This window comes from Marinobacter persicus, assembly GCF_002934325.1.
Lineage (GTDB): Bacteria > Pseudomonadota > Gammaproteobacteria > Pseudomonadales > Oleiphilaceae > Marinobacter > Marinobacter persicus_A.
In genome coordinates, this window is sequence record NZ_PTIV01000001.1 from 1 (window position 1) to 55,609 (window position 55,609).

The 55,609-nt window shown below is 59.5% G+C and carries 60 protein-coding genes; 40 read left to right on the forward strand and 20 right to left on the reverse strand.

The window, feature by feature from the left end:
* The 3 genes from BY454_RS00005 to BY454_RS00015 form a co-directional block, all read right to left on the reverse strand.
* Window positions 1-481, reverse strand: a 481-nt coding sequence (locus tag BY454_RS00005; protein ID WP_104414580.1) for a universal stress protein, incomplete at its 3' end; no start/stop codon positions are given.
* On the reverse strand, window positions 453-2,075 hold the full coding sequence (locus tag BY454_RS00010; RefSeq protein ID WP_104414581.1) for a BCCT family transporter: 1,623 nt from the start codon (window positions 2,073-2,075) through the stop codon (window positions 453-455). The genes BY454_RS00005 and BY454_RS00010, both read right to left, overlap by 29 nt.
* A gap of 103 nt (window positions 2,076-2,178) precedes the next feature.
* Entirely contained in the window at window positions 2,179-2,733 is a 555-nt protein-coding gene (locus BY454_RS00015) for a hypothetical protein (protein WP_258075500.1), read from the reverse strand.
* A gap of 123 nt (window positions 2,734-2,856) precedes the next feature.
* Here BY454_RS00015 and cadR point away from each other — a divergent pair, with 123 nt between their 5' ends.
* On the forward strand, window positions 2,857-3,315 hold the full coding sequence (gene cadR / locus BY454_RS00020) for a Cd(II)/Pb(II)-responsive transcriptional regulator (RefSeq protein WP_104414582.1): 459 nt from the start codon (window positions 2,857-2,859) through the stop codon (window positions 3,313-3,315).
* Window positions 3,316-3,392: 77 nt separating this feature from the next.
* The gene (locus BY454_RS00025) at window positions 3,393-4,049 is read left to right on the forward strand and encodes a cation transporter (RefSeq protein ID WP_104414583.1); all 657 of its coding nucleotides are present in this window, start codon (window positions 3,393-3,395) and stop codon (window positions 4,047-4,049) included.
* A 3-nt stretch (window positions 4,050-4,052) separates the two neighbouring features.
* Here BY454_RS00025 and BY454_RS00030 read toward each other — a convergent pair whose 3' ends face one another.
* On the reverse strand, window positions 4,053-4,970 hold the full coding sequence (locus BY454_RS00030) for an AEC family transporter (protein ID WP_104414584.1): 918 nt from the start codon (window positions 4,968-4,970) through the stop codon (window positions 4,053-4,055).
* Window positions 4,971-5,152: 182 nt separating this feature from the next.
* Here BY454_RS00030 and BY454_RS00035 point away from each other — a divergent pair, with 182 nt between their 5' ends.
* The 6 genes from BY454_RS00035 to BY454_RS00060 are packed head-to-tail and all read left to right on the forward strand — an operon-like array spanning window position 5,153 to window position 10,737.
* The gene (locus tag BY454_RS00035; RefSeq protein WP_104414585.1) at window positions 5,153-5,602 is read left to right on the forward strand and encodes a c-type cytochrome; all 450 of its coding nucleotides are present in this window, start codon (window positions 5,153-5,155) and stop codon (window positions 5,600-5,602) included.
* Between the two features lie 14 nt (window positions 5,603-5,616).
* Complete coding sequence (locus tag BY454_RS00040) at window positions 5,617-7,032, forward strand: cbb3-type cytochrome c oxidase subunit I (protein WP_104414794.1); 1,416 nt, start codon at window positions 5,617-5,619, stop codon at window positions 7,030-7,032.
* Between the two features lie 60 nt (window positions 7,033-7,092).
* On the forward strand, window positions 7,093-8,061 hold the full coding sequence (locus BY454_RS00045; RefSeq protein ID WP_104414586.1) for a 4Fe-4S binding protein: 969 nt from the start codon (window positions 7,093-7,095) through the stop codon (window positions 8,059-8,061).
* A gap of 14 nt (window positions 8,062-8,075) precedes the next feature.
* Window positions 8,076-9,899 carry a nitric oxide reductase activation protein NorD gene (locus BY454_RS00050; protein ID WP_104414587.1) on the forward strand — a complete coding sequence of 608 codons (1,824 nt, stop codon included), beginning with the start codon at window positions 8,076-8,078 and terminating at the stop codon, window positions 9,897-9,899.
* Between the two features lie 10 nt (window positions 9,900-9,909).
* Window positions 9,910-10,485 (forward strand): cytochrome c oxidase subunit 3, encoded by a 576-nt coding sequence (locus BY454_RS00055; protein WP_104414588.1) that lies wholly within the window; start codon window positions 9,910-9,912, stop codon window positions 10,483-10,485.
* 12 nt (window positions 10,486-10,497) lie between these two features.
* A complete protein-coding gene (locus BY454_RS00060; protein WP_104414589.1) occupies window positions 10,498-10,737 on the forward strand; it encodes a cytochrome C oxidase subunit IV family protein in 240 nt (79 codons plus the stop codon).
* A gap of 52 nt (window positions 10,738-10,789) precedes the next feature.
* Here the strand turns inward: BY454_RS00060 and BY454_RS00065 are convergent, their stop codons facing one another.
* The 5 genes from BY454_RS00065 to BY454_RS00085 are packed head-to-tail and all read right to left on the reverse strand — an operon-like array spanning window position 10,790 to window position 14,209.
* On the reverse strand, window positions 10,790-11,164 hold the full coding sequence (locus BY454_RS00065) for a hypothetical protein (protein WP_104414590.1): 375 nt from the start codon (window positions 11,162-11,164) through the stop codon (window positions 10,790-10,792).
* Window positions 11,136-11,918 carry a CbbQ/NirQ/NorQ/GpvN family protein gene (locus BY454_RS00070; protein WP_104414591.1) on the reverse strand — a complete coding sequence of 261 codons (783 nt, stop codon included), beginning with the start codon at window positions 11,916-11,918 and terminating at the stop codon, window positions 11,136-11,138. The genes BY454_RS00065 and BY454_RS00070 overlap by 29 nt, the downstream gene beginning before the upstream one ends.
* Window positions 11,915-12,664 (reverse strand): hypothetical protein, encoded by a 750-nt coding sequence (locus tag BY454_RS00075; RefSeq protein WP_258075501.1) that lies wholly within the window; start codon window positions 12,662-12,664, stop codon window positions 11,915-11,917. The genes BY454_RS00070 and BY454_RS00075 overlap by 4 nt, the downstream gene beginning before the upstream one ends.
* Before the next feature lies 1 nt (window position 12,665).
* Entirely contained in the window at window positions 12,666-13,865 is a 1,200-nt protein-coding gene (locus tag BY454_RS00080) for a cytochrome D1 domain-containing protein (protein ID WP_104414592.1), read from the reverse strand.
* A complete protein-coding gene (locus BY454_RS00085) occupies window positions 13,862-14,209 on the reverse strand; it encodes a c-type cytochrome (protein ID WP_104414593.1) in 348 nt (115 codons plus the stop codon). Before BY454_RS00085 ends, BY454_RS00080 begins: the two co-directional genes overlap by 4 nt.
* A gap of 241 nt (window positions 14,210-14,450) precedes the next feature.
* Between BY454_RS00085 and BY454_RS00090 the strand changes: the two genes are divergently transcribed.
* The 8 genes from BY454_RS00090 (at window position 14,451) to BY454_RS00125 (ending at window position 21,983) form a co-directional block, all read left to right on the forward strand.
* Window positions 14,451-16,175: a nitrite reductase gene (locus BY454_RS00090; protein ID WP_104414594.1), complete on the forward strand. Its 1,725-nt coding sequence runs from the start codon at window positions 14,451-14,453 to the stop codon at window positions 16,173-16,175.
* A gap of 24 nt (window positions 16,176-16,199) precedes the next feature.
* Window positions 16,200-16,664, forward strand: a complete 465-nt coding sequence (locus tag BY454_RS00095; protein WP_104414595.1) for an AsnC family transcriptional regulator — start codon at window positions 16,200-16,202, stop codon at window positions 16,662-16,664.
* On the forward strand, window positions 16,661-17,206 hold the full coding sequence (gene ahbB, locus BY454_RS00100; RefSeq protein ID WP_258075502.1) for a siroheme decarboxylase subunit beta: 546 nt from the start codon (window positions 16,661-16,663) through the stop codon (window positions 17,204-17,206). Before BY454_RS00095 ends, ahbB (BY454_RS00100) begins: the two co-directional genes overlap by 4 nt.
* Window positions 17,199-17,690 (forward strand): Lrp/AsnC family transcriptional regulator, encoded by a 492-nt coding sequence (locus BY454_RS00105; protein WP_258075503.1) that lies wholly within the window; start codon window positions 17,199-17,201, stop codon window positions 17,688-17,690. Before ahbB (BY454_RS00100) ends, BY454_RS00105 begins: the two co-directional genes overlap by 8 nt.
* The gene (ahbB, locus tag BY454_RS00110) at window positions 17,665-18,183 is read left to right on the forward strand and encodes a siroheme decarboxylase subunit beta (RefSeq protein WP_104414597.1); all 519 of its coding nucleotides are present in this window, start codon (window positions 17,665-17,667) and stop codon (window positions 18,181-18,183) included. The genes BY454_RS00105 and ahbB (BY454_RS00110) overlap by 26 nt, the downstream gene beginning before the upstream one ends.
* 155 nt (window positions 18,184-18,338) lie before the next feature.
* Complete coding sequence (gene nirJ / locus BY454_RS00115; protein ID WP_104414598.1) at window positions 18,339-19,538, forward strand: heme d1 biosynthesis radical SAM protein NirJ; 1,200 nt, start codon at window positions 18,339-18,341, stop codon at window positions 19,536-19,538.
* A gap of 11 nt (window positions 19,539-19,549) precedes the next feature.
* Window positions 19,550-20,413: a uroporphyrinogen-III C-methyltransferase gene (cobA, locus tag BY454_RS00120; RefSeq protein WP_104414599.1), complete on the forward strand. Its 864-nt coding sequence runs from the start codon at window positions 19,550-19,552 to the stop codon at window positions 20,411-20,413.
* A gap of 52 nt (window positions 20,414-20,465) precedes the next feature.
* Entirely contained in the window at window positions 20,466-21,983 is a 1,518-nt protein-coding gene (locus tag BY454_RS00125; RefSeq protein WP_104414797.1) for a cytochrome D1 domain-containing protein, read from the forward strand.
* A gap of 74 nt (window positions 21,984-22,057) precedes the next feature.
* On the opposite strand, the gene wrbA is transcribed toward BY454_RS00125, so the two are convergent.
* On the reverse strand, window positions 22,058-22,657 hold the full coding sequence (wrbA, locus tag BY454_RS00130; protein WP_104414600.1) for an NAD(P)H:quinone oxidoreductase: 600 nt from the start codon (window positions 22,655-22,657) through the stop codon (window positions 22,058-22,060).
* A 187-nt stretch (window positions 22,658-22,844) separates the two neighbouring features.
* Between wrbA and trhA the strand changes: the two genes are divergently transcribed.
* The 3 genes from trhA (at window position 22,845) to BY454_RS00145 (ending at window position 25,607) form a co-directional block, all read left to right on the forward strand.
* On the forward strand, window positions 22,845-23,522 hold the full coding sequence (trhA, locus tag BY454_RS00135) for a PAQR family membrane homeostasis protein TrhA (RefSeq protein ID WP_104414601.1): 678 nt from the start codon (window positions 22,845-22,847) through the stop codon (window positions 23,520-23,522).
* A 3-nt stretch (window positions 23,523-23,525) separates the two neighbouring features.
* Complete coding sequence (locus BY454_RS00140; protein WP_104414602.1) at window positions 23,526-24,668, forward strand: NnrS family protein; 1,143 nt, start codon at window positions 23,526-23,528, stop codon at window positions 24,666-24,668.
* A 117-nt stretch (window positions 24,669-24,785) separates the two neighbouring features.
* A complete protein-coding gene (locus tag BY454_RS00145; RefSeq protein ID WP_104414603.1) occupies window positions 24,786-25,607 on the forward strand; it encodes an ion transporter in 822 nt (273 codons plus the stop codon).
* Between the two features lie 18 nt (window positions 25,608-25,625).
* On the opposite strand, the gene BY454_RS00150 is transcribed toward BY454_RS00145, so the two are convergent.
* Window positions 25,626-26,003 (reverse strand): SirB2 family protein, encoded by a 378-nt coding sequence (locus tag BY454_RS00150; protein WP_104414604.1) that lies wholly within the window; start codon window positions 26,001-26,003, stop codon window positions 25,626-25,628.
* Between the two features lie 126 nt (window positions 26,004-26,129).
* Here BY454_RS00150 and BY454_RS00155 point away from each other — a divergent pair, with 126 nt between their 5' ends.
* From BY454_RS00155 to fabB, 3 genes are all read left to right on the forward strand, one after another.
* Window positions 26,130-27,314: an NnrS family protein gene (locus tag BY454_RS00155; protein ID WP_104414605.1), complete on the forward strand. Its 1,185-nt coding sequence runs from the start codon at window positions 26,130-26,132 to the stop codon at window positions 27,312-27,314.
* Window positions 27,315-27,415: 101 nt separating this feature from the next.
* Complete coding sequence (gene fabA / locus BY454_RS00160; RefSeq protein ID WP_104414606.1) at window positions 27,416-27,925, forward strand: bifunctional 3-hydroxydecanoyl-ACP dehydratase/trans-2-decenoyl-ACP isomerase; 510 nt, start codon at window positions 27,416-27,418, stop codon at window positions 27,923-27,925.
* A gap of 11 nt (window positions 27,926-27,936) precedes the next feature.
* A complete protein-coding gene (gene fabB, locus BY454_RS00165; protein ID WP_104414607.1) occupies window positions 27,937-29,148 on the forward strand; it encodes a beta-ketoacyl-ACP synthase I in 1,212 nt (403 codons plus the stop codon).
* Here fabB and BY454_RS00170 read toward each other — a convergent pair.
* Window positions 29,135-29,491, reverse strand: a complete 357-nt coding sequence (locus tag BY454_RS00170; protein WP_104414608.1) for a helix-turn-helix transcriptional regulator — start codon at window positions 29,489-29,491, stop codon at window positions 29,135-29,137. The two genes, fabB and BY454_RS00170, sit on opposite strands and share 14 nt — an antisense overlap.
* Window positions 29,492-29,717: 226 nt before the next feature.
* Between BY454_RS00170 and trhP the strand changes: the two genes are divergently transcribed.
* From trhP to BY454_RS00210, 8 genes are all read left to right on the forward strand, one after another.
* The gene (gene trhP / locus BY454_RS00175; protein ID WP_104414609.1) at window positions 29,718-31,034 is read left to right on the forward strand and encodes a prephenate-dependent tRNA uridine(34) hydroxylase TrhP; all 1,317 of its coding nucleotides are present in this window, start codon (window positions 29,718-29,720) and stop codon (window positions 31,032-31,034) included.
* A gap of 340 nt (window positions 31,035-31,374) precedes the next feature.
* On the forward strand, window positions 31,375-32,823 hold the full coding sequence (sufB, locus tag BY454_RS00180; RefSeq protein WP_104414610.1) for a Fe-S cluster assembly protein SufB: 1,449 nt from the start codon (window positions 31,375-31,377) through the stop codon (window positions 32,821-32,823).
* Between the two features lie 212 nt (window positions 32,824-33,035).
* Entirely contained in the window at window positions 33,036-33,800 is a 765-nt protein-coding gene (gene sufC / locus BY454_RS00185) for a Fe-S cluster assembly ATPase SufC (RefSeq protein ID WP_104414611.1), read from the forward strand.
* Window positions 33,801-33,814: 14 nt separating this feature from the next.
* Window positions 33,815-35,101 carry a Fe-S cluster assembly protein SufD gene (gene sufD, locus BY454_RS00190; protein WP_104414612.1) on the forward strand — a complete coding sequence of 429 codons (1,287 nt, stop codon included), beginning with the start codon at window positions 33,815-33,817 and terminating at the stop codon, window positions 35,099-35,101.
* 5 nt (window positions 35,102-35,106) lie between these two features.
* Window positions 35,107-36,360 carry an aminotransferase class V-fold PLP-dependent enzyme gene (locus BY454_RS00195; protein ID WP_104414613.1) on the forward strand — a complete coding sequence of 418 codons (1,254 nt, stop codon included), beginning with the start codon at window positions 35,107-35,109 and terminating at the stop codon, window positions 36,358-36,360.
* Window positions 36,361-36,373: 13 nt separating this feature from the next.
* The gene (locus BY454_RS00200) at window positions 36,374-36,733 is read left to right on the forward strand and encodes a HesB/IscA family protein (protein ID WP_104414614.1); all 360 of its coding nucleotides are present in this window, start codon (window positions 36,374-36,376) and stop codon (window positions 36,731-36,733) included.
* Between the two features lie 24 nt (window positions 36,734-36,757).
* Entirely contained in the window at window positions 36,758-37,300 is a 543-nt protein-coding gene (sufT, locus tag BY454_RS00205) for a putative Fe-S cluster assembly protein SufT (RefSeq protein ID WP_104414615.1), read from the forward strand.
* Window positions 37,301-37,351: 51 nt separating this feature from the next.
* Window positions 37,352-37,810, forward strand: a complete 459-nt coding sequence (locus BY454_RS00210; protein ID WP_104414616.1) for a SufE family protein — start codon at window positions 37,352-37,354, stop codon at window positions 37,808-37,810.
* Here the strand turns inward: BY454_RS00210 and BY454_RS00215 are convergent, their stop codons facing one another.
* Both BY454_RS00215 and BY454_RS00220 read right to left on the reverse strand, forming a co-directional pair.
* A complete protein-coding gene (locus tag BY454_RS00215) occupies window positions 37,811-39,016 on the reverse strand; it encodes a flagella assembly protein FlgT (RefSeq protein ID WP_104414617.1) in 1,206 nt (401 codons plus the stop codon).
* A gap of 30 nt (window positions 39,017-39,046) precedes the next feature.
* Window positions 39,047-39,577, reverse strand: coding sequence for an LPP20 family lipoprotein (locus tag BY454_RS00220; protein WP_104414618.1), 531 nt, complete (start codon window positions 39,575-39,577; stop codon window positions 39,047-39,049).
* 202 nt (window positions 39,578-39,779) lie between these two features.
* Here BY454_RS00220 and BY454_RS00225 point away from each other — a divergent pair, with 202 nt between their 5' ends.
* Genes BY454_RS00225 through trmL form a run of 3 tightly spaced genes read left to right on the forward strand, consistent with a single transcriptional unit; the run spans window position 39,780 to window position 42,559 of the window.
* Complete coding sequence (locus BY454_RS00225; protein ID WP_104414619.1) at window positions 39,780-40,892, forward strand: multifunctional CCA tRNA nucleotidyl transferase/2'3'-cyclic phosphodiesterase/2'nucleotidase/phosphatase; 1,113 nt, start codon at window positions 39,780-39,782, stop codon at window positions 40,890-40,892.
* Between the two features lie 19 nt (window positions 40,893-40,911).
* On the forward strand, window positions 40,912-42,090 hold the full coding sequence (locus BY454_RS00230) for an acetyl-CoA C-acetyltransferase (RefSeq protein ID WP_104414620.1): 1,179 nt from the start codon (window positions 40,912-40,914) through the stop codon (window positions 42,088-42,090).
* A gap of 4 nt (window positions 42,091-42,094) precedes the next feature.
* The gene (gene trmL, locus BY454_RS00235; RefSeq protein WP_104414621.1) at window positions 42,095-42,559 is read left to right on the forward strand and encodes a tRNA (uridine(34)/cytosine(34)/5-carboxymethylaminomethyluridine(34)-2'-O)-methyltransferase TrmL; all 465 of its coding nucleotides are present in this window, start codon (window positions 42,095-42,097) and stop codon (window positions 42,557-42,559) included.
* Window positions 42,560-42,627: 68 nt separating this feature from the next.
* On the opposite strand, the gene secB is transcribed toward trmL, so the two are convergent.
* Entirely contained in the window at window positions 42,628-43,125 is a 498-nt protein-coding gene (secB, locus tag BY454_RS00240) for a protein-export chaperone SecB (protein ID WP_104414622.1), read from the reverse strand.
* Window positions 43,126-43,202: 77 nt separating this feature from the next.
* On the reverse strand, window positions 43,203-43,625 hold the full coding sequence (locus BY454_RS00245) for a rhodanese-like domain-containing protein (RefSeq protein ID WP_104414623.1): 423 nt from the start codon (window positions 43,623-43,625) through the stop codon (window positions 43,203-43,205).
* 200 nt (window positions 43,626-43,825) lie between these two features.
* Here BY454_RS00245 and gpmM point away from each other — a divergent pair, with 200 nt between their 5' ends.
* From gpmM to BY454_RS00265, 4 genes are all read left to right on the forward strand, one after another.
* Window positions 43,826-45,373 carry a 2,3-bisphosphoglycerate-independent phosphoglycerate mutase gene (gene gpmM / locus BY454_RS00250; RefSeq protein ID WP_104414624.1) on the forward strand — a complete coding sequence of 516 codons (1,548 nt, stop codon included), beginning with the start codon at window positions 43,826-43,828 and terminating at the stop codon, window positions 45,371-45,373.
* A gap of 17 nt (window positions 45,374-45,390) precedes the next feature.
* Complete coding sequence (locus tag BY454_RS00255; RefSeq protein WP_374953531.1) at window positions 45,391-46,530, forward strand: murein hydrolase activator EnvC family protein; 1,140 nt, start codon at window positions 45,391-45,393, stop codon at window positions 46,528-46,530.
* A gap of 96 nt (window positions 46,531-46,626) precedes the next feature.
* Window positions 46,627-48,033, forward strand: coding sequence for a S41 family peptidase (locus BY454_RS00260; RefSeq protein WP_104414626.1), 1,407 nt, complete (start codon window positions 46,627-46,629; stop codon window positions 48,031-48,033).
* Window positions 48,030-48,854 (forward strand): divergent polysaccharide deacetylase family protein, encoded by an 825-nt coding sequence (locus BY454_RS00265; RefSeq protein WP_104414627.1) that lies wholly within the window; start codon window positions 48,030-48,032, stop codon window positions 48,852-48,854. Before BY454_RS00260 ends, BY454_RS00265 begins: the two co-directional genes overlap by 4 nt.
* A gap of 58 nt (window positions 48,855-48,912) precedes the next feature.
* Here the strand turns inward: BY454_RS00265 and hisF are convergent, their stop codons facing one another.
* The 4 genes from hisF to hisB all read right to left on the reverse strand — a co-directional run bounded on the left by hisF (window position 48,913) and on the right by hisB (window position 51,867).
* A complete protein-coding gene (gene hisF / locus BY454_RS00270; protein ID WP_104414628.1) occupies window positions 48,913-49,686 on the reverse strand; it encodes an imidazole glycerol phosphate synthase subunit HisF in 774 nt (257 codons plus the stop codon).
* Between the two features lie 9 nt (window positions 49,687-49,695).
* Complete coding sequence (gene hisA, locus BY454_RS00275; RefSeq protein WP_104414629.1) at window positions 49,696-50,433, reverse strand: 1-(5-phosphoribosyl)-5-[(5-phosphoribosylamino)methylideneamino]imidazole-4-carboxamide isomerase; 738 nt, start codon at window positions 50,431-50,433, stop codon at window positions 49,696-49,698.
* 174 nt (window positions 50,434-50,607) lie between these two features.
* Window positions 50,608-51,246, reverse strand: coding sequence for an imidazole glycerol phosphate synthase subunit HisH (gene hisH, locus BY454_RS00280; RefSeq protein WP_104414630.1), 639 nt, complete (start codon window positions 51,244-51,246; stop codon window positions 50,608-50,610).
* A gap of 27 nt (window positions 51,247-51,273) precedes the next feature.
* Window positions 51,274-51,867, reverse strand: coding sequence for an imidazoleglycerol-phosphate dehydratase HisB (gene hisB / locus BY454_RS00285; RefSeq protein ID WP_104414631.1), 594 nt, complete (start codon window positions 51,865-51,867; stop codon window positions 51,274-51,276).
* 114 nt (window positions 51,868-51,981) lie between these two features.
* Between hisB and BY454_RS00290 the strand changes: the two genes are divergently transcribed.
* The 3 genes from BY454_RS00290 (at window position 51,982) to BY454_RS00300 (ending at window position 55,559) form a co-directional block, all read left to right on the forward strand.
* Complete coding sequence (locus BY454_RS00290; RefSeq protein ID WP_104414632.1) at window positions 51,982-54,144, forward strand: AsmA family protein; 2,163 nt, start codon at window positions 51,982-51,984, stop codon at window positions 54,142-54,144.
* Complete coding sequence (mutY, locus tag BY454_RS00295; RefSeq protein ID WP_104414633.1) at window positions 54,144-55,208, forward strand: A/G-specific adenine glycosylase; 1,065 nt, start codon at window positions 54,144-54,146, stop codon at window positions 55,206-55,208. The genes BY454_RS00290 and mutY overlap by 1 nt, the downstream gene beginning before the upstream one ends.
* Window positions 55,209-55,286: 78 nt before the next feature.
* Window positions 55,287-55,559: an oxidative damage protection protein gene (locus BY454_RS00300; RefSeq protein WP_104414634.1), complete on the forward strand. Its 273-nt coding sequence runs from the start codon at window positions 55,287-55,289 to the stop codon at window positions 55,557-55,559.
* The last annotated feature ends 50 nt before the right edge of the window (window positions 55,560-55,609 follow it).

A 55,609-nucleotide genomic window follows, 5' to 3' on the forward strand; every position in this document is an offset into this window, starting at 1 on the left:
ATGACCACGGCCAAGTCGATTGCTGGCCGTGACGAATAAACGAACAAAAAGGCGGTAGAGCTGGCTCAGAAGTTAGTTTTTCTACAGCCTCGTTAACCGCCACATACTCCACGGTGGCCTTACGCAACGACCAACGTTTGTTGCTCCCTCGCGACACCAGCACGACCAAGTCACTGGACAGCTGGCCAGCCAATGCCACCAGCTTTTCACCAATATTACCGGCTACCACGTGGATAGTGGCCTCCCGGTTCATCGGCAAGTATTTGCGCACCAACAAATCCAGTTTCTTGTGCACCTCGGCTTCCTTTTCCTCCGGGGCTTCTTCAGCCACGTGCGGGAAGAAACCGCCACCTCCAGGGCTATAAACACTGGCCAGATGCAGCTCCCCGTCCTCGTCCAGGAGATCCAGGCCGGCGTCCAGGGCCCGCTTACCTTCATGATCGTCTTCGGGATCAATGGCGATCAGCAGCTTCCGATACATACTCATTCTCCTGTTTCGATTCGCTCTCGATGGCTTCCACCTCGGGAAACGCACGGCCCTGGACCAGCTCTGTCACGTCATAGCCACGGTAATCGGCCCGCAAGGCCCTGAAAAGGGACGCAGCCATGAACAGCAGCAATAGACAGAAAGGCAGGCCCAATGAGGTAATCACGTTCTGCAGGGCATCCAGGCCGCCTGCCAGTAGCAGTGTAGCAGCCACCACACCCTGGGCCGCTGCCCAGAAAATGCGCTGGTGCACCTGGGACGGCTGGTCCTCACGGCGGGTCAGGGTATCAATCACCAGGGAGGCCGAGTCTGACGACGTGGTGAAGAAGATCACGATAATCACCACACTCAGGGCCGAGGCCACATCCGCCAAAGGGAAGGCTTCCAGAAACGCAAAAATGGCCACGGACGGATCCTGTTGCACCTGCTCCGCCAGGGCCACCTGGCCACTGGATTCCACCTGAATGGCGGACAGCCCAAAGACACCAAACCAGACCAGGGTGAAAGCTGTGGGAGCAAACAGCACCCCGGCGACGAACTCACGAATAGTGCGCCCCCGGGAGATACGGGCGATAAAGATACCGACATACGGGGCCCAGGAAATAGTCCAGGCCCAGTAGAACAGCGTCCATTTTCGCTGCCAGTCGGTTTCCTTGAAGGTTTCCGTCCAGAAGGCCAGCCATGGCAGGGCGTCAAAATACTCACCAATGCTCTGCACCATGCCTTCGGCAATAAAAATGCTGGGGCCAACGGTTGCCACGAACAGGATCAGCACGATCGCCAGCACGATGTTCAGCTGGGACAGACGGCGCACCCCCTTGTCCAGCCCCAGGGCCACCGAGGTGGCCGCAATGGAGGCAATCACGGCGATCAATACCACCTGTACAAAACCATTGGATGGCACACCAAAGAGATAACTCAGGCCGCTGTTCAGCTGCAATGTGCCCAGCCCCAGTGACGTGGCAACGCCAAAGAGCGTGCCCAACACCGCAATAACATCAATCGCCCAGCCCCAGGGCCCAAACGCTCGCTCGCCCAGGATCGGATAGAACAGGCTACTGATGCGCATGGGCAGGTTGTGGCGGTAGGCAAAATAACCAATGGCCAGGCCCGGCATGGCGAAGATGGTCCAGGTGTGCAAGCCAAAGTGATAGAGACTGATGGTCATGGCGTCGCTCGCCGCCTTTTCGGTACGCGGCTGCACGCCATCAAACGGCGGACTGGCAAAGTGGGAAACCGGCTCAGCCACGCCCCAGAACATCAGGATGGTACCAATGCCCGCAGCAAAGAGCATGGTGAACCAGGTAAGGTTGGAATAGTCCGGCCGACTGTCATCGCCACCCAGGCGGATGGTGCCATAGCGACTGGTAGCCAGCCCCAGCAGGAAGATCAGCAGGGAACTGACCGCCAGTATGTAGAACCAGCCCAGGTTGCGGGCCACCCAGCCGGTCAGTATGCCAAAACTGCCAGCCACCTGTTGGTCAAAAGGAACCGCCAGGGCGACAAACAATGCCGCGATGCCAGCCGAGGTAAAGAAAATCCCGGGTATTGTCTGCAGCCCTAACCGCCGTTGCAGGCGCTCCAGCACATGAGCCTCCGTTGACCGTTTATCCGTTAACTATTTAATAGCAAGGCACCTACCTTACCATAGGCCAGGCGGAGACATTGACTGGCGTGTTGTTGCCGCTGACTTAACGGTTACGCCAGCCCTGGGCCTGATTCTCCAGCATCTGTTCCATCATCAGCTGCATCTGGTCCATTCGCATCTCCATCCGGTCCAGACGCTGACTGTCATCCATGGCGGTGTCGCCCGAGCGATTATTCCGGGCGTTACCGGGCTGCCGGTTGCCCTGACTATTCATCATGCCTTGGCCCTGACCTTGGCCTTGGCCGCCACCCATCATGCCCTGGCGGTTGTTATTCATCCCCTGGCCACCACCCATCATTCCCTGACGGTTGTTGTTCATGCCCGGGCCATTGCCCATCATTCCCTGACCCATCATGCCACCATGCATCATCTGCATGTGCTCCTGCATGGCCTGGAAATGCTGTTCCCTTAGACGCTGTCGCTCAGCGTTGGACGTGGTATTACGCATCTGTTGCATCATCGCCTGCATTTCGGCCATATGCTGCTGCATTTGCTGCACACGTTCCTGGTTCATGGCGCCGGCATTTCCCTGGGCAGACGCCAGTAACGGCGAGGCGGCCAGTAAGGAACAGGCAATTAAACGGGAGAACTTGTTCATGACACCCTCCTTGACAGTTGTTCGTCGCTGTATCATTCCTCAGTAAAGACGATACCAGCGGTCTTTGCCGAATCAGACCCAACGGCGGGACTGAATACCTCCCTACAGGATAGGACGAATCCCTTGAGAATCGGAGAAATTTCAGAAAAATCCGGAATCCCCAGCGAGACCATCCGCTACTACGAAAAAATAGGGCTTCTGCCAGCTCCGGAACGCCAGGACAACGGCTATCGCGCGTACCAACAGGCTCATCTCGAACGCCTGCTGTTTATCAAACGGTGTCGGAGCCTGGACATGGCCCAGGACGAGATCCGCGAACTCATCCAGTTGGCCGATCACCCGGACGCCGACTGCAGCGAGGTGGATGCCTTACTGGTTCGTCACCTCAACCACGTCCGGGAACGATTGCAGGAACTGAGTAATCTGGAAGCCACACTGGAACGCCTGCAGAGTGCCTGCTCACAGGGGCGCACGGTGGCCGAGTGCGGCATTCTGGAAGGCCTGACATCGGAAGTGGGCGACCCAGAAAGCACCGACACCGACAACCACATTCCCGGCACCCACGGACACGGCCACAACTGACACGGCCGAGCCCTTGACCCTAAAGCAACTACAGGGTTTTAAATAGAGCTATTCAAATCCGGTCAAGAGGTCATCTTATGGCATGCAGTTGTTCCGCTCCGTCTCCCAAATCGCCGGCCCCGGGCTTTCGCCGGGCCCTCTGGATCGCCCTTTGGGTCAATCTGGCCATGTTTCTGGTCGAGGGTATTGCGAGCCTTCAGTCCGGTTCGGTGTCCCTGATGGCGGATGCGATTGATTTCTTCGGCGACAGTGCCAACTACGTGTTGTCTCTGAGCGTACTGGGCATGGGCATGCTCTGGCGGGGACGAGCCGCCATGGTCAAGGGCCTTACCATGGCCGTGTTTGGCCTGGTGGTCTGGGGCCGGGGTATCTGGGTGATGCAAAGTGGCATCACCCCCGAGCCCCTGACCATGGGTCTGGTGGGTTTTCTGGCACTGGCGGCCAACGTCAGTGTGGCCGCCCTGCTGTTCCATTACCGGGACGGCGATTCAGACATGCGCTCGGTCTGGTTGTGCAGTCGTAACGATGCCATTGGCAATATCGCGGTCATGACCGCAGCCCTCGGGGTCTTTGGAACCGGCACGGCCTGGCCGGATCTGATAGTTGCCGGAATCATGGGAACACTCGCATTTACCGCCGGTATCAGCGTGGTGCGCCACGCCCGTTCCGACATTGCCGGTGCCAGAGTTAATGCCAGGGAGGCCAGCGAGGTATCCCAGGGCGGGCTCAACTGAGCCTCAAAACACCAGCGCAATCATCACCGGAATAAACCCCAGGGCAAACAGGGTACTGAGCAACGTGGTGCCCGCTGCCTGCCGGGGCGAGGCATCCAGCAGGGTGGCGATGACTACGGTGTTGGCGGCGATGGGGGTAATGGAGATCAGGAAGATGGCCTGGTACACCGCCCGGTCATAAATCCCCAGCCAGTTCGCATCCAGCCACCAGAAAGCCAGGGCCAGTAACGGCCAGACCACGAACTTGCCGAAAAACGCCAGGCCGGTGAATACCGGGTTCCCCGCCAGCCCCCGGAAGCTGAGAATGCTCATGCCGATGATCATCATGCCCAGAATGCTGTAAGCCCCCCGCAGATTATCGAACAGCGGGACAAACGGCTCGGGAATGGAGACGTTCGCCAGGTTCAGCAACACCGCCGCCACGAAGGCATAGACCGAGGGCAGCCGGGCCACCCGCACCAGGGCATCGCGGATGCTGTATTTGCCCCGCGCCGCCAGGTAAAAGCCCACCGAATTCTCGAACAGCGTCGTGCCCAGCATGCAGACGATATAGAGCGCCAGTCCTTCCTCGCCAAACAGCAGCAAGGCTACGGGAATACCGAAATACCCGGTGTTGCCCGTGCCCACCGACAAGGGAATCACAGCCGCGCTGCCATCACTCAACAGGCGCCGCGCCAGGACCATGTGGCCCAGGGCAACCAGAGTACAGAAGCCGAACACCAGCCCGGGCAAAAGGATCACTTCCGGGCTCAGGGGCGCGGCCATGACCCCGGAAAACACCACGGAGGGCGTGACGATGTACAGCATGATGCCAGCAATATGGCGCCCGCTGGCCTGCAGGTATCGGCCTGCAATCCAACCCAGGGCTACCGTGATATAGAGCGGCAGTAATTTGATAAATAGCGCCAGCGCTGCGGCCATCAGCTCTCCAAAAAAGGCATATCCAAACAGCGTTGCAGTCTAACACCTACCCCCCAGGAGGTAACTCCCCGGCGCAATGGTGAAATCTCAGATTCTCTTTGATAATCATCAATAGCATTTTGAATGCATGTTTATATCCTAGTGTGGCAGTCAGGTATTCCAAAAACCGAGGAGAGAGACCTATGGCCGAGCGCTTTACCAAAAGCATGGCCAGGAACATATATCTGGGGGGAAGCGTTTTCTTCGTCCTGCTGTTCCTGGCCCTGACTTTTGACACTCAGGTTCGGGCGATGCCCGAGCGGGATAACCGTGATCAGCTCACCGAAGAGGTGGTGCGCGGGAAACACCTGTGGGAAGAGAACAACTGCGTCGGTTGTCATTCCATCATGGGCGAAGGCGCCTATTTTGCGCCCGAACTGGCCAACGTGTTTGATCGCCGGGGCGGCGGTAACACAGAGGTCTTCAAGTCCTATATGCGCGCCTGGATGAGCAGCCAGCCCACCGGGATTCCTGGTCGCCACCAGATGCCGGATTTCAATCTGACCCAACGGGAAATCGATGATCTGGCAGCATTCCTGGAGTGGACATCCAAGATCGACGACAACGGCTGGCCGCCCAACATTGAGGGCTAAGGAAGCAAATAATGATGAAATACGAATCTCAAAGGGTCGCCATGCCCTACTTCGTCTTTGCCCTGATTCTGTTCGCCGGCCAGATTGTGTTCGGCCTGATTCTGGGTCTCCAATACGTTGTCGGTGATTTCCTGTTCCCGGAAATTCCTTTCAACGTGGCGCGGATGGTTCATACCAACCTGCTGATTGTCTGGTTGCTGTTCGGCTTCATGGGCGCAACCTACTACCTGGTGCCGGAAGAGGCCCAGACTGAGCTTCACAGCCCGTTACTGGCCTGGATTCTGTTCTGGGTGTTCGCCGCAGCCGGCACCCTGACCATCCTGGGTTACCTGTTCGTGGACTACGCCACACTGGCGGATGTCACGATGAACAAGCTACTGCCCACAATGGGGCGTGAGTTCCTTGAACAACCCACGATCACCAAGATCGGCATAGCCGTGGTGGTGGTTGCCTTCCTTTACAACATCGGCATGACCGCCCTGAAAGGTCGCAAGACCGTGGTCAACATCGTGCTGATGACGGGTCTCGTGGGTCTGGCTGTACTCTGGCTGTTTTCCTTCTACAACCCGAGCAACCTGACCCAGGACAAGTACTTCTGGTGGTTCGTGGTGCACCTGTGGGTAGAGGGTGTCTGGGAATTGATCATGGGCGCCATCCTGGCCTATGTGCTGATCAAGCTGACTGGTGTGGATCGGGAAGTGATCGAGAAATGGCTGTACGTGATCATTGCCATGGCGCTGATTACCGGCATCATCGGTACCGGTCACCACTTCTTCTGGATCGGGCCGCCCGAGTACTGGCTGTGGCTGGGCTCTGTATTCTCCGCGCTGGAACCCCTGCCGTTCTTCATGATGGTGATCTTCGCCTTCAACATGATCAACCGGCGCCGGCGTAACCATCCCAACAAGGCCGCCATGCTCTGGGCCATGGGCACTACCGTGATGGCCTTCCTGGGTGCCGGCGTATGGGGCTTCCTGCATACCCTGGCTCCGGTGAACTGGTTCACCCACGGCACCCAGATAACCGCCGCTCACGGCCACATGGCCTTCTACGGCGCCTATGTGATGATCGTGCTGACCATCATTTCCTACGCCATGCCGATCATGCGGGGCCGCCCCTACGGCAACAGCAATACGGCGCAAATCGTGGAAATGTGGGGGTTCTGGCTGATGACCATCTCCATGGTGTTCATCACTCTGTTCCTGACCGGTGCGGGCATCCTGCAGGTATGGCTCCAGCGCATGCCGGAAAGCGGGGACGCCTTGTCGTTCATGGCGGGGCAAGACCAGCTCTCCGTGTTCTACTGGATGCGATTTGTAGCCGGTACCTTCTTCATGGCCGGTCTGGTGATTTATCTGGGCAGCTTCTTTATCAAGGGTGCGGCAGCGCCCGCCGAAGAAGTCCGCGGCCCAGCCACTGAAGACGCCTGATACGGCGCAACCGCCGGGGCCTGCGGGCCCCGGCAACACCCCGAATTCTGGACAACGCCCGTGCATGCACAAACCGTTAACCCGAAAGAGACTGTTCAGCCAAAGGACACGCTGCAGCACAAACGCCTGATTACCCGCACAGCCTTCTTTGCGCTGTTCCTGCTTGCACCTGCGCTCAATATTTTCCGCTACGATCTGACCGAAACCCGATTCATCCTTTTTGGTTTCCCGCTGTCGTTCAACCTCAACATTGACTGGGTCATTCAGAGCACACCGGCAGAAGTGGCCGGGCAGATCCTGTTCTGGTTCGTGCTGCCCATTCTGGTGCTGGTGCCAATTGTTCTCTGGATCGCCTTCAAGTGGGGACGCCTTTACTGCGGCTGGCTGTGCCCGCACTTCTCTGTGGTCGAGACCATCAACGACCTGATGACCCGCATCACCGGCCACCCGACCCTGTGGGAGGCCTTGCGCAAAGGCACCACCGGCAAACTGGTGCACTGGGCCGGCCTGATACTGGTATGCAGCCTGATCGGTTTTTCCTGGGCACTGGCCCTGCTGTCTTACCTGCTGCCCCCCATTCCGTTGTACCTCGACCTGGTTACCGGGCAGCTGTCGCTTTACCCCACGATTTTCCTGGCAGTCGCAACCACCGTCTTTACCTGTGACTTCCTGTTTGCCCGGCATCTGTTCTGCAAATACGGCTGCGCCTTTGGTTTGGCCCAGAGCATTGCCTGGATGGCCAATGGCCGCGGCCGGGTGGTGACGTTCGACACCAAACGCGCCGCTGCCTGTCGCGACTGCACCAAGGCCTGTGATATCGCCTGCCCCATGCGACTGCCCACCCGCAGCCATAAACGGGCAAAATTCTCCTGTACCCAATGCCTGCAGTGCGTCAGCGCCTGCCGCGAGGTGCAGAAAAACAACCCCGAGGGCTCCCTGCTAACCTGGGAGCCGGGAACACCTGGCAAGCAGACGGTGCTGATCCCCGTCCGTCAGGTGGACGCCAACCCGCGCCAGAGCCGCGCCTGAGCCGAGGAGCCGATATGGAAGAGTGGGTCGGACTGAAATGGCACGACTACGTAACCCGCCAGGCCATGGGCGAGTTTCCCGAATACGCCGTGCACCTGAAAGACGAGGCCCGGACTCTGGGCATCCTGTTCCGGGCCATGGGCGGTGATCCTGCCCTGAGTCTGGTGACCGCCGAGCCCCGGCATTTCCAGTTGCGCCGCAAATTCCTGCAGAAACTGGCCGGCACCCATCGAAAGTTTGAGCTGGCCTGGCGCGACGAGGAAAGTCTGCGCCTGCCCGACAGGCTGGCACTGTTTCCCTCAACGCAGGTCAACCGGGAGCTGTATATCTGGCTGGCCGCCCTGGCTTCCCTCGGGGAAATACATCACCACAGCTGGCTGGAAGGCAACCAGGCCATGGTGCAGGACCTGCTCACCCGCTGGCCCGGGCTGGAGCCGGTGTACCAGCGACTGGTGAAACACACCCTGCAATGGCGCCCACACCCCGACAGCCTGCCCGGCAACGAGGCCCGGCGCGAACAGGCCATTCGCCAGGCCCTGATTCACCCCGGCAGCGTGCTGGAACTGCCCGATGCACTCACCGATCCCTGGCCGGTCGTCCTCTGGCTGTATCCGGTTCTGGGCCGGGGTCAGGTAAAGGGCCAAGTTACTGGCGATGACAACACCGCCTCCAGCCCCGGCGGCCTGTCGAAAAAACGCAAACGCCGACGCGCCGAGCGGGTGGATGCCTTCGACAAGGACCAGGGGCTGATGCTGTTCCGCCTGGAGAACCTGTTCTCCTGGTCCGAGTTCATCCCCGTGGACCGGGCCGGCGACGACAGCGAGGAAGAAGACGCCGACGCGGTGGCTGACGACATGGACATGATTTCCGTCTCCCAGGACCGCAGCGAGGCCTCGTCCGCCATCAAGTTCGATCTGGATCTGCCCTCGGAAGAAAACGACGACCTGCGCCTGGGCCCCGGCATTCACCTGCCGGAGTGGGACTGGCGGCGCCAGGGCTACCGGGAAAAGTTCTGCTGCCTGCAACCAATGCTCAGCAAGGATGCGATCCCCGGCCCCTTACCCGAGCACCTGCAGCGCCCGGCCAGGACCCTGCAGCGCCAGTTCAGCGCTCTCAAACCCTTGCGACAGTGGCAGCGCCGCCAGCTGGACGGCGAAGAACTGGACCTGGATGCCTGCCTGGACCGGGTGGTGCAGCAGCATCAGGGCGTGGGCGAGATGGACCAGAAACTGTTCCGCCAGTGCAAACAGAACCAGCGCGACCTGGCCTGCCTGGTCCTGGCCGATGTCTCACTGTCCACTGACACCTTCATCAACAACAACCAGCGGGTGATCGATATCGCCCGGGACGGTCTGCAGCTATTAAGCGAAGCCCTGACCGCCAGCCGGGACCCGTTCGCCCTGTTCGCGTTCTCCTCCAGGCGGCGGGATCACGTGCGCTTCCACCACATCAAAAGCTTTGATGAGCCCTACAACGACACCAGCCGGGGCCGTATCCAGGCGCTGGAACCGGGCTATTACACCCGCATGGGCGCGGCAATCCGCCAGTCCATCAAGTTGCTGCAAGCCCGCCCGGAACACCAGAAGGTCCTGCTGCTGCTGACTGACGGCAAGCCCAACGACCTGGACCTGTACGAGGGACGCTACGGCGTGGAAGACACCCGCATGGCCGTTCAGGAAGCCCACCGGGCCGGACTCACCCCGTTCTGCGTGACCATTGACGAAGAGGCCAACGAATACCTGCCCTATGTGTTCGGCAGCACCAACTACGTGGTGATCAAAGACCCCACACAGTTACCCAGCCAGTTGCCCAAGCTGTACATGAACCTGACCCGATAACGGAGCACCCATGGCGCAAACCCAGGCTGCCCAGCACAAACACCTGCCCGGCGACCTCGCCGTCTGGTTCTTCATCTTCGCGGAACTGGCGGTGTTCGGCATCCTGTTCATCGGCTTCGGCGTGGCGCGGAGCCTGGCCCCAGCTACCTTCAGTGCTGGCCGCGCCGCCCTGCACCCCTGGACCGGACTGATCAACACCATCGGCCTGATCACCGCCAGCTACCTGGTGGCCTGCGCCGTCAAACGCCTGCGGCACGAGAAAACCGGCACCACCGCCCTACTCGTTGGCGCCATCGCGGCGTCTTCGATCTATACCTTCGGCAAACTCTGGGAATACGGCGTGCTTTACGCCGACGGCTACAACCTGGGCACCGACACCTTCTTCATGTTCTATTTCTTCCTCACCTTCTTCCACTTCATGCATGTGGTCCTGGGCCAGATCATCCTGGTGGTGCTGGCGGTGAAGGTGAGAAAAGGCGACTACCACACCAACAACATGAACGGCATGGAATCCGGCGCGTCCTACTGGCACATGGTGGACCTGGTATGGCTGGTGCTATTCCCGATGCTTTATGTACTGGCCTGAGGAGGTGAGCCAATGTTAGCCGTCTACATCGCCCTGATGGTCTGCACCATGCTGCCGGTGATTGTCATGCAGGCAGGGGCTGACATGACGGTTCTGGTCTGGCTGGTATTCGCGCTGGTGCTGGTAAAGGCATTGTTGCTGGTGGACCACTTCATGGAGATGAAGCATGCGCCCTGGGGCTGGCGGTTTGCGGCGCAGGGCTGGGCCGTGGTGGTGGTTGCCGTCCTGGCGGGTGTTCATGCTGTCGGCTAGAGCGCTTTTTGGAAAGGCCTTCCCGACCGACCGCCACCCCCAAAGTACGCAGCTACATTAAGCGCCGCGGAAAATAAGGAGGCTTCCCGCCAATAGCCTGCGCCAAGGCAATCATCCCCCACAACACGAACGATGTATGAAGCACGATGGCCCAGACAATGGCAGCCGTCCAGAACTGGCCGGTGTTGCCATAGATGGCCCAGGAAACCGCCACCCCAGAGATAATCAGAAACGCCCCGAGCACCGACATACACGCTCCGGCCCTGGCATGGGCACGGCGCAGAGGCCGGCTCTGGTCCGTGTTCATCGCCATCCACACCAGCACCGCAAAGCTGATAATCGGCAACGCCAGCAGGTTCAGCAGATACCAGACCACCGGCATGATGGCGCCTTCCACCTCATCCTTTCGATTCGCCGAATAACGCATACACTACCTCCATCAGTGCTCTGACTGTTACCGCATCGTCCGACAACGGTTCAATCAACCCCGCACGACAGGCTTCGATCGGCGACACACCCGAAGCCATCAGGTAGGCCGTGTGAATCAGCAGTCGTGTGGATGCGGCCTCTTCCAGATCGTGGTCTTTCAAATTTCGCAACGACGCGGCCAAACTAACCAGTTGCCCCGCCAATGCCTCACTGCAGCCGCTTTCCTTCTGGACAATAACCTGCTCCACCTCCGGTTCCGGGTAATCAAAGCTCATGGACACAAACCGCTGCCGAGTGCTGGGCTTCATGCCTTTAAGCAGGCTCTGGTAGCCAGGATTGTAAGACACCACCAGCATGAAACCGGGCGCAGCCTTCAGCAGCTCGCCGGTGCGCTCAATGGGCAATTCACGACGATCATCGGCCAGCGGGTGCAGGACCACCGTGGTGTCCTTGCGGGCCTCGACCACTTCATCCAGGTAACAAATGCCCCCTTCCCGAACGGCTCTGGTTAGCGGGCCGTCCTGCCAATAGGTGCCATCCGGCCCGATCAGGTGCCGGCCCACCAGATCCGATGCGGTAAGGTCATCGTGGCAAGCAACGGTGTACACCGGGCGGTCCAGCTTTTCCGCCATGTGGCGGACAAAGCGGGTTTTACCGCACCCCGTCGGCCCCTTGATCAGGACCGGCAGGCCATTGCCGGCGGCGGCAGTAAACAGTTCCACTTCATTACCTACTGGCTGGTAAAAGCTCATGAACGGGATTCCTCTACATCATTGGATTCGGGCGGCCTGAAACCGGACACCCATTCCGGGAAGATACGAAATATCTGGCGGTCATCAAGGCGATGTATTCTGGCCAGGGCATTGAGACAAGCCCGGGTGTTTGTGCTTTCAGGAAGGGGGGCTGGCGCGTACCAGCCAGCACCGGACACCGGCTCACCCTGCCAGGTGACCACCATTCCCTGAGTTTCCAGCATGGGGCGCACCAGCCCCAGCTCGGAAACCGCGGCGTGGGTGTTGTTGTGCAATAAAAGCCCCAGGGCCGAGCTGAAATCGCCCGCTTCATAGATTTGTCCCGGCTCGGGGGAAACCCCTTCCGCCGCCAGGGCTTCGAGAGCCAGGGCCCCAGCCAACGGATCATCACCGGCAACCATGGAAACATCACGCCCCTGGAGCTCAGAAAGCGAGCCTACGCCGGCGGTCTTACGGGTGACCCAGACGGGGACAGGATGCTCACCGTCGCGGTTAACGGCGCTTAGCAGCAAAGTGCCCTCGGTGTTGCCAGCGCGAAAGATTAGCTCGCCGCGGGGCTTACCATTGAACAGTAAATTCGCAACACACTTGGCCCCTTCCAGATAATTCTGAAGCCGGTGACTCGCAACGATGGTGGAACGTGCCTCGGTAAACACCTGCAATACCAATGGGTCGGCAGCCCGTGCCATGTCGGCGACCGCCCCGGCAAGAATCAGGGCTGACATCAATGCCGGCGCTCGCTTCACGCTAGAGCCCCAGCGCATGCGCCCGGTTGGTAAAGAAGATACCCGAGGGACTCTTTGCGTCCAGGGTGGCTACTTTTTCCAGGGTGCGGGTGTTGTAAACGGTTATGCGGTTGCTATCCCGTGCAGAGACCCAGACTTCTTCACCGCGAGGGGTAAATTCCATGTGAAGCACTGACTTGCCTGGTTCCAGGGTACGGATGATTTCGTGGGTCCGGGAATCAAGCACCTGGATCACGTCATTACGCGGGTGAGCAAAGCTGACCCAAATCTGGCGACTGTCCGGACTGGCCATGACAAACACCGGTTGCCCATGTACCGGAATACGGTCCACCAGTTCCCAGCTTTCCATGTCAGCCACCAGCACCTGGTGGTGCCCAACGGCTGGCACAAAAGCGGTACCATCGGCAATGGCCCACCCTTCCAGGTGCGGCATTTTGTAGACCGGCAAACGCTTTTCGCCTTTGCCATATCCCGGCAGGATGGTGGTGACACCCTGCTCGGGCTGCCAGAGATCCAGCATCGACAGACCGTCCTCACCAAACAGACCAGCGATGTAATAGCGACCATCCGGGGTGATCAGGCCGTCATAGGGGGCTTTGCCGGCATCGAAACGGGAAACCTCGGGAGGGCTCGTCAGCATATCCACCGTCCAGATCTCGTTGGCGTCGAACAGGCTGAACACAAAGCGGTTACCCGGTGCATCCACCAGGCCCACGGTCTTGGACTGGGCGGGCTGGCCTTCGGCGTTGGTGTATTCCGCCGGGATCTCCATCACCAGTTCCAGGGTGTCACTGTCAAACACATTCACGCCGCCCGGCTCATAATTGGAGACCGCCACGTATTCGCCATCCTGGGAGATGGCGCCACCGATACTATTGCCAGACTGAATCACTCGCTTGTCGATCGTCTGGGTGAGCAGGTCCACTTTCGTAAGCCCGCCATCGCGCCCGAACACATAGCCATAGCGGGCATCCCGGGAATACACCACGGAGGCGTGGGAGAGATCCCCCAGGCCCGTCACACGCCCCAGGATTTCATGCTCGGAGTGGTCGATCACAAGGACCGAACCGGCGGCCCGCTCGACCACGAGGCCAAGGTCGCCAGTGCCACGCAGGGTCGCCTGCTCGGTCATGCCCATGGACTGGCACCCGGTGACCAGTGTTGCCAACGTCAGGATCATCAGTGCAAACAACGGTTTCATCGCGCATCCTTGGTTTCATCGGTGAGCAGGGCGCCGGATTTCAGTTGCCGGCTAATCCAGAAAATCTGTTCATCGGTGAGCAACGGTTTCCAGGGCGGCATTGCCGTACCATCCACGCCCTCTTTGATAATCGCCGCAATACTTTCCACCGACTGCTGCTTCAGGTTATCCGGGCGAAGTGGCGGGCCCAGGCCTCCGCGCATGGTCAGCCCATGGCAGGAGCCGCAATCCTGGATCACCATATTGGCCAGTTCGGCCCGGTTTTCCGGTGCCCCGGCAAAGGCTCCGCCTGCCAACAGCATCAGGCCCGCTGCAACTCCCCGCCTGTAATTGCATTTTTTCATTCATCGGTCTCCCGAAATGGCGCTGCCTACCTGCTACGGCGCCCTGAGTCTGAGCGATTCGCCTCGAAGGTTCCTTAACATTGATATTGCTTAAATTAATTCAGCGTATCCACTGGCCATTCGATATAGCCATGGAGGGGTACTCTCTTGAAAAGTGGCAGATGTATGACATTAATCAATGTTTAGAACCCCTAACAAGAGAAACCTAGGACCTACTCTTGAACCCCAAGGAGAGCACCTGATGAGAGCAAAAACCATGATGATCAAGCCGCTGGTTATGGCTGTGGCCATCACCTCCATGAGCGTTATGACGGCCCAGGCCGCTTCAAAAGACCCCGACAAGTCCGAGCTGGCCTATAAAGGCGCACCCAGCGCTGTTGACCCTGACTCGGCAAAAAGCGTACGCACCCCCGGCGCGCCGGATATGAGCGTGCAGGAATTTGAGCGCGCCAAGCAAATCTACTTCGAGCGTTGTGCCGGCTGCCACGGCGTGCTTCGGAAAGGCGCCACGGGCAAACCCCTGACACCGGATATCACCCAGGAACGCGGACTGGACTATCTGAAAGCCTTCATCAGCTACGGCTCCCCTGCCGGCATGCCGAACTGGCTGACCTCCGGTGAGTTCACAGAAGAAGAAGTCGAGCTGATGGCCAAGTACATCATGCATGAGCCGCCGGTTCCGCCGGAATTCAGCATGGCGGACATGAAGGAAACCTGGGAGGTGATCGTACCGCCGGAGGATCGCCCCACCAAGCAGATGAACGACCTGAACCTGAAGAACCTGTTCAGCGTCACCCTGCGGGACTCCGGCCAAATTGCTTTGATTGACGGTGAATCGAAGGAAATTGTGAAGGTTCTCGACACCGGCTATGCGGTGCACATTTCCCGCATGTCTGCGTCCGGGCGCTATGTATTGGTCATTGGTCGCGACGCCAAGATCAACATGATTGATCTGTGGATGAAAGAACCGACCACCGTTGCCAAAATCAAGGTTGGCATGGAGGCGCGTTCCGTTGAAACCTCCAAGTACAAAGGCTGGGAAGATAAATACGCCATTGCCGGTACCTACTGGCCGCCGCAGTTCGTGATCATGGATGGCCAGACCCTGGAGCCAAAGAAAATCGTGGCTACCCGTGGCATGACCGTGGATACTCAGGAATACCATCCCGAGCCTCGCGTTGCCGCCATCGTAGCGTCCCATGAACATCCCGAGTTCATTGTTAATGTCAAGGAAACCGGCATTATCAAGTTGGTTAACTATGAAGACCTTGAAAACCTCCAGGTTACCAACATTGAAGCGGCCCGTTACCTCCATGATGGCGGTTGGGATGCCAGCATGCGGTACTTCATGACCGCCGCCAACAATTCCAACAAGATTGCCGTGGTTGACTCCAAGGAACAGGAACTGGAAGCCATGGTGGATGTGGGCAAAATCCCGCACCCCGGTCGCGGCGCCAACTTCGTGGACCCAGAGCATGGTCCTGTCTGGGCTACCAGCCACTTGGGGGACAACACCATCCAGATGATTGGCACCGACCCGGAAGGTCATCCGGATAAAGCGTGGAAAGTCGTCCGTACCCTTGAAGGCCAGGGCGGCGGCTCCCTCTTTATCAAGACCCATCCGGAATCTGACAACCTCTGGGTTGACACCGCGCTGAACCCCAATGAGGACGTCAGCCAGAGCGTGGCGGTCTTCGACATCAACGACCTTGATGCCGGTTATGAAGTACTGCCGATTGCAGACTGGGCCGACCTTGGCGAAGGCCCCAAACGTGTCGTGCAGCCGGAATACAACTACGCGGGTGACGAAGTCTGGTTCTCTGTCTGGAACTCCCAGGACAAGAACTCCGCCATTGTGGTGGTTGACGATGAAACCCGTGAACTGAAGAAGGTGATCAAGGACGAGCGGCTGGTCACACCGACCGGTAAGTTCAACGTCTACAACACCCAGCACGACGTGTACTAAGCCGACCGACTGGAGGAGAACCTGATGCAGCTGGATGCCGCGGACAGACAACTGATCGACAGTTACCAGCGAGGACTGCCGGTCTGCGAGCGCCCTTACCAGGCAATGGCCCAGACCTTGGGCCTGACCGAAGACGAGGTCATCGAACGACTGTCCGCCCTGAAAGCGCAGCAGGTTCTCAGCCGGATTGGACCGGTATTTGAACATAGCCAGGCGGGCGCCAGCCTGCTGGCTGCCGTGGCTGCTCCGCCCGAGAAAATGGACAGGGTAGCCACCCAGATCAATCTTGCTCCGGGCGTAAACCACAATTACGCCCGGGAGCATACCTACAACCTCTGGTTCGTGATGACCGCTCCGGATGAACACACTCTGGACGAACGGCTCGACGAGCTGGAAAGAAAGCTGAGACTACCCATGCTGCGGTTGCCCATGATTAAGGGCTACCACATTGATCTCGGCTTTCCCATCGACTGGGAGGCGCTGCCATGAACATGCCCCTGCGGCAAGCCGGCACGACGCCCGGTCCCAACCTGTTCAAGACAAACCCGGTCAGCCCCTGGGGCCTGTTACGACTGCGCCAGCAGCTGGAACAAGGGCTGCCCCTGACCCCGCGCCCCTACCAAACCCTGGCCGAGCAGACCGGGCTGACCGAAAGTCAGGTCATGGAGGCCATTGAACAATGGCAGGAGCAGGGTCTGATCAAACGGTTGGGCCTGGTGGTCAAACACCGCACCCTGGGCTACAACGCCAACGCCATGGTGGTCTGGAACGTCCCGGACGAGTACGTGGCCGAACTGGGCGCCCGCATGGCCAAAGTGCCCTTCATTACCCTGTGTTACCAGCGGCCCCGGCAATTACCGGATTGGCCCTACAACCTGTTCTGCATGATTCATGGCGTCAGCCGTGACCGGGTACGGGCGCAGCTAAAGGGTCTGATTGCCGATTTTGGGCTGGCCGACATTCCCCATTCGGTCCTGTTCAGCACCAAGGCCTACCGTCAGCGGGGAGGACGTTATGTCAGTCATGGCTGAACGGCCTCCGTCCCCGCAATCAAGCGACGACATCTCCGATTTCACCAATACCGAACGCGCGATCATCAACCGCCTGCAACTGGGCCTGCCGCTGACCGAAACACCCTATCGGGATGTAGCCGAAGACCTGGGCATCGATGAACAGGATCTGTTGGACCACCTCCAGGCCATGCTGGCCGACGGCACCCTGACCCGCTTTGGCCCCATGTTCCATGCCGGTGAGATGGGCGGTGGGCTGACCCTGGCCGCCATGCGCATTCCCGAAGCCGACTTTGAGCGGGTCACCGAACAGGTCAACAGCTTCGAAGAAGTGGCCCATAACTACCGCCGGGAGCACGAACTGAACATGTGGTTTGTGCTGGCCACCGAAACCCCGGGCGGCATTGCCGAGACCATCGAGCGCATTGAGACGCTCACCGGCTATCCCGTTTACAACATGCCCAAGGAGCAGGAGTTCCATGTCCACCTCCACTTTGAAGTCTGAGCTGTTGAGCGATCAGGACCGTGAACTGATCATGGCCACCCAGGCCGGCCTGCCACTGGTCTCCGATCCCTGGACGGAACTGGGCAGCCAACTGGGCATGCCCGCCAGCGAAGTGCTTGAGCGTTTCCAGAAAATGCAGGCCTCTGGCGTGATTCGCCGCGTGGCCGCCGTACCGAACCATTACAAGCTGGGCTATCGCTTCAACGGCATGACCGTGTGGGATGTGGCCGACGACGCCATTGCCGAGCTCGGTGAACGGGTGGGTGAACTGCCCTTTGTCAGCCACTGCTACCGCCGCCCCCGGCACCTGCCCTACTGGAGCTACAACCTGTTTGCCATGGTTCATGGCACCAGCGGCGACGAGGTGGAGGACAAGGCCGGGCGGATTGCCGACGTGCTGGGGGATGCCTGCAGCGGCCACACCATCCTCTACAGTTCGGCGATTCTGAAAAAAACCGGGTTAAGACTTAGAAAACAGAAAGATAACGGTTAGCAAAAAGCGCTGAAACTACCCCGAATCTACTCCTTTGAAGGTATGGATTGGCAAAGCACCACGGGGGATAGTTAACCAAGAGGCTGCTTAAGGGCAGAGAGCCGCAAAGGCCCGCCCGGAGAGGCAAAAGCCACTCCTGATGAGAGAGATAGACTATGTTTCGCATGACCCGCTACATCAAAAGCCTGATGAACCCGGCCCCGGTGCGCCCGGTTCCCAAGCCCAGCGGCCCGGTGGTGATCTGGAACCTGATCCGACGCTGCAACCTGACCTGCAAGCACTGCTATTCCATCTCCGCGGATGTGGACTTCAAGGGCGAGCTGAGCACCGACGAAGTCTATACCGTGATGGACGACCTCAAGGCCTACGGCGTACCGGTGCTGATCCTGTCCGGCGGCGAACCCCTCATGCGCCCGGACATCTTCGAGATTTCCCACCGCGCCAAGGAAATGGGCTTCTACGTGGGGCTGTCCACCAACGGCACCCTGATCACCGAAGACAACATCGACAAGATTGCCGCCGTTGGCTACGACTACGTGGGCATCAGCATTGACGGCCTGGAGCAGACCCACGACGAGTTCCGCCAGAAGAAAGGCGCGTTCAAGGAATCCATGAACGCCGTGGCTCTGTGCAAACAGGCCGGCATCAAGGTAGGCCTGCGCTTCACCCTGACCCAGGACAACTACCCCGAGCTGCCAGCCATGCTGGACATGCTCGATGAACACGACATCGACAAGTTCTACCTGTCGCACCTGAACTATTCCGGTCGTGGCGGCCGCAACCGCAAGCGCGATGCCTGGTACGACATGACCCGCGACGCCATGACCCTGCTGTTTAACCATTGCCATGACGAGCTCAAGCGCGGCATCGAGCGGGAATACGTTACCGGCAACAACGACGCCGACGGCCCCTTCCTGCTTGAGTGGGCGAAAGAACACTACCCCGACCAGGTGCCGGCCCTGGAGCAGCGCCTGACCAACTGGGGCGGCAACTCGTCCGGCGTGAACATCTCCAACATCGACAACCTCGGTGTGGTGCATCCGGACACTTTCTGGTGGGACTATAACCTGGGCAACGTGCGGGAAACCCCGTTCTCACAGATCTGGTCAGAGACCACCGACCCACTCATGCAGGGCTTCCGCCAGCGCCCCCGGCCGGTCAAGGGCCGCTGTGCCGAATGCAAATACCTGCCGATCTGCAACGGCAACACCCGGGTACGGGCCTACAACATTTCCAAAGATTTCTGGGAAGAAGACCCCGGCTGCTACCTGACCAACGAAGAGATTGGCGTGGTTGATGACCTGCCACGCCGGGTCGCGGCCCCGGTTACCGAAATTCCGGTTCACAATCTGTAAGGAAGTACGCCATGAGCACAAACACACGGAAAAAATGCCTGGTGGAGTTTCAATTGGCGGAACAGCCCTTGCGGGTTGGTGAAGTGGCCATTGTTGGTGCCGGGCCTGGTGACCCGGGACTGCTTACACTGCGAGCCTTGATGCTGATCCAGCAAGCCGATGCGGTAGTGTACGACCGTCTTGTTTCGCCCCAGATCATGGAACTGGTTAACCCCAGGGCCGAGCGCATCCATGTCGGCAAGGCCAGTGGTTGTCATTACGTGCCCCAGGAAGAAACCAACGACCTTTTGGTGAAGCTGGCCACCCAACAACGGCGCGTGGTGCGCCTCAAGGGAGGCGATCCGTACATTTTCGGTCGGGGTGGCGAAGAAGCCGAATTCCTGGTGGACAACGACATTGATTTCCAGGTGGTGCCCGGCATTACCTCCGCTGCCGGCTGCGCCTCTTACTGCGGCATCCCTCTGACCCACCGGGACTATGCCCAGAGCGTGACCTTCGTAACCGGCCACCGCAAGGGCGACCAGGGCCTGGAGCTGAACTGGCCAACCCTGGCGGCGCCGGGCCAGACCCGCGTGTTTTACATGGGCCTGCACAACGCCCCCACCATTGTGAAAGAACTGACCGCCCACGGCCTGTCAGAGACATGCCCGGTCGCGCTGGTTGAGCGAGGCACCACACCCTTGCAGCACATGACCGTGACCACGCTGGCCGACCTGGTTGACACCATTGACCGGGAAGATTTCCAGCCGCCCACGTTGATCATTGTCGGTGAAGTGGCTCAACTGGCGGAAAAGCTCGCCCGGCCCGCGCAAGCTGGCTGGAACAGTGCTTTGGCCGGCTCTGCGCCGGCCCACGCCGGGCAGCGTCCGGCGTGATCACCTCTATATAACCAGAAAGAAGCGAATCATTAACCGGGAGCAGTTGCTGGTGATATTCAAACCTACCCTAAAAACGCTGGTCGGCACTGTGTTGCTGGCCAGCGCGGCGCTTTCTGCGCCCACCCAGGCTCAGGACAAGAACAATACCGACATTCACGATCTCTACCTGCAACAGTGCGCCGCCTGTCATGGCCCTGACCGGCTCGGAGGCATGGGTCCCGCCCTGCTGCCCGAGAACCTGGGACGCCTGAAAAAATCGGAAGCTGAAAACGTTATTCGAGAGGGCCGCCCGGCCACCCAGATGCGTGGCTATGAAGACATTCTCAATGACCAGCAGATTGCGAATCTGACCAACTACATTTATCAGCCCCCCAGCCATGAGCTGACCTGGGGCGAAGCCGAGATCCGTGACAGCCGGATCGTCAACCATCCCCTCGGCTCCCTGCCGGATGAGCCTGTGTTCGAGGTGGATGACCTGATGAACCTGTTCCTGGTAGTGGAGATTGGCGATCACCACGTCACCCTGCTGGATGGCGACAAGATGGAACCCATCCACCGTTTCCCCAGCCGCTTTGCCCTGCACGGTGGGCCGAAATACGGCCCGGAAGGCCGCTTTGTTTACTTCGGCTCCCGGGATGGCTGGATCACCAAATATGACATCTACAACTTGAAAGTGGTGGCGGAAGTCCGCGCCGGCATCAACATGCGTAACATCGCGGTGTCGGCCGACGGCGAATACGTCATGGCCGCCAACTACCTGCCTCATACCCTGGTGCTGTTCGACGCAGATAACCTGGAGCTGCTTGATTTCGTGCCGGTCGAAAACGAGGCCGGTGACAGTTCCCGGGTAAGTGCCGTCTATGCCGCGCCGCCCCGGGACAGCTTTATCGCCGCCCTGAAAGACATTCCGGAAGCCTGGGAAATTACCGTAAAGAACGACCAGGCGCAGATCCGGCGAATGAAATCAGACACGTTGCTGGACGACTTTTTCTTCGACCCCAGCTATGAGCACCTGATCGGTGCGGCCCGGGATGGCAAGCATGGCATCGTGATGAACCTGGATTCCGGCGACACCGTGGCAGAACTTCCCCTCCCCGGCATGCCTCACCTGGGCTCCGGCATCACCTGGGAGTACGAAGGCCGCCGGGTCATGGCCACGCCGCATTTCGGCGCCGGCGCCATTTCCATCATCGACATGGACACCTGGGAGGTGATCAAGACCCTGAAAACCGACGGCCCCGGGTTTTTCATGCGCAGCCACGAGAATTCCCGCTATGCCTGGGCAGACGTATTCTTCGGGCCGAATGCCGACAAGGTGCATGTAATCGACAAGCAGACCCTGGAGATCGTCAAAACCCTGCAGCCGGCACCCGGCAAGGTGGCCGCCCATGTGGAGTTTGATCGTCATGGCGAGAAATTGCTGCTGAGTATCTGGGACAAGGACGGCGCGGTGATTGTCTACGACGCGGACACCCTGGAAGAGGAAAAGCGCATTCCCATGAACAAACCGTCCGGGAAGTACAACGTTTGGAACAAGATCCATTACGAGGAAGGGACCAGTCACTAGAGGTTCACGCCAGGATTCGGGAAGCGGCAGGCAGGAGCCTGCCGCTAAACTCCGCATTATCTGTAAGAGTTCAATCAGCCGTGCAGCTTCACCGCCAGTTCCGCCACATGCTTACCCTGGTAGCGGGCAATGGTGAGTTCTTTCTTGCTGGGCTGGCGGGAGCCGTCGCCACCGGCAATGGTGGAGGCGCCGTAGGGCGTGCCACCGTTCACCTCGGAAATATCAAAAAATTCCGGAATGCCATAACCAGTTGGCACCAGCACCATGCCGTGGTGCGCAAGGGTGGTCCAGAACGAGGTTATGGTGTGCTCCTGACCACCACCCGTGCCGGTAGAGGTGAAAACACTACCGAGTTTGCCATGCAACTTGCCCTCAAACCAGAGGCCGCCGGTCTGGTCCAGGAAGGTACGCATCTGACCGGCCATGTTGCCGAAACGGGTGGGAGTACCGAAGATTATGGCGTCGTAATCCGCCAGCTCTTTGGGCTCTGCCACTGGCGCGGGCTGATCAGTCTTGCCACCGGCGTCCAGGAAAGCTTGGTCTGCCATGGTTTCGGGGACACGTTTTACCACGACATCAACACCATCCACGCTGCGGGCGCCTTCAGCCACGGTGTTGGCCATGGTTTCGATGTGGCCATGCATTGAATAATAGAGAACAAGTACTTTTGCCATTGCAGTCATCTCCTTTACCTGAAAACAATGACTGCAGCTTAGCCGCTAAACCAGCCGGGACAAAAACGGAAGATTTCTGACAGGTTGTTCAGTTTTTCTGAACATGCCCGGAAGATACGCATAGCCACATTATCCGAACGCCTGTAGGCTGAGCAGCATGCAATTCATACCGTATTGAAAACGACATATGACGCACGGCATTAGCACTTCTGACCAAACCGGTGACACCATCCACCATCGCATCGAAGAGTGGATCAACAGCGCCACACACGTTATCGGCGCTTTACTCAGCGTGATTGGCACCGTTGCCCTGCTGGTTGGCGCCAGTGAGCAGGGCGATGCCTGGAAGATGGTCAGCTTCAGTGTGTTTGGAGCTTCCCTGGCCCTGCTGTATGTTGCCTCGGCCCTGTATCACGGCTCCCGTCATCCAAAGTGGCGGGCCGTTTTCAAGACGCTGGACCACTGCGCGATTTTTTTCCTGATTGCCGGTACCTACACACCGTTGGTGCTGGTAAACCTGCGCGGAACCACAGGCTGGACACTGTTCACCATTGTCTGGTCCCTGGCTCTGGCGGGGGTAGCGCTCAAGATTGCCTTCAAGCACCGCTTCAAACTGGCGCGGGTGGGCATCTACATCGCCATGGGCTGGCTGATTGTCTTTGCCGCCTCCGACCTGGCCGCCAACATCAATGAAACCGCCCTGTACCTGACCATTGCCGGTGGCGTGGTTTACACCGTTGGCGTGGCTTTCTATCTGGCCGATCGCATTCCCTACATGCATGCTATCTGGCACTTGTTTGTTATTGGCGGCAGTGCCTGTCATTTTGCCGCCATCTACTCCGGCGTTCTGCCTCACACGATCTAGGCCATGTCGTCGGGCAAGCCTTTACACGCGTTCTGGCTGTTTTTCCCGACGGCCGCATCCTGGGCGGCAATGGTGGTCCCCCTTTCCCTCTACGCGGTGCTGTCCGGCTCCGGCTGGCCACCCGGCCTGATCGATGGCGGGCATGGTCACGAGCTGATCTTCGGCTTCGCCCTGGCGCTGATTGCCGGCTATACCCTGGGCCCACAGCCTTGGCGGATACTCGGGCCGCTGTTCATTCTTTGGCTGGCGGCGCGTGTGTCCTGGCTGCTGGCTCCGGATACGGTTACTGCCCAACTGTTAAGCCCGGCATTTGCGCTGTTGCTGGCCTGGCATGTGGTGCCACGGTTCCAGGCGGCAAAGAAGTGGCGCAACAAAATCGCCGGGCCACTGATTCTGGTGTTGTGTCTCCTGGCGGTGGCGTTCTGTCTGGTACAGCTCGGCCTGCCCTGGCCAGAGCGGGACCGCCTGATGCACGTGGCCATCCTGGGACTTTTACTGCTGATGACGTTCATGGGCGGGCGCATTATTGCCCCGGCTGTGGCCGGCACACTGGAAAAAAGGGGCATTGCCCTGGAAGCGCGAGTACAACCGCGCATCGAAGGGGCGCTGCTGGTGCTCCTGATCCTGGCCATGGCGCTATTGCTGGTCACGCCCTTCCGAGACCTGACTGGTAGCGTTCTGCTGGTTTGCGCCTTGCTGATTACCCTGCGGGTCGCACGCTGGAAGCTTTGGCACTGCCGGCAACGTGCCGACCTGCTGGTACTGGCATTCGGTTACCTGTGGCTGGGAGTGGGCGCCGCGCTGGCCGCCGGCCATCTGCTAACCAGCAAAGAACTGCTGCCGGCGCTGCATGTAATCACCATTGGTGCCCTGGGCACGCTGTCCTGCAGCGTCATGCTGCGCCTGGCCTGGCAGCGGGCACACCGGACCTTCCCCCCGAACTGGCAGGTGTGGTCGGTGGCCGGGGCCATGCTGGTGGCGGTGAGCGCTCGGTATCTGGCCGGCGGCAGTCCCTGGTCGCATCCCGGCCTGTTATGGCTGGCAGCCGGGGCCTGGTCGCTGTGTTACCTGGGCGTATGCTGGCAGCTTCTGCGACTGTTCAGGGCCGATCGCCGCCGGCGGGTTCGCAGCCAAGCATCTGTCTGATGTCACCGCTGTCCTGGGCAATGCCATGCCCGGCAAACGGTAACGCTACCCCTCTGCTGTCTGGATCATTAGAATCAGCAGCCTCATTTCCCTATTTTCCGGAACCCGTTCGTGGACATGACGACAGCCAGCCGTTTTGAACAACTCAAGCGCATTGAATCGAGCAAGCTGTTTCAAGGCTCGGTCATTGCCATCATCATTCTCTCTGCCCTGACCATTGGCGCTAAAACCTACGAGCTGCCACCGCTGGTTGAGCAGACCCTGACATTGCTCGATAACGGCATCACCATCTTCTTCCTGGTGGAGATCCTGTTCCGGTTTGCCGCCTGTCCCAACAAGCGACGCTTTTTCATGGACGGCTGGAATGTCTTCGACACCATCGTGGTGATCGGCAGCCTGATTCCCCTGGATAATGCCGAGGCGGTGTTGCTGGGGCGTCTGTTGCGGGTGTTCCGGGTGTTGCGCCTGGTGTCCGTGGTACCGGAACTGCGTTTTCTGATCAACTCGTTGCTGAAAGCCATTCCACGCATGGGCTACATCGCCGTGCTGATGTTCATTATCTTCTACATCTACGCGGCCATGGGATCCCTGTTCTTTGCCAGCGTCGATGAGGAGCTGTGGGGCGACGTGGCGATTTCCATGCTCACCCTGTTCCGGGTGGCCACCTTCGAGGACTGGACCGACGTGATGTACGCCACCATGGAGGCCTACCCCCTAAGCTGGTTCTACTACCTGACGTTCATTTTCCTGACCGCCTTCGTGTTCCTGAATATGATGATCGGCGCCATCCTGGAAGTCATGAGCGAGGAGCAGAATGCCAAGGAACGCCAGCAGGCCCACGATGAGCGGGATGACATCGCCCGCCAGCTCCGCGTCGTTCAGGAACAACTGACGGAACTGAGCAGGCAAATTGGGCAGAGCGGGGAAAAACGCGAGTGATACCTTTGCCGGTCGCGATCAGCCAAAGGCCGGCTTGGTCATGGCCAGGTGAAAGATGCCGCTTACGATGGCCAGTGCCACAATCGCAGCAACAATACGCACCGGCTTGCTGAACGTCGGCTTGATGGCAAATACACCCACCACGATATAGCAGAAAAGCAGCGCGATTTTTGCCAGCAACCAGCCGGGCATGTCGGAAGCATAGCCGGCGACAAACAGCAGCGTGACTGCCGACACCAGCAAAATGGTGTCGTTGACGTGGGGAATCCAGCGCAACGGGGTTTGCCGCCACCCGGGCCGACCAACCGCGTCCAGCAGCAGGCGCAACGCGAACAGACTGATGGTCAGATACGCAGTGGTCATGTGCAGGTGTTTGAGAATCACATAGGTACTCATAACGGATTTTTCCTTTGAAAAGGACATGTTGGGGCCATTGTACGCACAATACCCCCAAACAGGTATGGCTAGAGAGCGCTTCCGCATTTAACATATCTCAAAAATACATGTATATGGGAGACTGCCATGCAGATCAGCTCAACCACTGCCGATCGCACAGGCGCCAGCGTCAGTCAGCTGTTTGCCTACCCGTTCCGGATTTTCTTCCTCTCCATGACCGTCCTGGCCCTTGTTGCTATTCCCACATGGGTGCTGCAAGTGTCTGGAGCCATCCAACTGCCACTGGCCATGCCCGGCCTGTACTGGCATCAGCACGAAATGCTGTTCGGATTTCTTTCGGCGGGCATTGCCGGCTTCCTGCTCACGGCGGTCTGCGTCTGGACCGGCACCGAGCGCACCCATGGCTGGCCGCTGGTGCTGCTTTGGGGTGTCTGGCTGGCCGGGCGTCTGTTACTGGCCTTGGGCGCCGACCTTCCGGCCTGGCTAGTGCAAGGCGCCAACCTCGCTTTCCTGCCGCTGGTGATGATTGATGCCGGCTGGCGCATCTGGCACGCCCGACAGAAACGCCAACTGATGATCCTCATGGTGCTTGGCCTGCTCTGGGCCATGCAGATTGGCTTTGTGACCCGACTGGATATGGCATTCAGTTATGGCGCCCTCATTATGGCCATGGCGCTGATCAGCATCGTTGGTGGGCGCATCACCCCCGCCTTCTCCTCTGGATGGCTGAAACGCCACGGACAGGACAGCTCCGTCATCAAAATGGTGCCAGCTCTGGATATGGCCGCGCTGGCCACCATGGTTGCGCTGATGCTCTCCCTGGTAATCGGCTGGCAGGGCGTTGCCAGCCTGCTGGCGCTGGTGGCTGCCGCTTTGATGCTGGTGAGGCTCTATAACTGGAAAGGCTGGTTGTTTGCGAAGGAGCCGCTGCTCTGGATCCTGCACATCTCCATCCTGTGGGTGCCAGTTGCCCTGATTCTGCTGGCGGGCTCACTGCTGGCCGGCTGGCCAACCAACGCCTGGGCTCATGCTGCAGGAACCGGTGCGATTGGCGGACTGATCCTGGGCGTCATTGCCCGCGTATCCCTGGGGCACACAGGACGGCCACTGGTTTTACCCCGGGGCATGGTGCTGGCCTTTGTGGCTATCCAGCTCGCCGCTGTAATTCGTGTACTGACGGGCTTTAACCTGATCCCCTGGCATCCGGGCATTGGCGCCAGCGCCCTGCTCTGGCTTCTGGCCTATGGCCTGTTCCTGGTGCGCTATACCGGCGTCCTGGCAAGCCCAAGAGCCGATGGCAAACCCGGCTGAGATCGTGCAAGACGAAAATCATCCACTAAAGGTCAATAGCTCCAGAACCAGAACACGCTAAAGTATCGCAAAAATCATTTTGCAACAGAGAAACAGGCAACATGTACCCTGACCATTTTGACAAAGAAGACCTGATCCGCTGCGGCCACGGTGAGCTGTTTGAAGGCGATATGCGCCTGCCGATCGATGAAATGCTGATGGTTGATCGCATCACCCATATCGCCAACGACGATGGCGCTTATGGCAAAGGCAGCCTGGTTGCCGAACTCGACATCAACCCGGACCTCTGGTTCTTCAAGGTTCACTTCCAGGGTGACCCGGTAATGCCGGGCTGCCTGGGCCTGGATGCCATGTGGCAGCTGGTCGGCTTCTACCTGGCATGGTCCGGTGGTCAGGGTAAAGGCCGCGCCCTGGGGGCCGGCGAGGTTAAATTCTTCGGTCAGGTACTGCCCGAGAACAAAAAGGTCACTTACCGTCTCGATATCAAGCGGCACATTCGCCGCAAACTGACCATGGCAATTGCAGATGCCAGCATGGAAGTGGACGGTCGTGAAATCTACACCGCCAAGGACCTGCGGGTTGGCCTGTTCACCTCTACTGATGACTTTTAGGAGTTGATACTATGCGTCGCGTCGTAATTACAGGCATGGGGATTGTCTCCAGCCTTGGCAACAACCAGAAAGAAGTAGCCCAGTCCCTGCGGGAATCCCGCTCTGGCATCGCGTTCAGCCAGGAAGCCAAAGATGCAGGGCTGCGCAGTCACATTACCGGCCGTATCGACCTGAACCTGCCGGAACTGATCGACCGCAAGCTCATGCGCTTCATGTGCCCGGCCTCCGGCTACACCTACCTGGCCATGAAAGAGGCCATCGAGCAGTCCGGCCTGACCGACGAGCAGATCCGTGCCAACAGCACCGGTATCGTTTTCGGCACCGGCGGCGCGTCCACCGTTGAGCTGATTGACGCCATCGACACCCAGCGTGAAAAAGGTATCCGTCGCGTTGGCCCGTACCGCGTACCGCGCACCATGGGCAGCGCCATCAACGCCTGCATGGCCACCGCGTTCGGCATTACTGGCATCAACTACGGCATCACTTCTGCCTGCGCCACCAGTGCTCACTGTATCGGCCACGCCGCCGACCAGATTGCCCTGGGCCGCCAGGATGTGATGTTTGCCGGCGGCGGTGAAGACATCCATTGGACCCTGAGCCTGATGTTCGACGCCATGGGCGCACTGTCCACCAAGTACAACGACACTCCGGAACTGGCTTCCCGCACCTACGACGCCAACCGTGATGGTTTCGTTATCTCCGGCGGCGGTGGTGTTCTGGCACTGGAAGCCCTGGAGCACGCAGAAGCTCGCGGCGCCAACATCCTGGGCGAAATCGTAGGCTTCGGCGCCACTTCCGACGGTGCCGACATGGTCGCTCCGAGTGGCGAAGGCGCCATCCGCTGCATGAAGCAGGCGATGGCCAACGTTGACGGCGAGATCAGCTACATCAACACCCACGGCACCAGCACACCGGCCGGTGACATCACCGAGCTGAAAGCGCTGAAAGAGACCTTCGGGGACAAGATTCCGCCGCTGGCTTCCACCAAGCCGCTGTGTGGCCACGCCCTGGGCGCGGCGGGTGTACACGAAGCCATCTACTCGCTGATCCAACAGCGCGAAGGCTTCCTGGCGCCGTCTGCCAACATTCAGGATCTGGATGAAGGCGCTGAAGGTTACCCGATTGTTCGCGAACTCCAGGAAAACCAGAATCTGGACCTGGTGATGAGCAACAGCTTCGGCTTCGGCGGCACCAACGCCACCCTGATCTTCAAGAAAGTCTGATAGAGCGGTATTCAGCCGGGGGCGTTCCCATCCAGCGTTTGAACGCCCGGCTGAAAGCGCTCAATTCCGAGAAACCAAGCTGCTCGGCAATTTCCACCAGCGGCTTGGTTTTATCCTTCATGTAAGCCAACGCTTTTTCCCGACGCACCTGTTCCAGCAGGTGAGCAAAGGTCACACCCTCCTGCTTCAACTTCTTGTGCAACGTATAGCGGCTCATGTTCAGCTGCGACGCCACGGTTTCCACGCCTACTTTGCCGCGATCAAGCTGCACCTGAATCAATGAACTGACCCGGGCACCCAGCGGGCGCTTTGAAATATCAGGCCTCAGGGCTTCTGACGCCATGTTTCTTCCTCCTGCTTTCAAATTCACAGCCTCTCACAGTCCTGGCAAAAGCCAGTTAATGGTGTCCACACAGGACTCAGCGTACACATGTTAGCTGAAATAATAAATAATACACGTAGCAAGCTCAAATCCTGGCGACAAAATGAACACGTGCCTTCCCACCGGGGCCCAAGTTTTCCATAATACCGCCCCTTACCCACCGAAGACCGAACAACCCGGAGACACCATGATCACCCCGGAACTGCTTGCCCCCGCTGGCACCCCCGACCATCTCGAAACCGCCTTTGCCTACGGCGCCGATGCGGTCTATGCCGGCCAGCCACGCTACTCACTACGAGTACGCAACAATAGTTTCAAGGATGTTGCAGCCCTGGGCGCGGGCATAGAGCGGGCTCACGAGCTGGGTAAGCAGTTCTACCTCGTCTCCAACATCGCGCCCCACAACGACAAGGTGCGCAGCTATCTGCGGGACCTGGCGCCGGTACTGGAGCTCAAACCCGACGCCCTGATCATGTCCGACCCCGGCCTGATCATGCTGGTGCGGGAAAACTGGCCGGACCAGCCCATTCATCTGTCGGTCCAGGCCAACGCCGTGAACTGGGCCACCGTGGAATTCTGGCGCCGCCAGGGCGTGAGCCGGGTGATCCTGTCCCGGGAACTGGCGCTGGAGGAAATCCGCACCATCCGCGAGAAAGTGCCGGAAATGGAGCTGGAAGTATTCGTACACGGCGCCCTGTGCATGGCCTACTCCGGCCGCTGTCTGCTGTCCGGCTACATGAACCACCGCGACGCCAACCAGGGCGCCTGCACCAACGCCTGCCGCTGGAACTATAAAGAGGTAGCCCACAGCCACGACCAGACCGGCGACCTGATTGCCAGCACCGCCGACGCCGTCCAGGAATTCGAGCCCAAGGAAATCCTGCTGGAAGAGCCCAACCGCCCCGGCGGCTATATCCCGGCCTACGAGGACGAACACGGCACCTACATCATGAACTCCAAGGACCTGCGCGCCGTACAACACGTGGCGGAACTGGTCAAAATGGGCGTGCACTCGCTGAAAATCGAAGGCCGCACCAAGAGCACCTACTACGTGGCCCGCACCACCCAGGTGTATCGCAAGGCCATTGATGACGCCATGGCCGGCAAGCCCTTCGACATGGGCATGATGGACCAGCTCGAGGCCCTGTCGAACCGTGGCTACACCGAAGGCTTCCTGCGCCGCCACGTGCCGCAGGAATACCAGACCTACGAACAGGGCTCATCGTTCCTGGGTACCCAGCAGGTGGTGGGCACCGTTGTTGAGCGCGATGAGCAGTGGCTGACCATTGACGTGAAAAACAAGTTCGCCCCGGGCGACCAGCTGGAACTGGTCAACCCCGCAGGCAACCTGCGGTTCTCGGCTGACATTATGGAAAACCGCAAGGGCGAGCGTATGGAATACGCGCCGGGTAGTGGTCACGTTGTGCGCATCCCGGCCCCCGAGGGACTCCCGGAATCGCTGGCGCACAGCTATTTGACTCGGATCTTACCGGAGAATAACTAACAGCCATGGGAGCAGGCGGGTAGGCCTTTCCAAAACTGTCTGCAGCCAGGGATGGCTGCAGTTGAGCTTACGACCGCCATGGATGGCGGAAGTGCAGATTTTGCAGGAGCAAAAATCTGCCATGGACGTACTCGCGGGCGTGTTTTGGAAAGGCCTGCCCGCCTGCTCATAGCACAGAGGGGTTAAAATGGGGCTATCACCCTGATTAATGTATACTCAGCGCAAGCCCAATTTAATACCTGACTAATTTACTCTGGTATTGTATAATCACTCGCCAGAATGCACGGGACCGGCCTGACAACGAGCCGGCCCACGATGAGAGAATAACGGAGCAACGATCATGGCGACCACCGACCAAGAGGTGAATGAGCTGATCAAACGGGAATACGAGCACGGATTCGTCACCGACATCGAATCCGACACGTTCGAACCCGGCCTGAATGAAGATGTCATTGCCCGCCTTTCCGGCCTGAAGAAAGAACCGGAATGGATGCTCAAATGGCGCCTGAAAGCCTATCATCGCTGGCTCGAGATGGACGAACCGGATTGGGCGCACGTGGGTTACCCGAAAATCGACTACAACGCGATTTCCTACTACTCCGCCCCCAAGCGCAAGGAAGACATGCCCCAGAGCCTGGATGAAGTCGATCCCGAGCTCCTGAAAACCTACGAAAAGCTGGGCATTCCCCTGCACGAGCGGGAAAAACTGGCCGGCGTTGCGGTAGACGCGGTATTCGACTCCGTCTCCGTGGCCACCACCTTCAAAGAGCCGCTGGCCAAAGCCGGCGTGATCTTCTGCTCCATTTCCGAGGCCATCCGGGACTACCCGGAGCTGGTCCAGAAATACCTGGGCACCGTGGTTCCCCACAGCGACAACTTCTTCGCCGGGCTGAACTCGGCGGTGTTCTCCGACGGCACCTTTGTATACGTGCCCAAGGGCGTGCGCTGCCCGATGGAACTGTCCACCTATTTCCGCATCAACGCGGCCAACACCGGCCAGTTCGAGCGCACCCTGATCATTGCCGACGAAGGCAGTTACGTCAGCTACCTGGAAGGCTGCACTGCGCCCATGCGCGATGAAAACCAGCTGCACGCCGCCGTGGTGGAACTGGTGGCGCTCGACGACGCGCAGATCAAATACTCCACGGTGCAGAACTGGTACCCGGGTGACGAAGAAGGCAAAGGCGGCATCTTCAACTTCGTGACCAAGCGCGGGGCCTGCCAGGGCAAGAACTCAAAGATTTCCTGGACCCAGGTTGAGACCGGTTCCGCCGTCACCTGGAAGTACCCCAGTTGCATCCTGAAGGGTGACAACAGCGTGGGCGAATTCTACTCGGTGGCGCTGACCAACAACTTCCAGCAGGCAGACACCGGCACCAAGATGATTCACCTGGGCAAGAACACCTCCAGCACCATCATCTCCAAGGGCATTTCCGCCGGCCGCAGCTCCAACGCCTACCGGGGCCTGGTCAAGTTCCAGCCCGGCGCGGAAGGCGCGCGTAACTTTACCCAGTGCGATTCGCTGCTGATCGGCGACCGCTGCGGGGCGCACACCTTCCCGTACATCGAGAGCAAGAACAAGTCCGCCATCGTGGAGCACGAGGCCACCACCTCCAAGGTCAGCGACGAGCAGATGTTCCTGTGCCGTCAGCGCGGCATCGACCCGGAGCAGGCCGTATCCATGATCGTGAACGGTTTCTGTAAGGAAGTGTTCAAGGAGCTGCCGATGGAATTCGCCGTAGAGGCTGGCAAGTTGCTTGAAGTGAGCCTCGAAGGGTCGGTGGGTTAACAGGACAGCAAGCACAACAGTATCGCGGAAGCCGTCGGGGTGGCCCTTCCGGGATCGTCAAAATCAGGGATGATTTTGTCGAGCGTACATGGACGTATTCACAGCGTATCCCGGAAGGGCCACCCCGACGGCTGACTCACCCAAGGTCGAGGCCTGTAGTCACAAGGGTGAGCACAAGAATTCAGACGGATAAAACGAGAGAGACGCCACAAATGCTGAGCATCAAAAACCTGCACGCATCCGTTGAGGACAAAGAAATCCTCAAGGGCATCAACCTGGAGATCAAGGCCGGCGAAGTTCACGCCATCATGGGTCCGAACGGCTCCGGCAAGAGTACCCTGTCACAGGTTCTGGCAGGCAACGAAGCATTTGAAGTTACCAGCGGCGAAGTCACCCTGAACGGCGAAAACCTGCTGGACCTGGAAACCGAAGAGCGTGCCCGCGAAGGCATCTTCCTGGCGTTCCAGTACCCGGTGGAAATCCCGGGCGTGAGCAACCTGCAGTTCCTGCGCACCGCCGTGAACGCCATGCGCCAGCACCGTGGCGAAGAAGAGATGAACGCCGCCGAGTTCATGAAGCTCGCCCGCGAAGTCTCCAAGCAGGTGGACCTGGACCCGTCGTTCCTCAAGCGCGGCGTGAACGAAGGCTTCTCCGGCGGCGAGAAGAAGCGTAACGAGATCCTCCAGGCCCTGCTGCTTCAGCCGAAGCTGGCCATCCTGGACGAAACCGACTCCGGCCTGGACATCGACGCCCTGAAAGTCGTGTCCGACGGCGTCAACGCCCTGCGCTCGGAAGATCGCGCCATTTTGATGGTGACCCACTACCAGCGCCTGCTGAACCACATCGTACCGGATTACGTGCACGTGCTGGCCGGCGGCAGGATCATCAAGTCCGGCGGCCGCGAACTGGCGCTGGAACTGGAAGAGAAAGGTTACGGCTGGTTGGGTATCAAAGACGAAGAAGAAGCCAGCAACTGATTGGAGGTCGCGGAATGAAACAAGCACCCACGCTTTCCAGCGCCTTCCTGCACCCGGCCTGTGATCAACTGCCGGAACCCCTGCTGGCGCTGCGCAAACAGCGGGCGAGTACATTGGTGGACATGCCAATGCCGACCCGCAAAACGGAAAACTGGAAATACTCGGCCAAGTACCTGAAGCTGGACGACGAGATGGCCATCTCGCTGCCCAACGAGGGCAAAACTGGCAACAGCCTGGCGGTGCCCGGCTACAAGGTGGTATTCATCAATGGCGTGATGGTGCCCGAGGCCAGCGAGTTTCCGGACATGGACGGCATTGCCATCAAGCGCTTTGGCGACCTCAGCATCGACGAGGCCAGCGCCCTGTCGCTGCAGTTGGGCTCAACACTGGATCCGAAACGCACCCAGTTCGCCCATCTCAACGGCGCCCGCTTTGAAGATGGCCTGCTGATCAGCCTGAAGCCCGGCGCGGTGCTGGACCAGCCGCTGTTTATCATCCACGAGACCTGGGGCGATGCGCCCGGCTCGGCCTATCCGCGTATTTTCGTGGATGCCGGCGCCAACAGCCAGATGACCCTGGTGGAGGAATACATCTCCAGTGGTGATGCCTCCCTGCTGGCCAACACCGTGACCGAGTTCGACCTGGCCCACGGCGCCAACATCACCAGCATTCGCCTGAACATGGAAGGCGAGAACGTGCAGCACATTGGCGCCACCGGCGTGGTGCAGCAGCGCAGCTCCCGCTTTGAAAGCCACTGCGTGGGCTTTGGCGGCCCTCTTCGCCGGCACGACTTGCAGGTGCGCCTGGAAGGCGAAGGTGGCGAGTGCAAGCTCAATGGCGTGGTGGTCACCCAGGGCAAGCAGCATTACGACAACCACACCTGCATTGACCACGTCGCGGCCCACTGCAACAGCGAGGAGACCTACCGCAACATCGCGGCGGACAAGTCCCACGCGGTATTCAACGGCCGGATTCATATCCACCCGGACGCCCAGAAGTCCAACGCGGATATGAACAACAAAAACCTGTTGCTGAACAGTGGCGCGGAAATCGACACCAAGCCGGAACTGGAAATCTACGCGGACGACGTGAAGTGCGCCCATGGCGCCACCATTGGCCAGCTTGACGAGATATCCCTGTTCTACCTGGTTTCCCGGGGCATTGGCCGCCGCCAGGCCAACGTGCTGCTGACCATGGCGTTCATCAACGAACTGGTCGAGCAGATTCCTGTCGAAGCCGTACGTGAAACCGCCCAGATGCGGTTGAATGAATTCTTCGAGCAAACCTTCCAGGAGGCCTGAAGCGAATGAGCGATTTGTCCACGGCAAACACCACCGCAAGCCCGGTGCTTGACGTCGAAGCCATCCGCCGGGACTTCCCGATTCTGTCCCAGGAAATCAACGGCAAGCCGCTGGTGTACCTGGACAACGGCGCTTCCGCCCAGAAGCCCGAGATGGTGCTGGATGCCATGGACCGCTATTACCGGGAGATGCATTCCAACGTGCACCGGGGCGCCCATACCCTCGGTGACCGCGCCACCACCGCCTTCGAAGGTGCCCGGGAAACCGTACGCAGCTTCCTGAACGCCCAGAGCACCCGGGAAATTATCTGGACCCGAGGCACTACCGAGGCCATCAACGTGGTGGCCAACGGCCTGGCGCCGCGGCTTAAGGAAGGCGATGAGATCCTGGTCAGCCACATGGAGCACCACGCCAACATCGTGCCCTGGCAGATGGTGGCGGAGCGCACCGGCGCCAAGGTGATTCCCATCCAGGTCACTCCGGAGGGAGAGCTGGACCTGGAGTCCTTCACCAGTCTGCTGAACGAGCGCACCCGAATTCTGGCCATTACTCACGTCTCCAACGTGCTGGGCACCATCAACCCGGTTCGCTCCGTGATTGAACAGGCCAAGAAACTGGGCGTCCTTACCCTCGTTGATGGCGCCCAGGCGGTACCTCATTTCCGTCCGGACGTGCAGGAGCTGGGCTGCGATTTCTATGCCTTCTCTTCCCACAAACTGTTCGGCCCTACCGGTATTGGCGTGCTCTACGGCCGTGCCGAGCTGCTGGAGGAAATGCCTCCGTACCAGGGTGGCGGCGAGATGATCGAACGGGTGTCGTTCGAGCGCACCACCTGGAACATCCTGCCTTACAAATTCGAAGCCGGCACACCGCCCATCGCCGAAGCCGTGGGCCTGGCTGCGGCCATTGATTACGTGGAAGGTCTGGGCCGCCCGGCCATGGAAGCGGCAGAAAGTGCTCTGCTGCAACGCGCCAACGAACTGGTGGAAACCGTGCCCGGCATGGAAATCATCGGCACCGCCCGACAGAAAGTGCCCGTGATGTCGTTCAAGATTGCCGGCCTTCACGCCAGCGACATTGGCACCCTGCTCGACCAGCAGGGCATTGCCATCCGCACGGGTAACCACTGCGCCATGCCGCTGATGGACTTCTACGGGGTTACCGGCACAGCCAGGGCCTCTTTTGCCGTTTACAATACGCTGGAAGAGGTCGAGAAATTATTCCAGGGCCTGCAAAAAATCCAGCGCCTGCTTACCTGAGGGAGGTGGAAACATGACAGCTGAAGTCTTCACCCCGACCAACGACGTGAACGTGACCATGAGCCCTGCGGCGGTCAAGCACGTCCGCAAACAACTGGACAAGAAACCGGAAGCCAAGGGCATTCGCCTGGCCATCAAGAAAAGCGGCTGCTCCGGCTTCAAGTACGAGACCCAGTGGGTGGAAGAAGCCGCCACTGACGACCGTATTTTCACCATCGACGGCGTGGATGTGTTCGTGAAAGAAGAGCACCTGCCGCTGGTGAACGGAATCGAAATCGACTTTGTCACCGAGGGCGTGAACTCCCTGTTCCGCTTCCACAACCCCAATGCCACGGCCGAATGCGGGTGTGGTGAGAGTTTCACGGTGGCGTAAAGCTTTAAGAAGGGCTGATTGAGTATGCAAGAACGGGAAGTCGTCCTGACCAAGCGCGAAGTGGAGGCACGGCTGGTGCCCTCCGGCACGGAAATCATGATTCCGTCGGACACCTTCGTGACCATCACCCAGTCCCTTGGTGGCACCTTCACTGTCGCGGTGAACGGCAACCTGGCCCGCGTTGAAGGCCATGATGCTGACGCCTTGGGCAAGAAGCCACTGGAGAGCAGCTTCGAGACCCCGGAAGACGGCACCATCAACGAAAACCAGGTCTGGGAAGCCATGCGCAACGCCTACGACCCGGAAATCCCGGTCAACGTGGTGGACCTGGGCCTCATCTACGAGTGCAAGATTGAAAACGGCACCGAGGACGGCAACCACGTTTACATCAAGATGACCCTGACCGCCGCTGGCTGCGGCATGGGCCCGGTAATCACCGAAGACGTGAAGCGCAAGGTGGAGCACGTGCCCAATGTGGACAAGGTCACGGTGGAACTGACCTTTGATCCGCCCTGGAGTAACGATATGCTGACCGACGAAGCAAAGCTCGAACTCGGAATGCTTTAATCCTTTCCCTTCAGGGAAGAGGGACGATTCATCAACCAGTAACGACGACTTATGACCGCCAGCAAAGAGCAGTTTCTGAACAACCCCCTGGGCCAGAAAACCACTCTGGATGAGGTACTTGAGGACTTCGACTTCCTGGACGACTGGGAAGAGCGTTACGCCTACATCATCGACCTGGGCAAGCAACTGCCGGCCTTCCCGGACGATGAGCGCCTTGAGAAGAACTTCGTGCATGGCTGCCAGAGCCAGGTGTGGCTGATCCACCACTACGATGACGAAAGCGGCAAACTGTTCCTGCTGATTGATTCCGACGCCATGATCGTGCGCGGTCTGGCGGCCATCATCCTGGTGGCGCTGAACAACAAGACACCGCGCGAGCTGCTGGCCACCGATATCGACGAGTTGTTCGAGCGGCTCGACCTCTTCCGCCACATCTCACCCACCCGGGGTAACGGCCTGCGGGCCATGGTGGGCAAGATTCGGGATATTGCGGCCGCCGAGGCGGCCTGATCACCAGATGATCGCGATGTCATCGCGCTGGATATTCACCTGCCCGCCAACCGTGGGCAGTTGCCCGTTACTGAAATCCGGGTGCACGTTGTCCAGCGTCACCGATACCCCGGCATCCTGAAGCTCCGGCGTGCTTCCCAGGGCATCGAAATAGCGCCGGCTGCGATACACAGCCAGCTCATCCCCCGGCCGCAAACCAGCGGTCGCACCGGATTCCAGGGTCACCTTACGGCCATCCACCCGGGCAATACGGGTCATGAACGGCTGACACTCCAGAGCGCCGTCTACCTCTTCGGCCATCTGGTCCATGACTTCCGTTACAGCGCTGCCCCATTTGGACTTTTCAAATCCCGCCGAACCAAAACCTCCGCTACCATTACCATCCGGGCTCCAGTCGGCCGACGTGGCAAAGCGGTTCTGATAGATAACCGAACCGCTGAATCCGTCGAATACCATCAGATCCACTTCAAACCGACGGTCATTATCGGAGATGCCAATACCCCGTTGCATGCGATCCACAATGGATGAGCCCCAGGCGCTGGGATCCGCCAGTCCAATGTCCCGTATCACACCAGACACCACAAACTGAGCGCCAAGCTCGCGGGCCACCTGGACAACGTTCGTTAAGCGGTTGCTTGCCAGGTTGCTTTGTGAAGTCGGCGCATCGGGCACGTTGTCAAACAACTGCAAGTGGCTGCTGGCCAACACCTGCAACCGCCCCTGCTCTTGCAAACGGGTCACCAGCGCCTGAGGCAGTTTCTGGCCGGCGTCATCCACCGTCGGGCTACCACCCTGCCCTGAGCCAAGAATAGGGAAGCCCGTCACCGCAACCCGTTTGCGCAATCCCGAGGCCGCACCGGCCTTGCAGGTAGCACTGCCCCCCACATCCTCGGACACTTCAGCCCTGACAATCACCCGTAGCAGATTGCCGCTACGATACTCATCAACCACGGTTGCGTTACGAACCTGTGCCATGGCGGACACTTCGGTGCGAGAGTTCACCAGTTCGCCGTTTTCCATCTCATCCCGGGCACTGACCCTGGCATCGTATTGCAAGGCCAGGTCCCGCATGGCGGCTTTCCTGGCTTCAACACGGGCCTGGTCAATGTTGTCTTCCTGAATGGTGGCATGCCCAACACCTTCGAGCACAACGGCCTCGGCCAGCCCGGAACACACCACCAGAAGCAGACACATCAGATATTTCATAGCTCTCTCACAAGCTGTGCCTTTGGCACATCAATCAAGGTAATACAGTGAATCAGCCGAACGGGCTTCCAGATCGCCCACACGGTCATTGTACTTGGGCACCGGCAGCGGGCAGGTATCAAGCACCTTGTCATCCGCCACACCAGCGGCACACTCCAGAAATTCCGGCTCCAGCTTCAGCTCCATCACGGTTTCAACAACGCCATCGCTGTGCTCGGTCACCGAAATGACTTTGGCGCCGCGCACGTAGCTGTCTACATAGGTCCGAAAACTGTCACTCTGCAATACAAAATCGCTGACGGTGGAGCTTCCGAACACTACGGTGCCGTAAACCCGCTCTGCCAGGTTCCGGTAGGCATCGAGCTGAGACGCGCGTCGAGCCAGCAGCCGCTTACGGGTGTCGGACCGGTCTTCCTCGACGTCCTCATAGGTCCCGTAACCGCTGACCCGCACCGTTACCGGCTCCAGTTCCGGTTTGGCCTGCTCCTCGCTATTCTGGCTGGACGCACAACCAGTGAGAACCACTGCCAGAAACGCAACAAGACTCCAGCGCAACATCATTATTCCTGCTCCAAAATTCATTTTTGATCACCATGAAAAAATCACGCCAACGTCCTCAGGCCCATGATTTACGGAACAATCCATATAACCTTAATCAGCCAGCCATAGCCAGGAAACCGGAAGTGGCAATAATTTGCCTCCCCTGGTGCCAGCCGGGATAATCAGGCGCAGAACCTTAAGCACCACACAGGACACCCCTTGCATGCAAATCTATCTGGTCGGCGGCGCCGTTCGTGACAAACTCCTGGGCCTGGAAGTCAAGGACCACGACTGGGTAGTGGTCGGGGCCACCCCTGACGAGATGCTGGCACGGGGTTTCAAACAGGTGGGTGCCGACTTCCCCGTGTTCCTGCATCCGAAGACCAACGAGGAATACGCCCTCGCCCGCACCGAGCGCAAGGAAGGCCAGGGTTATCATGGCTTTAGCGTTTATAGTGCTCCGGATGTCACCCTGGAGGACGATCTCAAGCGCCGGGATCTTACCATCAATGCTATGGCCGAAGACGATAATGGCGAACTGGTGGACCCGTTCAACGGCCATGAAGATCTGGAAAACCGGACCCTTCGACACGTGTCCGAGGCGTTTTGCGAAGACCCCTTGCGCATCCTTCGCACCGCCCGCTTCGCCGCCCGGCTGGCGCCCAAGGGCTTTACCGTGTGCCCGGAAACCCACGCCCTGATGCAACGGATGGTCAGCGAGGGTGAACTGGAGCACCTGGCGCCGGAGCGGGTATGGCAGGAAATCCAGCGTGCCCTGCACGAACGGGCACCCACGGTGTTCTTTGAACTGCTTCAGGAGCTGGGGGCACTGGCCCCGCTTATCCCGGAGCTGTCGGCACCAGAGCCCCTGGCAACCGGGCTCAAGGCCCTGGCCTGTATCGACGACCGCGCTGGCACCACCGACCAGCGCTTCGCCGCCCTGCTCTCGGCCCTGCCTGAAACCGCTGCCGAACAGCGTGCCAGCGCCATGAAGGCCCCCAACAATTGCCGGGACATGGCCCGACTGGCCAGCCATTTCACTGAAAACCTGGAGAACGCTGGCAGCGAAGGGCTCACTGCTAAACAGATCATGGCGCTATTGAACCAGGCCGACGTGTGGCGCAAGCCCGAGCGCTTCGAATTGCTGCTACAGACCCTGGCCTGCACAACCTCCCAGGCCCAACGGCCAGCCATCGATCAACTGCGTGCGGCGGTCAACGCCGCCAGCGGTGTTTCAGCAAAAGATTTGATGGCGCAGGGCTACAAGGGTAAAACACTGGGTGAAGCTATTCACCGAGAAAGGCTGACGCAGATAACGCAAGCTTTGAACCACTGACAATAATAAGGAGCACCCCATGCGCGACATCGTAATTGTGGCCGCCAAGCGAACTGCCATCGGCAGTTTTGGCGGCGGCCTGTCCAGCCTTCAGGCCGACCAGCTTGGTTCCACCGTAATCCAGGCATTGCTGGAGGAAACCGGCGTTGCCGGAGACCAGGTCAACGAAGTGATCCTGGGCCAGGTCCTCACCGCCGGTTGCGGCCAGAACCCGGCTCGCCAGGCCTCCATTAACGCCGGCCTGCCCTCCTCGGTACCCGCTATGACCATCAACAAGGTCTGCGGCTCCGGCCTGAAAGCCATACACATGGCCGCCCAGGCCATTCAGTGCGGGGATGCCGACCTGATCATTGCCGGCGGCCAGGAAAGCATGAGCCAGGCGCCACACGTCCTGCCCAACAGCCGGACCGGCCAGCGCCTGGGCAACTGGACGATGATCGACACCATGGTGCACGACGGCCTGTGGGACGCCTTCAAGGATTACCACATGGGCATCACGGCGGAAAACATCGTGGAAAAGTATGGCATTAGCCGCGACGAACAGGATGCCTTCGCCGCAGCCTCCCAGCAGAAAGCCGCAGCCGCCCAGCAGGCCGGCCATTTTGACAGCCAAATTGTTCCGGTGAGCGTGCCCCAACGCAAAGGCGACCCAGTGATCATCGACAAGGATGAAGGCCCTAAGGCGGGCACCACCGCCGAAGGGCTTGGCAAACTGCGCCCGGCCTTCAAGAAGGACGGCACCGTAACCCCCGGCAACGCCTCGTCCCTGAATGATGGCGCGGCTGCGGTCATGGTGTGCAGCGCCGAGAAAGCAGAGGCCCTGGGCCTAACGCCGCTGGCCACCATCAAGGCCTACGCCAACGCCGGCGTGGACCCCGCGATCATGGGTACCGGCCCAACCCCGGCCACCCGCAACTGTCTTGAACGCGCGGGCTGGACCGTGAACGATCTGGAACTGGTGGAAGCCAACGAAGCCTTCGCGGCCCAGGCCATCTCCGTGAACCGGGAACTGGGCTGGGACACTGATCGGGTCAACGTGAACGGCGGGGCCATCGCCCTGGGCCACCCCATCGGCGCCTCCGGCTGTCGTGTCCTGGTGACACTGCTGCACGAAATGATGCGCCGGGATGCCCATAAGGGCCTGGCCACCCTGTGCATTGGCGGTGGCATGGGCGTCGCCCTGGCCCTGGAGCGTTGAACCGGTGCTGAACGTTGTACTCTATGAGCCGGAGATACCGCCCAATACCGGCAACATTATTCGCCTGTGCGCCAACACCGGCTGCCAGCTGCATTTGATTGAACCCCTGGGCTTTTCCCTGGAGGACAAACAGATGCGGCGGGCCGGTCTGGACTACAGCGAATACGCCACGGTAAAGATCCATCCGGATTACCAGAGCTTCCTGGAGGCCGAGCAGCCGGCACGCCTGTTCGGGCTCACCACCAAAGGCTCACGGCATTACCACGAAGTGGCCTTTCAGGACGGCGACTACCTGATGTTCGGCCCGGAAACCCGCGGTCTGCCTCCGGAAGTGCGGGAGACCCTGCCCCCGGAGCATCGGCTGCGGGTACCCATGCAGCCCCAAAGCCGAAGCCTGAACCTGTCCAACACGGCGGCACTGGTGGTCTATGAGGCCTGGCGGCAATTGGATTTTCCCGGCGCTGTCTGAGACTTCTCCAGGCATAAAAAAACCGGCTCAAGGCCGGTTTTTTTTATTGGGAGCAGAAGCTTAACGAATCAGTGAGTCTGCTCGCCCTTGCTCTCTTCAGCCGCCTGCTCCTGCTTGCGCTTCACAGCCTGAGCATAAATGGCGTCAAAGTTCACCGGCGCCAGCATCAGGGCCGGGAAGCTGCCTTTATTCACGATGCCATCAATGGCTTCGCGGGCATAGGGAAACAGCACCTGCGGGCAGTAGGCACCCAGCATGTGCCCCAGCTGCGCGCCTTCAACACCGGAAACCATGAACACACCAGCCTGCTGAATCTCAACAAGATACGCCACCTTGTCGTCAATCTTGGTGGTCACGGTCAGCGACAACACCACTTCATACTGGTTGTCACCGATCTTGTTGTGAGAAGTGTTCAGGTCCAGGCTGACCTGTGGCTTCCACTGCTGCTGAAACACAGCCGGTGAATTCGGCGACTCAAACGACAGGTCCTTCACATAGATGCGCTGAAGGGCGAACTGTGCCTGGGGTTTCTCTTCGTTGCCTGCGGCTTGCTGATTCTCAGCCATAATCAATCCTTTCTATTCTGATGCTGTTGTTGAAAGCCTTTACATTGCGGCAGATCCGCAACCGGATCAAGTCCGCTTTATTTTTTCACCAGCGGCATGTTGGAGCCCTGCCAGTCCGCAATACCGCCATTCAGGCGCTCAACGTTCTCGAAACCCTCAGCATTCAGCTGCTTGACCGCCATCGCGGCGTGCTGTCCCATCTTGTCCACCACCACGATTCGCACATCCTGATCCTTGAACTTACTCAGTTCATTGATGCGGCTTTTAAGGCCGCTCAGTGGCATATGGATGGAGCCGGAGATATGCCCTTCGGCGAAATCTTTGCGATCACGGATATCCACAATCACGGCCTTGTCCTGATTCATCAGGCTCACCAGCCCCTGTGAGGAAACCTTCGCGCCACCCCGACGGGACTCCACGATGAAGATCGCGATCAGAAACGCAACGAACAGTGAGGCCAGAATGTAGTGATTGACAACGAATTCAAACAAGCGGTCCATGAAACTACCCTGAAAATTGGTTTGGCCGGATTATACACACCCACACCCGGTCAAAGAAGGCAGGAGCGGCCCCGACCATAGCTGGAATGCATGATCGTCATTTGAACGCCAGCACTCCCGCACATGGCCTGCACAAATGAAAACAGTTACAATCTGAAGCCCATTTGATCCTGTTATAACGCAACCAACCGGACACAACCATGACCGAGACGCGCAAGCCCACTGCACTGATCATTCTCGATGGCTGGGGCCACCGTGACCCGGCGGACGACAACGCCATTTCCAATGCCCGGACCCCGTTCTGGGACAAGCTCTGGCAGAATCAGCCGAAAACCCTGATCAACACCTCCGGCATGTTTGTCGGCCTGCCACAGGGGCAAATGGGCAACTCTGAAGTTGGCCACATGAACCTTGGCGCCGGCCGGGTGGTCTACCAGAGCCTGACGCGTATCGATAAAGACCTGGAAGACGGCGATTTCCAGAAAAACGAAGCCCTGTGTTCTGCTATCGATAAGGCAGCGGGCAACGGCAAGGCCGTCCACATCATGGGTCTGCTTTCTCCAGGTGGCGTACACAGCCACGAAAACCACATTCTGGCAGCAGCCGAGCTGGCGGCTGCACGTGGTGCGAAGGAAGTTTACATCCACGCCTTCCTGGATGGCCGCGACATGCCACCGCGTAGTGCCAGGCCCTCGCTGGAAAAAGCGTCCGCGAAAATGAAAAGCCTCGGCGTTGGCCGCGTAGCCACCATTGTCGGCCGGTATTTCGCCATGGACCGTGATAACCGTTGGGATCGGGTTGAAACCGCCTACAACGCCATGACCCTGGGCGAAGCCGAATTCACCTACAGCGACCCGCTGACCGCTCTGGACGAAGCCTACGAGCGGGGTGAGAACGACGAGTTCGTCACCGCTACCCACATTCGCGCCGAGGGCGAGCCGGAAGGCACCATCAACGATGGCGATGCCGTGCTGTTCATGAATTTCCGCGCCGACCGTGCCCGGGAAATGACCCGCACCTTCGTGGAGCCGGACTTTGACGGTTTCGAACGCCGGAAGCACCCCAAGCTGGCCGATTTCGTGATGCTTACCGAGTACGCCGCCGACATCAAAACGTCCTGCGCCTACCCGCCCGAGCAGCTGACCAACGGCCTGGGCGAATACATGGCCAAGCAGGGCAAGACCCAGCTGCGCATTGCCGAAACCGAGAAGTACGCCCACGTCACCTTCTTCTTCAACGGCGGCCTGGAAACTCCATTCGAAGGCGAAGACCGCATCCTGGTGCCCTCCCCGAAAGTGGCCACCTATGACCTGCAGCCGGAAATGAGCGCGCCGGAAGTGACCGACAAGCTGGTGGAAGCGATCAAGAGCGGCAAATACGACCTGATCGTCTGCAACTATGCCAACGGCGACATGGTGGGCCATACCGGCAGCCTGGAGGCCGCCATCAAAGCCGCCGAGTGCCTGGACCATTGCGTGCAGCGTGTAGTGGAAGCGCTGGACGAAGTCGGCGGCGAATCCCTGATCACCGCCGATCACGGCAACTGCGAGCAGATGACCGACCCCAACTCCGGCCAGTTGCACACCTCCCACACGATCGGCCCCGTGCCCCTGGTGTACACCGGCCACCGCCAACTCAAACTCAAGGACGACGGCAGCCTGAGCGACATCGCCCCCACGCTGCTCAGCCTCATGGGCATGGAGCAGCCACCGGAAATGACCGGGCACTCCCTGGCAGATCTCGACTGATCCGGCACCGGGCGGATATCTTGAAGGTTATCCTGACGCTGACACTGGCCCTCCTCGCGGGGGCCGGGGTTGCCCATGCGCAGCAGAACGTGACCCCGGCCCAGATCGAAGAACTGAAGGAACAGATCGCCGAGGTCGACCAGTGGCTCGCCGAGGCCGAGGAGGACCGCTCCGCCCTGGAGCAACAACTGGCCGAGGCCGAACGCCGGATCAGCACCCTCACCCGGGAGCGTCGCGAACTACGGCAGCAGGCCAAGGCACAACAGAAGAAACTGGCCGAACTCCGCAGCCAGGAGCGAACCCTGGCCGAATCCCTGCAGGCCCAGCGCAAGGGCCTGGAGAAACAGATTCGCGCCGCCTGGATGGAAGGCGACGTGCCAGCCCTGAAAGTCCTGCTTAACGAAGCCGAGCCGGGCGACATTGCCCGCACCATGACCTACTACGAATACCTCAGCCGAGACACCGTTAAACGCCTGGAAGCCTTCCGCAAGGACTTACAGGCACTGCAGACGGCGAAGGCCCAGGTGCAAGCCACCCAGACCCGACTGGCCAAAACCCAGGCCGACCTGGAAGAACGCCAGGAAGCCTTGACCGAAACCCGCAAAAAACGGGAACGGACCCTGGCGGCGCTCAACAACGACATCCAGCATCGCCGCAACGAGCGGGAAGATCTGGCAGCAGACCGGGACCGGCTCGAAAAACTGCTCAAGGAAGTACAGGCCGCCATTGCCAGCATCCCCGCGCCGAACGAACAGCAACCGTTCCAGTCTCTTCGAAACCGACTGCCCTGGCCCGCCGAGGGCGAGGTGGTCACCCATTTCGGTAGCCAGTACGCCGATGGCAAGCTCCGGCGCAGCGGCATCATCCTGAACACGAACGAGGAAGCCGATGTAAGAGCCGTCCACTATGGCCGAGTGGTGTTCGCCAACTGGTTACGCGGCTTTGGGCTGATGACCATCATCGACCACGGCGACGGCTACATGACCCTCTACGGCCACAGTAGCAGCCTGTTCACTGCTGCCGGCGACTGGGTCAATGCCGGCGAGACCATCGCCCAGGCCGGCCGGACTGGCGGCACCCAGGACCCGGCGGTGTATTTTGAGGTTCGCAAGAACGGTAAGGCCGTTAACCCCCGCGATTGGCTGGGCAAACACTAAGGTCCCTTTCCAAGGGCTGACAAACCCGCCGGTGGACGCCATACTGTGATGATCACAAACCCGGTCCAACTATCGGAAAGCAAACAGGATACGCGAATGAAACTGGCCAGCTGTCGTCTTCGGATACCGTCACTGCCTTGCCTTGCCCTGGCTACCTCAGTTCTCACCCTGTCCGGACCGGCCCAGGCCCAGGATCATGCCCAGCAGACCCAGCAGATACTGGATGGTATCCAGTCGGGAGAACAAACCGACATCCAGTTGCCTGACCCTGAGCAGCAACTGCCCCTGGAAGACCTTCGCAAATTCACCGAAGTATTCAGTCGTATCAAGGACGCTTACGTCGAAGACGTATCGGACACCAAGCTTCTGGAAAGCGCCATCAAAGGGATGCTCTCCGAGCTGGACCCTCACTCAACCTATCTGACCCCTGACGACTATAAAGAGCTGGAGGAAAGCACCTCCGGCAAGTTTGGTGGTCTGGGCATCGAAGTGGGCATGGAAGACGGCTTCGTAAAAGTTATCGCGCCTATCGACGGCACCCCTGCCGACAAGGCCGGCGTGCAGGCCGGCGACCTGATCATCAAACTGAACGACCAACCGGTCAAAGGCATGTCGCTGGAAGAAGCCGTGAACATCATGCGCGGCGAACCTGGCTCGGTACTGACTCTCACGATCATGCGCGAAGGGGAAAGCGCGCCGATTGAAATTGACGTAACCCGCGACATCATCGAAGTTACCAGCATTAAATCCCGAATGCTCGATAATGGCTACGGTTATGTTCGCATTACCCAGTTCCAGGCTGACACCGGCAAGCAATTCGTCGACGCGTTGCAGAAACTCGAAGACAAGCACGGCAACGACCTGGACGGCCTGGTCATCGACCTGCGAAATAACCCCGGCGGCGTACTCCAGTCCGCGGTGGAAACCGCCGATGCCCTGCTGAACGAAGGACTGATCGTATACACCGAAGGCCGGATTCAAAGCTCCCGCCTGCGCTTCACCGCCAAGTCCGGCGATGTCATGGCGGACACCCCAATTGTGGTGCTGATCAATGGCGGCTCGGCCTCCGCCTCGGAAATCCTCGCTGGCGCCCTCCAGGATCATCAGCGAGCCGTGATCATGGGCACCCAGTCTTTCGGCAAGGGCAGCGTACAAACCGTCATCCCGCTTGATGAAAACCATGCCATCAAGATGACCACTGCTCGTTACTACACGCCGGATGGCCGCTCCATTCAGGCTGAGGGCATCGAGCCAGACATCGAAGTAAAACCGGCGGAGCTGACCGAGCTCAATAGCCGTCCGTTCTTCTCCGAAGCAGACCTGAAAGGGCACCTGGCCGGCGAGAATGAAGAGAACGCCGCCCAGGAACCTGATCCAGCAGATCAGGCCAAATCGTCTCCCGTGGATGGCGACTTTCAATTGCGTTCGGCACTTAACCTGCTAAAGGGCCTGCATATTCTTGGCCCTAAAAACGCTGCCGATCCGAAGACTGGCAACCCATGAGGGTGATCGGGGCAATTCTCTCGGGGCTGGCTTTGTTGCTGCCCCCCTGCCTGGCAACCGCTGAGGAAGGCAGCACCTCCTATCCGCCAACCATTGCCATCATCATCGATGACATGGGGTACAACCTCCAGGAAGGGAAACGCCTGGCACGAATGGACCAGCCACTGAGCCTGTCTTTCCTGCCCTTCCGCCGGCACACCGTGCCCCTGGCACAGCTTGCCTTCCGGCATCACAAAGAGATTATGCTGCACGCCCCCATGGCGAACACCCGGGACATCGGTCTGGGCGCCGGGGGCCTGACGCCGGATATGGACGAGATCACGGTGGCGAGAACGCTGCGGCGCTCGCTACAGGCAATCCCGCATGTTAGTGGCGTCAACAACCACATGGGCAGCCTGCTCACGCAACAGATGCTCCCCATGTCCTGGGTGATGCGCGAACTGTATCGTTACCCTCTCTACTTCGTGGATAGCCGCACCATCGCCAACTCCGTCGCCGGCCAGGTCGCTGCCGCCTATAACGTGCCCACGCTGACCCGGGACGTGTTTCTTGACCACGAACAGACGGAAGAATTCGTCGACCAGCAGTTCAAGCTGCTCATCCAGAAGGCCAAAGAGAACGGCACGGCCGTTGGCATTGGTCACCCGCACAAGGTAACCGTGGACTACCTGGAAAAGCACCTGCCGGAATTGGATAAGCAAGGCATCGCCATTGCCACCGTCAGCGGCCTGTGGGCCATGCGCAACGGCAACCTGGAAATGTTTGCGGAAGGGGAAAAGCATCCGGTGACGCCGATGGTGGCGCGAAGTAAAGAAGACTAGGCCGGACATTCCCTCTCCCCTCGCGGGAGAGGGGCTTACGTAGTTTCAAGCTATCGTTTTAGTCCCGAACCTCGATACCCTGCTCTTTCATGAAGGCCTTGGCCTCGGGAATCGTATGCTGGCCAAAGTGGAAGATCGAAGCCGCCAGCACCGCATCGGCACCGCCTTTAGTCACCCCATCGGCCAGGTGCTGAAGCTCACCCACACCGCCGGAGGCAATTACCGGCACAGACACCGCATCGCTGATGGCGCGGGTCAGTTCGATGTCGAAGCCTACCTTGGTACCGTCGCGGTCCATACTGGTCAGCAGCAACTCACCAGCTCCCAGGTCCACCATTTTCCGAGCCCACTCAATAGCATCCAGGCCGGTAGGCTTACGCCCGCCGTGGGTGAAGATTTCCCAGCGCGGCTCTTCACCCTCGCCACTGACGCGCTTGGCATCAATGGCCACCACGATGCACTGGCGGCCAAACCGCTCGGCCGCTTCTTTCACGAAATCCGGGTTGAAGACCGCGGCGGTGTTGATGGAGACCTTATCGGCGCCGGCGTTCAATAGCTTGCGGATGTCGTCCACCGTGCGCACACCACCACCCACGGTCAGCGGGATGAATACCTCGGCGGCCATGCGCTCAACGGTCTCGTACGTGGTGTCCCGGCTCTCGTGACTGGCAGTGATGTCCAGGAAGGTGATTTCGTCAGCGCCCTGCTCATTGTAGCGGCGCGCGACTTCCACCGGATCACCGGCATCGCGGATATCGACGAAGTTCACGCCTTTCACCACGCGGCCCTTGTCCACGTCCAGGCAGGGAATAATGCGTTTTGCCAATGCCATGATGCTTCCTCAGCTTTTCAGCGTGTCGCAGTAGGCCTGAGCTTCGCTCACATCCAGGGTGCCTTCGTAGATGGCGCGGCCGGTGATGGCGCCCTGCACGCCCTTGTCGGCCACGGTGGCCAGACGCTTGAGGTCGTCCATGTTGGTCACGCCGCCGGAGGCGATCACCGGGATGCCACCCTCTTCGGCCAGCTTGGCGGTGGCTTCCACGTTCACGCCCTGCATCATGCCGTCGCGGCTAATGTCTGTGTAGACGATGGCTTCCACGCCGTCGTTGGCGAAGCGTTTGGCCAAGTCGACGGCTTTGACTTCGGATACTTCCGCCCAGCCGTCAGTGGCCACCAGGCCGTCTTTGGCATCCAGGCCAACGATGATGTGGCCGGGGAAGCGCTTGCACATTTCGGTGACAAACTCGGGCTCTTTGACGGCTTTGGTGCCGATGATGACCCACTGTACGCCGGCCTTCAGGTAAGCTTCGATGGTCTCGGCGGAGCGAATGCCGCCACCGATCTGAATCGGCAGGTCCGGGTACTTGGTGGCGATTTCCTTGACGATTTCACCGTTCACCGGCTCACCGGCAAAGGCGCCGTTCAGGTCCACCAGGTGCAGGCGGCGGGCGCCGGCTTCCACCCATTTGGTGGCCATGTCCACCGGGTTGTCGCCGAATACGGTGGAGTCGTCCATGCGGCCCTGGCGCAGCCTTACGCACTTGCCGTCTTTGAGATCAATTGCTGGGATGATGAGCATGTTGTTTTCCTATCAGAAAGTCAGGCAAATAAATTTGCGCCCGCACTCTGGAGCAGGAAGGCCTTTCAGGGACACGCTGTGAATACATCCCTGTAAGCTTGACTGCAGCATCCATGCTGCAGACAGTCCCTGAAAGGCCTTCCTGCCCCAGAGCGCTACCATGTGCTTGCCTGCTTACTTTCCATTCCAGTTCGTGAAATTTTCCAGCAGCTGCAAACCCGCCCGGGCGCTTTTTTCCGGGTGGAATTGCGCTGCGAATATGTTGTCTTTTGCCACGGCGGCAGCCAGATCCACGCCATAGTGGGTGCGGCCGGCCATGTCCGGATTGCCGGCGGCCTCGGCGTAGTAGCTGTGTACAAAGTAAAACCGGTCGCCGTCCGGGATGTTGTGCCACAGTGGGTGATCCATGCTGTGCCAGACTTCGTTCCACCCCATGTGCGGGACTTTCAGGCGTTCGCCGTTCTCTGTGAGGTTGTCGCCGAAGTAGCGCACCTCGGAGGGGAACAGGCCAATGCCCTCCACACCGTCGTTTTCCTCGCTGCGGGCCATCAGTGCCTGCATGCCTACACAGATGCCGAGAAACGGGCGGTCCCGGGACACTTCTTTCACCAGCTCAACCACACCCAAGCGGTGCATTTCGGCCATGCAGTCCCGGATGGCGCCAACGCCGGGAAGGATCACCCGGTCGGCTTCGCGGATTTTGGCGGCATCGCCGGTCACCAGCACGGAGCAGTTCGGGGCCACGTGCTCCACGGCTTTCTTCGCCGAGTGCAGGTTGCCCATGCCGTAGTCAATAATGGCAACGGTGTTCATGGTAAATCTGTTCCTTTCGGTGACCGGTTACAGGGCGCCCTTGGTGGAAGGCGTAATGCCAGCCATGCGCTCGTCCATTTCAACCGCCACACGCAGGGCGCGGCCGAAGGCCTTGAACACGGTTTCGATCTGGTGGTGGGTGTTCTTGCCCTTCAGGTTGTCGATGTGCAGGGTCACCATGGAGTGGTTCACAAAGCCGTGGAAGAACTCTTCGAACAGGTCCACGTCGAACCCACCCACGGTGGCGCGGGTGTAGGGTACGTCCATCTGCAGGCCGGGGCGGCCGGAGAGGTCGATCACCACGCGCGACAGGGCTTCGTCCAGGGGCACGTAGGCGTGGCCGTAGCGGCGAATGCCTTTCTTGTCACCCACCGCCTGTTTGAACGCCTGGCCCAGGGTAATACCGATGTCTTCCACGGTGTGGTGGTCATCGATGTGCAGGTCGCCCTTACAATTAATAGACAGATCCACCAGGCCATGGCGGGCAATCTGGTCCATCATGTGTTCAAGGAAGGGCACGCCGGTGTCGAAACTGGACTTGCCGGTGCCGTCGAGGTTGATCTCAACGGTGATCTGGGTTTCGAGGGTATTGCGCTCTACCCGTGCCTTACGTTCGGCCATGGAGACTCCGTATGAAAACTGGCTTGATAGCATAAAGTTTGTCACCGATTATACCTGTTAACAGCGGCCGAGTCTCACAACCGGTTTAATGATCTGATTAAAGGAATGCCTATCATGAAAGCTATTCGCTACGCCTTCTATGCCCTAGTGGCGCTGATCGCGCTGGCAGTCCTGGCCATTGGTATCGCGGTGGCCGTAATCAACCCCAATGACTACAAGCCACAGATCGAAGCTGCGGTGGAAAAACAGACCAACCTGGACCTCATCCTGGAGGGCGAAATTGGCTGGTCGTTTATCCCACTCGGCCTGGAACTGAATCAGGTTGAGGCTAACCTGGATGGCGAACGGCTGGTTGCCCTGGAGCAGCTGGTGGCACAAATCGATTTCTGGTCACTGATTTCCATGTCGCCGCAGGTGAACACCTTCCTGCTCAGCGGCCTGGACGCACAGCTGCAAGTGAATGAGCAAGGCGTGGGCAACTGGACCCGGATCATGCGAGAGGAAGCCTCTCAGGATCAGGGCAGCGAGACCGCGCAAACCGATACGGCGCCAACAGCCGATGAAGTGGGCAGCCGTGAGCCGCTGAACTTCAATGTTGAAAGCGTGGAAATCAGCAACGCCAATGTGCACTACAGCGACCAGACCACGGGCCAGTCGGTCGCGCTGCAGGATCTCAATGTAACCGCCAGCAACATCACCCTCGGCTCCGCATTTCCCCTGGAAATCAGTTTCCGGGTGGAAACTGCCCAGCCGCAGTTTGCGGTGGATGGCAGCATCAGTGCGCAGTTTCAGGCCAATGAAGCATTGAACCAGTTTGCAGTCTCCGGCCTTGAGGCGGTCTTCGATATGACCGGCGAGCCCTTTGGCGGCAAATCCGTGACCGCTGAGATGGGCGGCTCGCTTACCGCGAACTTGGAAACCGAAACCGCCTCGCTGAGCGACTTCACTGCCAGCCTGGCCAACCTGAGACTGGGCACCGACCTGGACATCCAGGGCTTTGGTAATCAGGCCAAACTGGCCGGCCGGGTAGACATCGCCGAGTTCTCGCTTAAGCAGTTACTGAGCAATCTGGGCCAGCCGGCCATCGAAACCGATGACCCGGACGTGCTCAAGCGCGTCGCCTTCACCACCAAGATTGGCGGCGAACCTGGCACCGCCGCACTTTCCGACTTGACCATCACCCTGGATGACACCACCTTCACCGGTGGAGGCAGCTACAACCTTGGCACTGGCGGCATTGTGTTTGACCTCAACGGCGACAAGCTGAACGCCGATCGCTACCTACCGCCGGCCAGTGAAGACGATTCATCCAGCGCCGGTGGCAGCGGCGAAACCACTGAAACCGCCAGCGCCGGCCAGCCGGAATCCGACCTGTTGCCACTGGAGACCCTGCGTTCTCTGTTGATGGATGTGGATTTCGGTCTTGGCGAGCTGATCGTCAGCAACCTGACCATCAAGGAGATTACCGCCAGCACCACGGCCGAAAACGGCGTGCTTAAGGTCGACGAATTCAGCGGCAAGCTTTATGACGGTGGCTTTGATGCCAATGTCACCCTGGATGCCCGTAGCGACAACCCCAAATGGCGCATACGTTCCGATGTCACCAGTGTGCAGACCCTGCCGCTGCTGACCGACCTGGCGGAAGTGGAAATGCTGTCCGGCGCCGCCAACCTGGATGCGACCATCGACACCACCGGCAACCGGGTATCGACGCTGCGGGAAAACGCCCGGGGCAAAATCACCTTCAACCTGGCGGAGGGGCAGTTCCGCAACATGAACCTGACCCGCATGGCCTGCCAGGGCATTGCCATGGTCAATCAGGACCAACTGACCACCACGGACTGGGGCACCCACACGCCGTTTAACGACATGCGCGGCACCCTGACCATCAACGGCAATACCCTGACCAACAACGACCTGGTTGCCGCCCTGGCCGGCATGCGCCTGGAGGGCAACGGCACGGTGGACCTGCAGCAAACCGAGCTGGATTACGAAGTGGGCCTGCGCATTGTTGGGGAAATTCACCGCGACAACGCCTGCCGCGTGACCGAATACGTGGAAAACGTGGTGATTCCGGTAGAATGCCGCGGCAACTTCTCTGAAGCGCCAGGCAAGCTCTGCTCCTTCGATGGTTCACGCTTCCGCGACACCCTCAAGGACATTGCCGCCAACGCCGCCCGCGCGAAGGCCAAAAAAGAAGTGGACGAAGCCAAACAGAAAGCCGAAGAGAAAGTGCAGGAAAAAATTGGCGAGAAACTCAAAGGCCTGTTCAACTGATGACAGACAGCTTTTCCCAGCGACTATTAAGCTGGTACGACCGCCACGGCAGGCATGACCTGCCGTGGCATCACAACCGCAACGCCTACCGGGTATGGGTTTCGGAAATCATGCTGCAGCAAACGCAGGTGACCACCGTGATTCCCTATTTTGAGGCGTTCATGGAGCGCTTCCCCACCGTGCAGGACCTGGCCCGCGCGCCTGTGGACGACGTACTCAGCCACTGGTCCGGCTTGGGCTACTACGCCCGCGCCCGCAACCTGCACAAGGCCGCGCAACAAGTGGTCAACGACTTTGACGGCGAATTCCCGGCTGACCCGCAAACCCTGGAATCCCTGACCGGTATTGGACGCTCCACCGCCGCAGCTATAGTCGCCCAGGCCTACGGTATTCGAGCGGCCATTCTCGATGGCAACGTCAAACGCGTTCTGGCCCGCTACCACGCCGTGCCCGGCTGGCCGGGCAAAACCGCCGTGCTGAAAACCCTCTGGGAACACGCCGAGGCGCACACGCCCAGCGAGCGCATCACCGATTACACCCAGGCCATCATGGACCTGGGCGCCATGGTGTGCACCCGCACCAAACCGGATTGCCAGGCCTGCCCGGTGAATGCCGACTGCCAGGCTTTCGCTCACAGCGAGACCCACCTGTACCCAGGATCAAAGCCCAAGAAAGCCAAACCGGAAAAAACCACCTGGATGGTCATCGTCGAAGACAGCGAGGGCAGAATCCTGCTGGAACGCCGGCCACCCAGCGGCATCTGGGGCGGACTTTGGAGCCTGCCGGAACTGGACCCGGCCTATGGTGCCGAAGAGCTGCAACAGGCCTGCGAACAGGAGTTGAGCCTAACCTGCTCCGAGCCAGAGCTGATCGGCGGCTTCCGCCACACCTTCAGCCACTACCACCTGCATATCCAGCCAGCCAGGCTAACCGTCAGCGACAACAATACTGTGGCCGATAGTGACCGATGGCAGTGGCTGCACCGGGACCAGGCCCTGAATCTGGGACTACCTGCACCCATCCGCACCCTCCTCACCGAACCCGAACAGGCCGCCCTGCTCTAAAAGGCTCTAGCGAGCACAAGCCAGGGCCGGCGACCGTCTGTTATCATCCGGCAAGATTCAAACCACACAGGAGCCACCATGAGCCGCACCGTATTCTGCCGCAAATACCAGAAAGAAATGGAAGGCCTGGACTTCCCTCCCATGCCCGGCGCCAAGGGCCAGGACATTTACGACAACGTCTCCAAACAGGCCTGGGAAGAGTGGCAGAACCAGCAGACCATGCTGATCAACGAAAAACACCTGAACCTGATGGAGCCCAACACCCGCAAATACCTGCAGGCCCAGATGGAACACTTCTTCAACAACGAACCCTTCGACCAGGCCGAAGGCTACGTGCCGCCGGAGAAGTAACAGCCCCACCGGCTGGGATTGATCAAGGGTTGAGCAACCCTGAAATCTCT

Excerpts from the sequence above, each read along its gene's own strand:
- BY454_RS00015 (WP_258075500.1), bottom strand. The coding sequence starts at position 2,733 with ATGAACAAGTTCTCCCGTTTAATTGCCTGTTCCTTACTGGCCGCCTCG.
- sufB (WP_104414610.1), top strand. The coding sequence starts at position 31,375 with ATGGCGACCACCGACCAAGAGGTGAATGAGCTGATCAAACGGGAATAC.
- BY454_RS00050 (WP_104414587.1), top strand. The coding sequence starts at position 8,076 with ATGGAAGAGTGGGTCGGACTGAAATGGCACGACTACGTAACCCGCCAG.
- sufC (WP_104414611.1), top strand. The coding sequence starts at position 33,036 with ATGCTGAGCATCAAAAACCTGCACGCATCCGTTGAGGACAAAGAAATC.
- trhA (WP_104414601.1), top strand. The coding sequence starts at position 22,845 with ATGACGCACGGCATTAGCACTTCTGACCAAACCGGTGACACCATCCAC.
- BY454_RS00265 (WP_104414627.1), top strand. The coding sequence starts at position 48,030 with ATGAGGGTGATCGGGGCAATTCTCTCGGGGCTGGCTTTGTTGCTGCCC.
- BY454_RS00155 (WP_104414605.1), top strand. The coding sequence starts at position 26,130 with ATGCAGATCAGCTCAACCACTGCCGATCGCACAGGCGCCAGCGTCAGT.
- BY454_RS00035 (WP_104414585.1), top strand. The coding sequence starts at position 5,153 with ATGGCCGAGCGCTTTACCAAAAGCATGGCCAGGAACATATATCTGGGG.
- hisF (WP_104414628.1), bottom strand. The coding sequence starts at position 49,686 with ATGGCATTGGCAAAACGCATTATTCCCTGCCTGGACGTGGACAAGGGC.
- cobA (WP_104414599.1), top strand. The coding sequence starts at position 19,550 with ATGAGCACAAACACACGGAAAAAATGCCTGGTGGAGTTTCAATTGGCG.
- BY454_RS00055 (WP_104414588.1), top strand. The coding sequence starts at position 9,910 with ATGGCGCAAACCCAGGCTGCCCAGCACAAACACCTGCCCGGCGACCTC.
- fabA (WP_104414606.1), top strand. The coding sequence starts at position 27,416 with ATGTACCCTGACCATTTTGACAAAGAAGACCTGATCCGCTGCGGCCAC.
- BY454_RS00085 (WP_104414593.1), bottom strand. The coding sequence starts at position 14,209 with ATGAAAAAATGCAATTACAGGCGGGGAGTTGCAGCGGGCCTGATGCTG.
- trhP (WP_104414609.1), top strand. The coding sequence starts at position 29,718 with ATGATCACCCCGGAACTGCTTGCCCCCGCTGGCACCCCCGACCATCTC.
- BY454_RS00300 (WP_104414634.1), top strand. The coding sequence starts at position 55,287 with ATGAGCCGCACCGTATTCTGCCGCAAATACCAGAAAGAAATGGAAGGC.
- BY454_RS00260 (WP_104414626.1), top strand. The coding sequence starts at position 46,627 with ATGAAACTGGCCAGCTGTCGTCTTCGGATACCGTCACTGCCTTGCCTT.
- BY454_RS00225 (WP_104414619.1), top strand. The coding sequence starts at position 39,780 with ATGCAAATCTATCTGGTCGGCGGCGCCGTTCGTGACAAACTCCTGGGC.
- BY454_RS00090 (WP_104414594.1), top strand. The coding sequence starts at position 14,451 with ATGAGAGCAAAAACCATGATGATCAAGCCGCTGGTTATGGCTGTGGCC.
- BY454_RS00150 (WP_104414604.1), bottom strand. The coding sequence starts at position 26,003 with ATGAGTACCTATGTGATTCTCAAACACCTGCACATGACCACTGCGTAT.
- sufT (WP_104414615.1), top strand. The coding sequence starts at position 36,758 with ATGCAAGAACGGGAAGTCGTCCTGACCAAGCGCGAAGTGGAGGCACGG.
- BY454_RS00220 (WP_104414618.1), bottom strand. The coding sequence starts at position 39,577 with ATGATGTTGCGCTGGAGTCTTGTTGCGTTTCTGGCAGTGGTTCTCACT.
- BY454_RS00215 (WP_104414617.1), bottom strand. The coding sequence starts at position 39,016 with ATGAAATATCTGATGTGTCTGCTTCTGGTGGTGTGTTCCGGGCTGGCC.
- BY454_RS00230 (WP_104414620.1), top strand. The coding sequence starts at position 40,912 with ATGCGCGACATCGTAATTGTGGCCGCCAAGCGAACTGCCATCGGCAGT.
- hisH (WP_104414630.1), bottom strand. The coding sequence starts at position 51,246 with ATGAACACCGTTGCCATTATTGACTACGGCATGGGCAACCTGCACTCG.
- BY454_RS00245 (WP_104414623.1), bottom strand. The coding sequence starts at position 43,625 with ATGGACCGCTTGTTTGAATTCGTTGTCAATCACTACATTCTGGCCTCA.
- BY454_RS00095 (WP_104414595.1), top strand. The coding sequence starts at position 16,200 with ATGCAGCTGGATGCCGCGGACAGACAACTGATCGACAGTTACCAGCGA.
- BY454_RS00170 (WP_104414608.1), bottom strand. The coding sequence starts at position 29,491 with ATGGCGTCAGAAGCCCTGAGGCCTGATATTTCAAAGCGCCCGCTGGGT.
- BY454_RS00080 (WP_104414592.1), bottom strand. The coding sequence starts at position 13,865 with ATGAAACCGTTGTTTGCACTGATGATCCTGACGTTGGCAACACTGGTC.
- hisA (WP_104414629.1), bottom strand. The coding sequence starts at position 50,433 with ATGCTCATCATCCCAGCAATTGATCTCAAAGACGGCAAGTGCGTAAGG.
- BY454_RS00140 (WP_104414602.1), top strand. The coding sequence starts at position 23,526 with ATGTCGTCGGGCAAGCCTTTACACGCGTTCTGGCTGTTTTTCCCGACG.
- BY454_RS00210 (WP_104414616.1), top strand. The coding sequence starts at position 37,352 with ATGACCGCCAGCAAAGAGCAGTTTCTGAACAACCCCCTGGGCCAGAAA.
- secB (WP_104414622.1), bottom strand. The coding sequence starts at position 43,125 with ATGGCTGAGAATCAGCAAGCCGCAGGCAACGAAGAGAAACCCCAGGCA.
- hisB (WP_104414631.1), bottom strand. The coding sequence starts at position 51,867 with ATGGCCGAACGTAAGGCACGGGTAGAGCGCAATACCCTCGAAACCCAG.
- BY454_RS00290 (WP_104414632.1), top strand. The coding sequence starts at position 51,982 with ATGAAAGCTATTCGCTACGCCTTCTATGCCCTAGTGGCGCTGATCGCG.
- BY454_RS00025 (WP_104414583.1), top strand. The coding sequence starts at position 3,393 with ATGGCATGCAGTTGTTCCGCTCCGTCTCCCAAATCGCCGGCCCCGGGC.
- BY454_RS00195 (WP_104414613.1), top strand. The coding sequence starts at position 35,107 with ATGAGCGATTTGTCCACGGCAAACACCACCGCAAGCCCGGTGCTTGAC.
- BY454_RS00145 (WP_104414603.1), top strand. The coding sequence starts at position 24,786 with ATGACGACAGCCAGCCGTTTTGAACAACTCAAGCGCATTGAATCGAGC.
- mutY (WP_104414633.1), top strand. The coding sequence starts at position 54,144 with ATGACAGACAGCTTTTCCCAGCGACTATTAAGCTGGTACGACCGCCAC.
- sufD (WP_104414612.1), top strand. The coding sequence starts at position 33,815 with ATGAAACAAGCACCCACGCTTTCCAGCGCCTTCCTGCACCCGGCCTGT.
- fabB (WP_104414607.1), top strand. The coding sequence starts at position 27,937 with ATGCGTCGCGTCGTAATTACAGGCATGGGGATTGTCTCCAGCCTTGGC.
- BY454_RS00105 (WP_258075503.1), top strand. The coding sequence starts at position 17,199 with ATGGCTGAACGGCCTCCGTCCCCGCAATCAAGCGACGACATCTCCGAT.
- BY454_RS00200 (WP_104414614.1), top strand. The coding sequence starts at position 36,374 with ATGACAGCTGAAGTCTTCACCCCGACCAACGACGTGAACGTGACCATG.
- BY454_RS00070 (WP_104414591.1), bottom strand. The coding sequence starts at position 11,918 with ATGAGCTTTTACCAGCCAGTAGGTAATGAAGTGGAACTGTTTACTGCC.
- nirJ (WP_104414598.1), top strand. The coding sequence starts at position 18,339 with ATGTTTCGCATGACCCGCTACATCAAAAGCCTGATGAACCCGGCCCCG.
- BY454_RS00065 (WP_104414590.1), bottom strand. The coding sequence starts at position 11,164 with ATGCGTTATTCGGCGAATCGAAAGGATGAGGTGGAAGGCGCCATCATG.
- BY454_RS00030 (WP_104414584.1), bottom strand. The coding sequence starts at position 4,970 with ATGGCCGCAGCGCTGGCGCTATTTATCAAATTACTGCCGCTCTATATC.
- BY454_RS00040 (WP_104414794.1), top strand. The coding sequence starts at position 5,617 with ATGAAATACGAATCTCAAAGGGTCGCCATGCCCTACTTCGTCTTTGCC.
- wrbA (WP_104414600.1), bottom strand. The coding sequence starts at position 22,657 with ATGGCAAAAGTACTTGTTCTCTATTATTCAATGCATGGCCACATCGAA.
- ahbB (WP_104414597.1), top strand. The coding sequence starts at position 17,665 with ATGTCCACCTCCACTTTGAAGTCTGAGCTGTTGAGCGATCAGGACCGT.
- BY454_RS00060 (WP_104414589.1), top strand. The coding sequence starts at position 10,498 with ATGTTAGCCGTCTACATCGCCCTGATGGTCTGCACCATGCTGCCGGTG.
- gpmM (WP_104414624.1), top strand. The coding sequence starts at position 43,826 with ATGACCGAGACGCGCAAGCCCACTGCACTGATCATTCTCGATGGCTGG.
- ahbB (WP_258075502.1), top strand. The coding sequence starts at position 16,661 with ATGAACATGCCCCTGCGGCAAGCCGGCACGACGCCCGGTCCCAACCTG.